At 73.9% G+C, this 57,671-nt stretch carries 49 protein-coding genes (2 of these 49 running past the window's edge); 41 read left to right on the top strand and 8 right to left on the bottom strand.

Going from position 1 to position 57,671, the window contains the following annotated elements; translation table 11 throughout:
- Window positions 1-325, top strand: partial view of an SAV_6107 family HEPN domain-containing protein gene (locus LBW97_RS01355; protein ID WP_224497610.1) — the 3' portion only. The gene continues 143 nt to the left of window position 1, outside the view; 325 of the gene's 468 nt are visible here — the last part of the coding sequence; the start codon falls outside the window, past its left edge; the stop codon is at window positions 323-325.
- On the top strand, window positions 322-4,152 hold the full coding sequence (locus LBW97_RS01350; RefSeq protein ID WP_224497609.1) for a DNA polymerase III subunit alpha: 3,831 nt from the start codon (window positions 322-324) through the stop codon (window positions 4,150-4,152). Before LBW97_RS01355 ends, LBW97_RS01350 begins: the two co-directional genes overlap by 4 nt.
- An 11-nt stretch (window positions 4,153-4,163) precedes the next feature.
- Here LBW97_RS01350 and LBW97_RS01345 read toward each other — a convergent pair whose 3' ends face one another.
- Window positions 4,164-4,487, bottom strand: a complete 324-nt coding sequence (locus LBW97_RS01345) for a hypothetical protein (protein ID WP_224497608.1) — start codon at window positions 4,485-4,487, stop codon at window positions 4,164-4,166.
- 187 nt (window positions 4,488-4,674) lie between these two features.
- On the opposite strand from LBW97_RS01345, the gene LBW97_RS01340 reads away from it, so the two are divergent.
- The 5 genes from LBW97_RS01340 to LBW97_RS01320 all read left to right on the top strand — a co-directional run bounded on the left by LBW97_RS01340 (window position 4,675) and on the right by LBW97_RS01320 (window position 9,412).
- Entirely contained in the window at window positions 4,675-6,198 is a 1,524-nt protein-coding gene (locus LBW97_RS01340) for an HNH endonuclease signature motif containing protein (RefSeq protein WP_224497607.1), read from the top strand.
- 73 nt (window positions 6,199-6,271) lie between these two features.
- Window positions 6,272-6,889, top strand: a complete 618-nt coding sequence (locus LBW97_RS01335; protein ID WP_224498226.1) for a GDSL-type esterase/lipase family protein — start codon at window positions 6,272-6,274, stop codon at window positions 6,887-6,889.
- Between the two features lie 73 nt (window positions 6,890-6,962).
- The gene (locus tag LBW97_RS01330) at window positions 6,963-7,442 is read left to right on the top strand and encodes a VOC family protein (protein WP_224497606.1); all 480 of its coding nucleotides are present in this window, start codon (window positions 6,963-6,965) and stop codon (window positions 7,440-7,442) included.
- A 54-nt stretch (window positions 7,443-7,496) separates the two neighbouring features.
- Window positions 7,497-8,231, top strand: a complete 735-nt coding sequence (locus LBW97_RS01325) for a bifunctional 2-polyprenyl-6-hydroxyphenol methylase/3-demethylubiquinol 3-O-methyltransferase UbiG (RefSeq protein WP_224497605.1) — start codon at window positions 7,497-7,499, stop codon at window positions 8,229-8,231.
- The gene (locus tag LBW97_RS01320) at window positions 8,228-9,412 is read left to right on the top strand and encodes an alkaline phosphatase family protein (protein WP_224497604.1); all 1,185 of its coding nucleotides are present in this window, start codon (window positions 8,228-8,230) and stop codon (window positions 9,410-9,412) included. Before LBW97_RS01325 ends, LBW97_RS01320 begins: the two co-directional genes overlap by 4 nt.
- On the opposite strand, the gene LBW97_RS20290 is transcribed toward LBW97_RS01320, so the two are convergent.
- The 3 genes from LBW97_RS20290 to LBW97_RS01305 form a co-directional block, all read right to left on the bottom strand.
- Window positions 9,413-10,357, bottom strand: a complete 945-nt coding sequence (locus tag LBW97_RS20290) for a sucrase ferredoxin (protein WP_224497603.1) — start codon at window positions 10,355-10,357, stop codon at window positions 9,413-9,415.
- A complete protein-coding gene (locus tag LBW97_RS01310; RefSeq protein ID WP_224497602.1) occupies window positions 10,354-11,577 on the bottom strand; it encodes a cupin domain-containing protein in 1,224 nt (407 codons plus the stop codon). The genes LBW97_RS20290 and LBW97_RS01310 overlap by 4 nt, the downstream gene beginning before the upstream one ends.
- A 68-nt stretch (window positions 11,578-11,645) precedes the next feature.
- Window positions 11,646-11,906, bottom strand: coding sequence for a hypothetical protein (locus LBW97_RS01305; protein WP_224497601.1), 261 nt, complete (start codon window positions 11,904-11,906; stop codon window positions 11,646-11,648).
- Window positions 11,907-12,070: 164 nt separating this feature from the next.
- Here LBW97_RS01305 and dinB point away from each other — a divergent pair, with 164 nt between their 5' ends.
- Entirely contained in the window at window positions 12,071-13,273 is a 1,203-nt protein-coding gene (gene dinB, locus LBW97_RS01300; protein WP_224497600.1) for a DNA polymerase IV, read from the top strand.
- 157 nt (window positions 13,274-13,430) lie between these two features.
- Window positions 13,431-13,826: a DUF3040 domain-containing protein gene (locus tag LBW97_RS01295; protein ID WP_224497599.1), complete on the top strand. Its 396-nt coding sequence runs from the start codon at window positions 13,431-13,433 to the stop codon at window positions 13,824-13,826.
- 30 nt (window positions 13,827-13,856) lie between these two features.
- Here LBW97_RS01295 and LBW97_RS01290 read toward each other — a convergent pair whose 3' ends face one another.
- Genes LBW97_RS01290 through LBW97_RS01280 form a run of 3 tightly spaced genes read right to left on the bottom strand, consistent with a single transcriptional unit; the run spans window position 13,857 to window position 18,462 of the window.
- Complete coding sequence (locus tag LBW97_RS01290) at window positions 13,857-16,142, bottom strand: DUF3488 and transglutaminase-like domain-containing protein (RefSeq protein ID WP_224497598.1); 2,286 nt, start codon at window positions 16,140-16,142, stop codon at window positions 13,857-13,859.
- On the bottom strand, window positions 16,139-17,476 hold the full coding sequence (locus LBW97_RS01285; RefSeq protein ID WP_224497597.1) for a DUF58 domain-containing protein: 1,338 nt from the start codon (window positions 17,474-17,476) through the stop codon (window positions 16,139-16,141). Before LBW97_RS01285 ends, LBW97_RS01290 begins: the two co-directional genes overlap by 4 nt.
- 2 nt (window positions 17,477-17,478) lie before the next feature.
- Complete coding sequence (locus tag LBW97_RS01280; RefSeq protein ID WP_224497596.1) at window positions 17,479-18,462, bottom strand: MoxR family ATPase; 984 nt, start codon at window positions 18,460-18,462, stop codon at window positions 17,479-17,481.
- 222 nt (window positions 18,463-18,684) lie between these two features.
- On the opposite strand from LBW97_RS01280, the gene mraZ reads away from it, so the two are divergent.
- The 19 genes from mraZ to LBW97_RS01185 all read left to right on the top strand — a co-directional run bounded on the left by mraZ (window position 18,685) and on the right by LBW97_RS01185 (window position 39,279).
- Window positions 18,685-19,119 (top strand): division/cell wall cluster transcriptional repressor MraZ, encoded by a 435-nt coding sequence (gene mraZ, locus LBW97_RS20285; protein WP_224497595.1) that lies wholly within the window; start codon window positions 18,685-18,687, stop codon window positions 19,117-19,119.
- A gap of 455 nt (window positions 19,120-19,574) precedes the next feature.
- Window positions 19,575-20,567, top strand: a complete 993-nt coding sequence (gene rsmH, locus LBW97_RS01270) for a 16S rRNA (cytosine(1402)-N(4))-methyltransferase RsmH (protein ID WP_224497594.1) — start codon at window positions 19,575-19,577, stop codon at window positions 20,565-20,567.
- Window positions 20,564-21,193, top strand: a complete 630-nt coding sequence (locus LBW97_RS01265; RefSeq protein WP_224497593.1) for a hypothetical protein — start codon at window positions 20,564-20,566, stop codon at window positions 21,191-21,193. Before rsmH ends, LBW97_RS01265 begins: the two co-directional genes overlap by 4 nt.
- A gap of 3 nt (window positions 21,194-21,196) precedes the next feature.
- A complete protein-coding gene (locus tag LBW97_RS01260) occupies window positions 21,197-23,044 on the top strand; it encodes a penicillin-binding protein 2 (protein WP_224497592.1) in 1,848 nt (615 codons plus the stop codon).
- A gap of 87 nt (window positions 23,045-23,131) precedes the next feature.
- Window positions 23,132-24,646, top strand: coding sequence for a UDP-N-acetylmuramoyl-L-alanyl-D-glutamate--2,6-diaminopimelate ligase (locus tag LBW97_RS01255; RefSeq protein WP_224497591.1), 1,515 nt, complete (start codon window positions 23,132-23,134; stop codon window positions 24,644-24,646).
- Window positions 24,643-26,034, top strand: coding sequence for a UDP-N-acetylmuramoyl-tripeptide--D-alanyl-D-alanine ligase (gene murF / locus LBW97_RS01250; protein WP_224497590.1), 1,392 nt, complete (start codon window positions 24,643-24,645; stop codon window positions 26,032-26,034). The genes LBW97_RS01255 and murF overlap by 4 nt, the downstream gene beginning before the upstream one ends.
- Window positions 26,031-27,107: a phospho-N-acetylmuramoyl-pentapeptide-transferase gene (gene mraY / locus LBW97_RS01245; RefSeq protein ID WP_224497589.1), complete on the top strand. Its 1,077-nt coding sequence runs from the start codon at window positions 26,031-26,033 to the stop codon at window positions 27,105-27,107. The genes murF and mraY overlap by 4 nt, the downstream gene beginning before the upstream one ends.
- Entirely contained in the window at window positions 27,104-28,552 is a 1,449-nt protein-coding gene (gene murD, locus LBW97_RS01240) for a UDP-N-acetylmuramoyl-L-alanine--D-glutamate ligase (protein ID WP_224497588.1), read from the top strand. Before mraY ends, murD begins: the two co-directional genes overlap by 4 nt.
- On the top strand, window positions 28,549-30,051 hold the full coding sequence (gene ftsW / locus LBW97_RS01235; protein ID WP_224497587.1) for a putative lipid II flippase FtsW: 1,503 nt from the start codon (window positions 28,549-28,551) through the stop codon (window positions 30,049-30,051). The genes murD and ftsW overlap by 4 nt, the downstream gene beginning before the upstream one ends.
- A gap of 8 nt (window positions 30,052-30,059) precedes the next feature.
- The gene (murG, locus tag LBW97_RS01230; protein WP_224497586.1) at window positions 30,060-31,163 is read left to right on the top strand and encodes an undecaprenyldiphospho-muramoylpentapeptide beta-N-acetylglucosaminyltransferase; all 1,104 of its coding nucleotides are present in this window, start codon (window positions 30,060-30,062) and stop codon (window positions 31,161-31,163) included.
- Window positions 31,160-32,620 (top strand): UDP-N-acetylmuramate--L-alanine ligase, encoded by a 1,461-nt coding sequence (gene murC, locus LBW97_RS01225; RefSeq protein WP_224497585.1) that lies wholly within the window; start codon window positions 31,160-31,162, stop codon window positions 32,618-32,620. The genes murG and murC overlap by 4 nt, the downstream gene beginning before the upstream one ends.
- A complete protein-coding gene (locus tag LBW97_RS01220) occupies window positions 32,617-33,414 on the top strand; it encodes an FtsQ-type POTRA domain-containing protein (RefSeq protein WP_224497584.1) in 798 nt (265 codons plus the stop codon). Before murC ends, LBW97_RS01220 begins: the two co-directional genes overlap by 4 nt.
- A gap of 380 nt (window positions 33,415-33,794) precedes the next feature.
- A complete protein-coding gene (ftsZ, locus tag LBW97_RS01215; protein WP_224497583.1) occupies window positions 33,795-35,099 on the top strand; it encodes a cell division protein FtsZ in 1,305 nt (434 codons plus the stop codon).
- 25 nt (window positions 35,100-35,124) lie between these two features.
- Entirely contained in the window at window positions 35,125-35,856 is a 732-nt protein-coding gene (gene pgeF / locus LBW97_RS01210; RefSeq protein ID WP_224497582.1) for a peptidoglycan editing factor PgeF, read from the top strand.
- Between the two features lie 73 nt (window positions 35,857-35,929).
- Window positions 35,930-36,727 carry a YggS family pyridoxal phosphate-dependent enzyme gene (locus tag LBW97_RS01205; protein WP_224497581.1) on the top strand — a complete coding sequence of 266 codons (798 nt, stop codon included), beginning with the start codon at window positions 35,930-35,932 and terminating at the stop codon, window positions 36,725-36,727.
- Between the two features lie 25 nt (window positions 36,728-36,752).
- Window positions 36,753-37,478, top strand: coding sequence for a cell division protein SepF (locus LBW97_RS20165; protein WP_224497580.1), 726 nt, complete (start codon window positions 36,753-36,755; stop codon window positions 37,476-37,478).
- 63 nt (window positions 37,479-37,541) lie between these two features.
- On the top strand, window positions 37,542-37,838 hold the full coding sequence (locus LBW97_RS01195; protein ID WP_224497579.1) for a YggT family protein: 297 nt from the start codon (window positions 37,542-37,544) through the stop codon (window positions 37,836-37,838).
- A 97-nt stretch (window positions 37,839-37,935) separates the two neighbouring features.
- Entirely contained in the window at window positions 37,936-38,667 is a 732-nt protein-coding gene (locus LBW97_RS01190; RefSeq protein ID WP_224497578.1) for a DivIVA domain-containing protein, read from the top strand.
- 105 nt (window positions 38,668-38,772) lie between these two features.
- Window positions 38,773-39,279: a hypothetical protein gene (locus LBW97_RS01185; RefSeq protein ID WP_224497577.1), complete on the top strand. Its 507-nt coding sequence runs from the start codon at window positions 38,773-38,775 to the stop codon at window positions 39,277-39,279.
- A 63-nt stretch (window positions 39,280-39,342) separates the two neighbouring features.
- On the opposite strand, the gene ileS is transcribed toward LBW97_RS01185, so the two are convergent.
- Window positions 39,343-42,519 carry an isoleucine--tRNA ligase gene (gene ileS, locus LBW97_RS01180; protein WP_224497576.1) on the bottom strand — a complete coding sequence of 1,059 codons (3,177 nt, stop codon included), beginning with the start codon at window positions 42,517-42,519 and terminating at the stop codon, window positions 39,343-39,345.
- Window positions 42,520-42,607: 88 nt separating this feature from the next.
- Between ileS and LBW97_RS01175 the strand changes: the two genes are divergently transcribed.
- From LBW97_RS01175 to LBW97_RS01115, 13 genes are all read left to right on the top strand, one after another.
- Entirely contained in the window at window positions 42,608-44,119 is a 1,512-nt protein-coding gene (locus tag LBW97_RS01175) for a potassium/proton antiporter (protein WP_224497575.1), read from the top strand.
- Between the two features lie 86 nt (window positions 44,120-44,205).
- Window positions 44,206-45,435 carry a DUF4032 domain-containing protein gene (locus tag LBW97_RS01170; protein ID WP_224497574.1) on the top strand — a complete coding sequence of 410 codons (1,230 nt, stop codon included), beginning with the start codon at window positions 44,206-44,208 and terminating at the stop codon, window positions 45,433-45,435.
- Between the two features lie 156 nt (window positions 45,436-45,591).
- Window positions 45,592-46,947: an extracellular solute-binding protein gene (locus LBW97_RS01165; protein WP_224497573.1), complete on the top strand. Its 1,356-nt coding sequence runs from the start codon at window positions 45,592-45,594 to the stop codon at window positions 46,945-46,947.
- A 13-nt stretch (window positions 46,948-46,960) separates the two neighbouring features.
- On the top strand, window positions 46,961-47,923 hold the full coding sequence (locus tag LBW97_RS01160) for a carbohydrate ABC transporter permease (RefSeq protein WP_224497572.1): 963 nt from the start codon (window positions 46,961-46,963) through the stop codon (window positions 47,921-47,923).
- Window positions 47,923-48,756 (top strand): carbohydrate ABC transporter permease, encoded by an 834-nt coding sequence (locus LBW97_RS01155; protein ID WP_224497571.1) that lies wholly within the window; start codon window positions 47,923-47,925, stop codon window positions 48,754-48,756. The genes LBW97_RS01160 and LBW97_RS01155 overlap by 1 nt, the downstream gene beginning before the upstream one ends.
- A 60-nt stretch (window positions 48,757-48,816) precedes the next feature.
- Complete coding sequence (locus LBW97_RS01150) at window positions 48,817-50,115, top strand: ABC transporter ATP-binding protein (RefSeq protein ID WP_224497570.1); 1,299 nt, start codon at window positions 48,817-48,819, stop codon at window positions 50,113-50,115.
- A gap of 104 nt (window positions 50,116-50,219) precedes the next feature.
- Window positions 50,220-50,771, top strand: a complete 552-nt coding sequence (gene lspA, locus LBW97_RS01145) for a signal peptidase II (RefSeq protein WP_224497569.1) — start codon at window positions 50,220-50,222, stop codon at window positions 50,769-50,771.
- A gap of 37 nt (window positions 50,772-50,808) precedes the next feature.
- Window positions 50,809-51,756 (top strand): RluA family pseudouridine synthase, encoded by a 948-nt coding sequence (locus tag LBW97_RS01140; protein ID WP_224497568.1) that lies wholly within the window; start codon window positions 50,809-50,811, stop codon window positions 51,754-51,756.
- A gap of 10 nt (window positions 51,757-51,766) precedes the next feature.
- On the top strand, window positions 51,767-52,549 hold the full coding sequence (locus LBW97_RS01135; protein ID WP_224497567.1) for a CPBP family intramembrane glutamic endopeptidase: 783 nt from the start codon (window positions 51,767-51,769) through the stop codon (window positions 52,547-52,549).
- Window positions 52,546-53,148 (top strand): hypothetical protein, encoded by a 603-nt coding sequence (locus LBW97_RS01130; RefSeq protein WP_224497566.1) that lies wholly within the window; start codon window positions 52,546-52,548, stop codon window positions 53,146-53,148. Before LBW97_RS01135 ends, LBW97_RS01130 begins: the two co-directional genes overlap by 4 nt.
- A 29-nt stretch (window positions 53,149-53,177) precedes the next feature.
- Window positions 53,178-53,612 (top strand): GNAT family N-acetyltransferase, encoded by a 435-nt coding sequence (locus tag LBW97_RS01125; RefSeq protein ID WP_224497565.1) that lies wholly within the window; start codon window positions 53,178-53,180, stop codon window positions 53,610-53,612.
- Window positions 53,613-53,822: 210 nt separating this feature from the next.
- Complete coding sequence (gene dnaE / locus LBW97_RS01120) at window positions 53,823-57,383, top strand: DNA polymerase III subunit alpha (protein WP_224497564.1); 3,561 nt, start codon at window positions 53,823-53,825, stop codon at window positions 57,381-57,383.
- 53 nt (window positions 57,384-57,436) lie between these two features.
- Window positions 57,437-57,671: the beginning of a hypothetical protein gene (locus tag LBW97_RS01115; RefSeq protein WP_224497563.1), read on the top strand. It continues 329 nt past the right edge of the window; 235 of the gene's 564 nt are visible here — the first part of the coding sequence; the start codon lies at window positions 57,437-57,439; the stop codon falls past the right edge of the window.

Here is a 57,671-nt window from a genome sequence, read left to right as displayed (position 1 = left end):
CGCGCACCTGGCCGCGCTCCGCGCCGCCGCGGCGGTGCTGGCCGCCCGCACCCGACCCGAGGGCGGCCGTCGCCGCCCGCGCAGCGCATGGGTCCTGCTCGGGCAGGTCGCTCCGGAGCTGGGGGAGTGGGCCACCTTCTTCGCCGCGGGCGCCACCAAGCGCGCCGCCGCCGAGGCCGGGCTGTCCTCCGCGGTCACCGAGCGGGAGGCCGACGACTTGGTCCGCGACGTGCAGGGCTTCCTGGCGGTGGTGGAGTCCATGTTCGGCTCCCTGGCCGAGCCACCCCGCTATGCGCGGCCCTACGTGGTCTCTTCCCGGCGGTGAGCGACCCCTTCGTCCACCTGCACGTCGCCTCCGGCTACTCCATGCGATACGGGGCCAACCACCCCGCAGACCTGGTCGCCCGTGCCGCCGAGCACGGCATGTCGGCACTGGCCCTCACCGACCGGGACGGGCTCTACGGCGCGGTCAAGTTCGCGCTGGCCTGCCGATCGGCCGGGATCCGGCCGGTCTTCGGGGTCGACCTCGCGGTGGCACCCACCCTCGAGACCACGCTCCCGCCGTCGCTGGCGCGGGTCCTGGACGGCTCGGTGGACGGCGCCCGGTCCCCGCGGGCACGGTCCGCGGGGACGACGACGGGCCGCCGGTCGCCCGCCCGGGGTGGCGCGAGCGTCGACCCGCGGCTGCCCCGGGTCACCTTCCTGGCCCGCGACGGCGCCGGCTGGCGGTCGCTGTGCCGGCTCACCAGCGCGACCCACCTGCGCGGCACCCGCGGCGAGCCGGTCAGCTCGCTGGCCATCGCCGCCGAGCACGCCGAGGGACTGACCCCGCTGCTGGGCCCGGGCTCGCCGGTGGGGCGGGCGCTGCTGGCCGGGCGGGCCGACGTCGCCGCGGCCGTGCTCGATGCGTGGCGGGCGGTCTTCGGTCCGACGCTGGCGCTGGAGGTGGTGCACCACCGCGGCCGGGGCGACCGGCAGCGCGCGCAGGCGATGCTCCGGTTCGCCGCCGAGCACCAGGTGCCCGTCGTCCTGAGCAACGCCGTCCGCCACGTCGACGCCCTCGACGCGCCGACGGCCGACGTCCTCGACGCCGCCCGCCGACTGGTTCCGCTGGGGCAGCGCAACGTCGACCGCACGACGGCCGAGGGATACCTGAAGTCGGGCAAGGAGATGGCCGGGGTCGCCGAGGACCTGATGGGTCCGGACCGGGACGCCGCGCTGCGGCTGCTCGAGCGCACCGCCCGGCTGGCCGAGCAGTGCGCCGTCGACGTCACCGCCGACCTGGGGATCGGCAGCGTCCGCTATCCGGAGCTCGATGTCGTCACCACGCCGTCCGAGCGGGGGATGAGCTCCGCGCAGGTGCTGCGGGCCCGCTGCGAGGCGGGCATGGGCCGGCGCGGCATGGCGCCCACGGCCCGGGTGCGGCAGCGGCTGGACGAGGAGCTCGGGGTCATCGAGCAGCTCGGCTATCCGTCGTACTTCCTCACCGTCGCCGACGTCGTAGACCTCATCAAGAGCTTGAGGGTTCGCGCTGCGGCGCGCGGCTCCGGCGCCGGCAGCCTGGTCACCTACCTGCTCGGCATCTCCGACGTCGACCCGCTGCGCTACGGGCTGCTGATGGAGCGGTTCCTGTCGCCGCTGCGCCACCAGCTGCCCGACATCGACATCGACGTCGAGTCCGCGCGCCGCATGGAGGTCTACGACGCGGTCATCGACCGCTTCGGGGCCGACCGGGTCAGCTGCATCTCGATGATGGACACCTACCGGGTGCGGCACGCCATCCGCGACGTCGGCGCCGCGCTGGGGCTGCCACCGGCGGAGATCGACGCCGTCGCCAAGGCGTTCCCGCACATCCGGGCCAACCAGGTGCACGCCGCGCTCAAGGACCTGCCGGAGCTGCGGGCCAGCCGGTACGGGTCCAAGCGGTCCGGTGGCACCGGCGACCTGGACCTGATGTTCGACCTGGTGTCGCGGCTGGACGGGCTGCCCCGGCACATCGCCCTGCACCCGTGCGGAGTGCTGCTGTCGGACGCCACGCTGCTCGACCGGACTCCGGTGGAGAGCAGCTACCTCGGCTACCCGATGAGCCAGTTCGACAAGGACGACGTCGAGGAGCTGGGGCTGCTCAAGCTCGACCTGCTGGGCATCCGGATGCAGTCGGCGATCGCGCACGCCCTCGACGAGGTTGCCCGGGTCGACGGCGAGACGGTCGACATCGACGCGGTGCCGCGGGACGACCCGACGACGTTCGAGCTGATCCGCTCCACCCGCACGCTCGGCATGTTCCAGATCGAGTCGCCGGGGCAGCGGGAGCTGGTCGGCAAGTTCGGGCCGCAGACGTTCGAGGACATCATCGTCGACATCTCGCTGTTCCGGCCCGGGCCGGTGAAGAGCGACATGGTCACCCCGTTCCTCATGGCGCGGAACGGCTGGCAGGAGGCCCGGTACCCGCACCCCGACCTGGAGTTCGCGCTCGCCGAGACCGCCGGGGTGGTGGTCTTCCACGAGCAGGTGCTGCAGGTGGTGTCCCGGATGACCGGCTGCACGCTGGCCGAGGCCGACGAGGTGCGCCGGGCGCTGGGGGAGAAGGATGCCCATCCCGAGGTGCGGACCTGGTTCCTGCCCCGTGCCCTGGACGCCGGTTATCCGGTGGAGGTCGCCGAGCAGGTCTGGCAGGTGCTGGTCGCCTTCGGGTCGTTCGGTTTCTGCAAGGCGCACGCGGCGGCGTTCGCGCTGCCCACCTACCAGTCGGCGTGGTTGAAGACCCACCACCCGGCGGCGTTCCTGGCCGGCGTGCTCACCCACGACCCCGGCATGTACCCGAAGCGGTTGATCCTCGACGACGCCCGCAACTTCGGCATCCGGGTGCTCGGGCTCGACGTGAACGCCTCCACCGGCTCCTACCAGGTCGAACGCCTGAACCCCGATCCTGAGGTGGAGGGTGAGGGTTGGGGTCGTCCGGAGTGGATGCCGGCGGCGATGCGCGATCCCTCGGGGTACGGGATCCGGCTCTCGCTGGCCGACGTGAAGGGCATCTCCGACGACGAGGTGGCCCGGGTCGTCAACGGCCAGCCCTATCGGTCACTGACGGATTTCTGGTCGCGGGCGTCGGTGTCCCGGCCGGTGGTGGAGCGGCTGGTGCTGGCCGGGGGGTTCGACTCGCTCTACGGGTTCGGCATGCGCGACCGGGAGGCCGGCCGGCCGACGCGGCGGCGGCACCAGGTGACCCGGCGCGACCTGCTGCTGCAGATCAGCGAGCTGGACCGGTGGAGCCGCAGTGGCGCGCGGGCGACGTCGGACGGGCAGCTGAGTCTGGACCTGATGGGGATGGGGCTGCCCGAGGAGGAGGCCGCTCCGGAGTTCCCGGGCATGGAACCCCCGGGCATGGAGCTCCCGGGCATGGAGCTCCCCGGCATGGAGCTCGCCGGCCTGGAGAGCGCCGCCGTCGGGCCGTCGTGGGCGGAGGGCAGCGGGCTGCCGGAGTTCACCGATGCCGAGCTGGTGCGCGCCGAGCTGGAGGTGCTCGGTCTGGACGCCAGCCGGCACGTCATCGACTTCTACAAGCCGTTCCTCTCGGCGCTGGGCGCGGTGCCGGCCGGGGAGCTGCTCGGCTGCCGCAGTGGCTCGGAGGTGCTGGTGGCCGGGGTGAAGGTGGCGACCCAGACGCCGCCGATCCGCTCCGGACGGCGGGTGGTGTTCGTGACCCTCGACGACGGCAGCGGCTGCACGGACTCGACGTTCTTCGAGGACGCACAGGGTCCGTACGCGGCGACGGTCTTCCACTCGTGGCTGCTGGTCATCCGCGGGGTGCTGCGCCGCACCGGGCCGCGCGGGATGTCACTGCGGGCGACGGGTGCCTGGGAGCTGCCGGCGCTGCACGAGGCGTGGGAGGCCGGTGGGCTGGAGTCCGTGGCCGAGCAGATGGCCGCCCCGGGGGAGATCACCGAGGAGTCGATCGCCGGGGCTGCTGCGTCGAGGAACTCCCGGCCGGTCATGGTGCGGCCGGTGCTCGTGCACCCGACCGGCTTCCGGATGTCTCCCTACGCCGACATCAAGCCGGCCGGCGACGACGCGGCGACGGCTGCTCGGCGGGCGGCGTCCGCACCGCCGCGGAAGCTGTGGCACTCCAGCCCGGGCAGCTCCGGGCACTGACGCCGTCGGAGTCAGTGCCCGGCAGCGGTCCCGGCCCTCGCACGGTCGCGCAGCAGGCCCACGGTGACCGCCTGGGCGGCGGCGACCAGCACCCCGCCGCCCACGGCCGCCGCGTAGAAGGTCCATTCCGGTCGCCCCTGTTCGACCGCGAACGCCCCGGCGAGGACCAGCGCGGCGATGCCCAGATCGGAGGCGTACCGCCGCCCGGTGGGCAAGGGGCGGGACACGCGCCACCAGGAGGCGGGCAGCCGGGCCGACCGGGCGACCCAGTGCACCTGCACGACGGCCACCACCACCGCCAGGAAGATCAGCACCAGACCGACCGGAATCGCCATGCCCAGAACCTAGCGATTCCGGGCCGGGCCGGGGAGATGCGGAGGGCTTCCGTCATCGCCGCGTGCGAGGCCCGCGGATCCCATCCCCGAGCCGTGCGACCTCGCCGTCGACCTGTCGCCGGAATCCGTGCGAGAAAGCCCAGGTCGAAGCCCGAGAACTGTCGTACCCCGTCCGTAGGTTCAGGGTGTGTTCGAGGGCTGGGGTGTGGGGCTGGCGGTGGCGGAGATGCTGCCCGCGCACCCCGGCTCGTCCGGACGACCCACCCGGTTGTCCGAGGCCCTCCCCGTACGGGGACGCAGTCCCGAGGGGAAGGCGTACGAGCTCCGTCGTGTCCAGCAGCTGAAGTCCGCGATCGCCGCCTACGAGGCCGACCTGATCGCCGGGCTCGCCGCCGACCGTCCGGCCACTGCCGACCTGCGCAGCGGCACGCCGGGAGCCGCAGCCGAGGGCTGGTGCACCCCGGACGCCGCCGACCTGGCACGGCTGGGCGGGGTCAGCGAGTTCTTCCCCGACGAGCTCGCGCAGGTGCTGCACTGCTCGCGGGCGCAGGCCACCACGACGGCCACGCACGCGCTCACCCTGGTGCATCTCCTGCCGGCGACCTGGGCGACGTTGGCCGACGGCCGCATCGACTGGCCGCGGGCCCGCGGCCTCGCGCAGCAGCTCGGCCCGTCAGCGGAGGAAGTCGCGCCCGGAGTCCTCGCGGCGGTGGAGGCCGTGGTGCTGTCGCGAGCCATGGAGCTCTCGGTGACGGGGCTCCGGGCCCTCGCGGAACGGGAACTCGCCCGGCTCGATCCGCTCGCGGCCGCACATCGGCGCCGCCGCGCGGCGAAGGCTGCCGACGTCCGGCTCCGCCCGGCGCCCGACGGCATGGCGGAGCTCTCGGTGTTCCTGCCCGCCCCGGCCGCCGCGGCCGTCTACGAGACAGCGGACCGGTACGCACGCCTGGAGAAGGAGGCCGGCTCCCCGGAACCCATCGGCGTGCTGCGGGCGCGGGTCCTCGTCGCTCTCGTGCTCCGCCCGTGGGACACCAGCCGTCCGCCGGTCACCGCACACCTGACCGTGCTGGCACCGCTCCCGGTCCTGGCGAACAGCGTCGGCGTCGGCGCGGTCGACGGCCGACCGATCACGGCGAGGGACCTCCGCGAACTGTTGGAACAGCTCGACGCGCTCTGTCCTGGCGGCCTGCAGGCGCCGACCGGCGGCAGCATGCTCCTGGCGCTCACCGATCCGGGCACGGGAAGGCTGCGCGCGACAGTCACACGGCGCGAGCTGGAGACCCTGGTCCGCCGTGGCTGCCCGACCCATCCCGGACCCGACAGCGACTGCGCGTGCGCGGTCCTCGGCGAACCCGAAGCGCCCGACCGTTACAGCCCGACGCGCGCGCAACGCCGCTTCCTCCGGGCTCGAGACCACCGGTGCCGGATGCCCGGCTGCTCGTCGCGAGCCGGCTGGGTCGACCTCGACCACGTCGTGCCGCACAGCGACGGCGGCGAGACGTCCTGCGACAACCTCTGCTGTCTGTGCCGCCGGCACCACCGGCTCAAGACCCATGTGCCCGGCTGGACCTTCGTGATGGACGACGACGGCGTCCTCACGGTCACCACCCCGAGTGGCGTCACCCGGGTGACCCGGCCGCCGGGCTCCGACTGGAACCTGGATCCCACCCCTGAGCCACGCGACCTCGTCGTCGACCCGCCGCCGTTCTGAACCGACCACGGCTGCTCGCCCTCATGCCTGCCCGCTCGGCCCGACCAGCCCACAGGATGGAGACGTGACCTCGATGCGTGATCTGCGCGTGTGCTTCGTCGGTGACTCGTTCGTCGCCGGGGTCGGTGACCCCGAGCACCGGGGCTGGGTCGGCCGGTTGTGCGCCCGCAGCGCTGACGCCGGCCGGCCGCTGACCGCCTACAACCTCGGGGTCCGCCGGGAGACGAGCGCCGACGTGCTCGCCCGCTGGCACGCGGAGTGCTCGCCCCGGCTGGCACTGGGGGAGGACCGCCGGGTCGTGATCTCCCTCGGCGTCAACGACACGACCGTCGACGACACCAGCGTCGAGTTCGGCGGCGTGCGGGTCGCGCCGGACTCCTCGGTCGCCGCCCTCTCCGCGCTGCTGGACGGCGTCGCCGGGGAGGGATGGTCGGCCCTGGTCGTCGGCCCGCCGCCGATCGCCGACGCTGACCAGAACCGCCGCATCGGCGCGCTCGACCTCCGCTTCGCCGAGCTGTGCGCCGCCCGGGACGCCCCCTACGTCTCCGTGTTCGGCTCCCTCGCGGAGTGCCCCGTCTGGTGCCGGGAGGTGGCGACGGGCGACGGCGCGCATCCGGGAGCGGCCGGGTACCAGCGCCTCGCCGACGTGGTGTGGCCGGCCTGGTCGGCGTGGACGGAGACGCACCGATGAGTTCGGAGGAGGAGGACGGTCTCCACTCCTGACAGCACCGGCGACCTGGCCGGCACCCGAGGGAGGACCAGTCATGCCCAAGCAGATCCCCTGCATCTGGATGGACGGCACCGCCGAGCAGGCCGCCGAGCTCTACACGTCCGTCTTCCCGAACTCCTCGATCGGCGACGTCACCCGCTACGGCCCCGGCCAGCCGATGCCCGAGGGCACCGCGATGACCGTCAGCTTCACCCTCGACGGCCAGGAGTACGTCGCGCTCAACGGCGGTCCGCAGTTCCCGCACAGCGAGGCGATCTCCTTCCAGATCATGTGCGCCGACCAGGAGGAGACCGACCACTACTGGAACCGGCTCACCGACGGCGGCGAGGAGAGCATGTGCGGCTGGCTCAAGGACCGCTTCGGTGTCTCCTGGCAGGTCATCCCGAGCGAGCTGCCCAGCCTGCTCGGTGACCCCGACCCCGGCCGGGCCCAGCGCGCTGCCCAGGCGATGTTCCAGATGCGCCGCATCGACGTCGCCGCCATCCGGCAGGCGGCCGACAGCGTCCCCGCCTGAGGGCGCCGGCCAGCACCCCGTCATCACGGCCACCCCGCCACTAGGCTCCGGTGGGTGCCGACAGTTCCTCCCTCGCCGACCGCGGCCCAGCTGCCCGTCCGCACCGCCGCCGTGTGGGCCGCGCTCGACCCGCTCGTGGGCGCGGGCAGCCCGCTGCGTGTGCTCGACGTCGGCGGTGGGAGCGGCATGTTCGCCGTCCCCCTCGCCCGGCTGGGGCACACCGTCACCGTCGTCGACCCCAGCGCCGACGCCCTCGCCACGCTGCGCCGCCGTGCCCAGAACGACGGCGTGGGGGAGCAGGTCGTCGGCGTCCAGGGCGACGGCGACCTGCTGCACGAGGTGCTCGCCGACGACGGCGGCTACGACCTCGCCCTCTGCCACTCCGTCCTCGAGGTGGTCGACGACCCGGCGGTGACGCTGCGCGAGATCGCCGGCGCCCTGCGGCCGGGCGGAACCGTGAGCCTCGCCGTCGCCAACCGGGCGGGGGCCGTCCTCGCCCGGGCCATCGCCGGCCAGCCGGTGGATGCGCTCGCCGTCCTCCGCGACCAGGAGACGGTCCCCGGCCGGACCGGTCGCCGCCGGTTCACCCACGGCGACCTCCTGGTCCTCGTCGACGGTGCCGGCCTGACCGCGGGCGAGTGGCGCGGGGTGTCGGTCGTCGCGGACCTGCTCGAGGCGGCGTCGGGAGCCGACGTGGCAGCGGTCCGCAACCTGGAGCTGGCGCTCGCCGGGACCTCGCCCTACCGCGAGGTGGCCGCCGGGCTGCACCTGCTGGCCACCCGGCCGTGACTTCCCCGGCCGGCGCGCTCCCCGCCGACCTGCAGGTGCCGGCCTACGGCGCGGCCAGCCTGGCCGACGTCCTCCCGAGTGCGACCGCGGCCCTCGGCACGCCGCTGAACCGCGGCGACGTGCCCGCCGATCCGCTCGGCCTCACCGAGGCGCTGCAGGGCGCCCGTCGCGTGGCCGTCCTGCTCGTCGACGGCCTCGGCGCCGACCTGATCCGCGCGCACGCCGAGCTCGCGCCCACCCTGTCCGCGCTGACCAGCCCGGCCGGTGACCTCGCCGCGCCCTGCCCCAGCACCACGCCGGTCAGCCTCACGACCCTCACCACCGGACTTCCGCCGGGCAGCCACGGCGTGCTCGGCTTCGTCACCGAGGTGCCGGGGGAGGGGCGCACCCTCAACCACACCCAGTGGGCCGACGACCCCGACCCCGCCGACTGGATGGCGCAGCCGACGGTCTTCGAGCGGGCCGCCGCCGACGGGATCGCCGTCACCGCCGTCGGCCCGTGGGCCTACGCGGGTTCGGGGCTCACCGAGGCCGCCTACCGCGGCGGGAACTACACCGGAAGCGTCGGCCCCGGCGACCTCACCGCCCTGATGCGCACCGCCCTGGACGCCGGCCCCCGCGCCCTGGTCTACGGCTACCTCGCCGAGCTGGACCTCACCGGGCACGTCCGCGGCGTCGACTCCCCGAGCTGGCGGGCCCAGCTCCAGCAGGTCGACGCCCTCGTCGCGCAGCTCGTGGATGAACTCCCGGACGACGCCGCCCTGCTGGTCACCGCCGACCACGGGATGCTCGACGTCCCGGCGCACACCCGGTTCGACCTCGACGAGGAACCCGACCTCGCCGACGGCGTGCGGCTGCTCGCCGGCGAACCCCGGGCCCGCTACGTGCACGCCGAGCCGGGCGCCGAGGACGACGTCCTCGAGCGCTGGCGCGGCGTCCTCGGCGACCGCGCCTGGGTCGTCGGCCGCGACGAGGCGATCGCCTCCGGCGTCTTCGGCCCCGTCGACGCCGCGCTCGCCGCCCGGATCGGCGACGTCGTCGCGCTCGCCCGGGGCAGCTGGGCGCTGGTGACGCCCCGGCTCGAGCCCGGACCCAGCAGGCTGGCGGCGTACCACGGCTCGCTCACCGCCACCGAGCTCGCGATCCCGCTGCTCCTGGCCCACGGCCGCGCCCTGGGTTGATCAGTTCGCGAACGTCACCTGCCACGTTCGCGAGTGGGCGGGGTGGACGGCGCGGCAGGTGAGCAGGGCTGTCGTCTCCGAGGGGGAGCTCTCCACGTCGGTGACGACGTCGCCGTCCGGCCCGGCCAGGGTCACCGTCCACCGCTCGACGTGCGCGCCCGGCGGCGTCCGCTGGACGACCGAGACCACCGGCAGGTCCTCGATGCCGAGCAGCCCCAGTTCGGCGCGGGCGAAGTGCTGCGCCGCCTGGCCCGGGACGGGCACCCCGGCCCGGCCACGCAGCCACGGCAGCGCGACCTGCCCGCGACCGTGGGCGGCCACCAGATCGGCGCCGTCGCCAGGCACCTGCCCGTAGTAGAAGCCGTGCGGAAGGACGACGACGTTCGCGGCGAAGCGGTCCCCGCCCAGGTGGCTGCACTCCCAGACGGCCGCCGTCGACCGGGCCATCGCCCGGGCCAGCGGCCGGCCACGCAGCGCACAGCAGGCGTCGTGGCCGCCGTGGGTGCAGACCAGGTAGACCGGCTCCGTCGCGGCCTCGCCGACCGATCCGTCCCACGGCGCGGTGAGCAGCTCGGCGTCCGACGACCGCACCGACCACCAGAGCCCCTCGCGGCCGGCCCGGCTGTCGGCGTAGGCCCAGCGCCGGCCCGAGTCGGCGAGCCGGTCGCCCGGCCTGCGGACCAGCAGCAGGCGGACCCCCTCGGCCCGTGACCGCCGGGCGAGCTGCGGCGCCACGGCGCTGTCGAACCGGGACTCCGGAAGGGCGTCGTGCCCCCACGGCCCCGGCTGCTCGATCAGCAGCCAGCGCGTGGCGGGGGAGGCGGTGGCCACCGGGGAGTCGCCGCGGAGCAGCGCCTGCGCCGAGCAGCGCGCGTCGTCGATCCGGCCTGCCGGCCGGCCCGGGACGTCGGTGCGGCAGAAGTCGTCAGGCGTTCCGGCGCTCACGGCGCGGACGGCGGGCTCGACAGCTCGATGTCGGGGACCGTGGCGATCGACTCGGTCACCAGCCGACGGGCCAGCGCGATCCGGTCGGCCGCGTCGAGGCCGGGGAGGTCGGCGACCTTGAGCTCGCCGACGGCCAGCAGCTCGGCCAGCGCGGGCCGCTCCGACGCCGGAAACGTATGGGTGCGCCGCCCGCCGATGAGCAGCACCTGGCCGTCGGCGCCGTCGCGGAGGGCGCACCGCAGCCGGGTCCGCAGCCGCAGCACGGTGTCCGCCGTCAGCGCGGAGGCCGCGGTGGCCTGCGCCAGCGGCGCCACGGGCTCGGGGCGCACCTGCGCCCAGGTGCGGGCGCGCAGCCGCTCGGCGACCTCGGCGGGGTCGACCCGGCCCAGCCACTCCTGCAGGGAGGAGACGACGGCGGCGACGTCCTCGGCGAGGACGTCGGGATCGCCCAGGTCCACGCCCAGGGGGAACGAGCCGCGCAGCGAGCGGTCCTCGGCGGCCAGCGTCCGCACCAGGTCCAGCGCCGACTCCGCGGCCGCCCAGCGGGTCACGGAGTGGATGCCGACGGTCAGGTGGGCGCTGATCTCGCCGAGCGCCCGGGCGGAGTGCAGGTAGCCGCGGGGCAGGTAGAGGGCGTCGCCGGGGCGCAGCACCGCGTCGATGACCGGCTCGCGCTCGGCGGCGGCGGCGACCTCGTCGGCCCGGTCGTTCCAGACCTGGGTCCGCAGCGGGTCGGGGAGGACCGGCTCGTGGATCGTCCAGTGCTTCTCGCCGGCGACCTGCAGCACGAAGACGTCGTGGACGTCGTAGTGCGGGCTGAAGCCGCGGGAGGACGGCGGGGTGACGTACGCGTTCACCTGCGTCGGGTGGCCCAGGTCGGCGGCGAGGGAGTCGGCGAACTCGATCAGCGGCGGCCACAGCCGGTGCAGGCCCTGCAGGACGACGGTGCTGCCCTCGGCGAACAGCCGCAGCACGGAGTCCGAGCTCACCTGGTCGGCGATCTCCGCCCCGGCGCCGCCGGAGGTCGTGAAGCGCTTGGCGTCGACGACGGCGCCGTCCTTCGCGATGCGCAGGAACGGTGTGCGCAGGCCGCGGCGGGAGAGCAGCTCGTCGACCGCCGGGAGGTCGAGCAGATCGGTGAAGGAGTTGCCGGTCTCCTCGGCGCGGGTCAGCAGGGGCCGCTGCGCCCAGTACTTCTCGCCGAACTCGTCCGGCGCCATGTTGGTGCACCGCCGCAGGGCGGGGCGGAGCAGCTGCTCCGCCCCGCCCTGCGAGGTCGGGTTCTCGGTCAGGCCGAACCGTCCGCGCCGCCGTCGGCACCACCATCGGCACCGCCGTCCGAGCCACCGTCGGAGCCGCCGTCCGCACCGGAGTCGGCGCCACCGTCGGCGCCGCCGTCGGCACCCTTGTCCGCGCCCTTGTCGGCGCCCGAGTCCGCGCCGCCGTCGGCGCCACCGTCGTGCGAACCGACAGCGCCGCCGTCGGCACCGCTGTCCGCGCCGCCGTCGGCGCCGGCGTCGCCGGTCGTCTTCTCGTCGTCCAGAGCCATGGCTCCTCCGATCAGGTCGATCCGGGCCGCCGGACGGCGGCCCCTGCGGGCTGCTTACCTCCGTGATCACGAACTCACACCTGCGCCACGACCTGCGCGGCGAGGCGTGCGACACCGGCGGGAGCGGCCGCTATCCTGTCGAACAGTTGTTCGAAGGAGGAGTGGTGGAGCGAGTGGCGGGGTGCACGGTCCTGCACGTCGACATGGATGCCTTCTTCGCCAGCGTCGAGGTGCGGCGGCGCCCCGAGCTGGCCGGCACGCCGGTGATCGTCGGCGGGTCGGGCAACCGCGGCGTGGTCACCTCCGCCACCTACGAGGCCCGCCGGTACGGAGTGCACGCGGCGATGCCGGTCGGCCGGGCGCTGCGGCTGTGCCCGACGGCGACGGTCCTGCCGGGGGACATGGCGCTCTACACCGAGGTGTCCCGCTCGGTCATGGCGCTGTTCCGCTCGATCACGCCGCTGGTGGAGCCGCTGAGCCTGGACGAGGCGTTCCTCGACGTCGCCGGGAGCGGTCGCCGGCTGGGCGACGCCGTGGAGATCGGCGAGCACATCCGGGCCCGGGTCTTCGACGAGCAGGGCATCACCTGCTCGGTCGGGGTGGCCGGCACCAAGTTCGTGGCGAAGCTGGCCTCCACCTCGGCCAAGCCCGACGGCATGCGCGTCGTCCGCCCGGCGGAGGTCATGGGTTTCCTGCACCCGCTGCCGGTGGGCGCCCTGTGGGGAGTGGGGCCCAAGACCGAGGAGACGCTGCTGCGGCTGGGGCTGCGCACCGTGGGCGACCTGGCGCACGTCCCGGCGCGCACGCTGCAGCGGGCGCTCGGCGCCGCGGCCGGCGGTCACCTGCACGAGCTGGCGTGGGGCCGCGACCCCCGGCGGGTCGTCCCCGACGAGCCGGAGCGGTCCACCGGCGCGGAGGAGACCTTCTCCACCGACGTCGACGATCCCGCGGTGATCCACCGCGAACTGCTGCACCTGTCCGAGCGCACGGCCGGCCGGCTGCGTTCGATGGGCTGCCTGACCCGCACGGTGACCATCAAGGTGCGGTTCGCCGACTTCGCGACGATCACCCGCAGCCGCACGCTCGGCACCCCCACCGACGTGGGGAAGGACCTCTACGACACCTCTCGGGCGCTGTACGACGCCCTAGGGCTCGACCGGGCCCGGATCCGGCTCGTCGGCGTGCGGGCAGAGCGTCTCGTCGACGCCGACGAGACGCCCCAGCAACTGGAGCTCGGCGCCCGCGAACACGGTCGTCGGGAGGCCGAGCTCGCCGCCGATCGCGCCGCCCGCCGGTTCGGGGCCGGCGCCGTCCGTCCCGCCACCCTGTTGCACCGTTCGGGGCGTCCCGGCGGGACGCCTCGCTGACCTGCGAAAACGTCCGGCGACGCCTGCTCGGACGGGTGAGCGGGAAGCTCGTACGGCGGGTCGCCACGCCGTCGCCTTTCGCAGCCTGCAATCGGCTCGTATCCTCGGTGACACCGTCGGGGGGAGCCCTCGACGGAACTGGCATTTGGAGGTCGACGTGCCGCTCTCCGAGCACGAGCAGCGTCTGCTGGAGCAGATCGAGCGCGCCCTCGTCGATGACGATCCCAAGTTCGCTTCCTCGGTCCGCACCGGCGATCGCCGGCTGAAGGCCCGCCGCAAGCTGCAACTCGGTGCCCTGCTGGTCCTGGTCGGCCTCGCCGTCCTGGTGGCCGGCCCCGTGACCGGCTCGGTGATCCTCGGCGTCGCGGGCTTCCTCGTCGCCTTCGGCGGGGTCGCCCTCGGCGTGCTGAACTACCGCTCCGCCACCGGCGCCGTCGAGGCCGCCGGGCCCACCGGTCCGCGCGGCTCCTCCGCCGCCGGCCGCGGTGGCCGGACGCGTCAGCCGATGAAGAACCGCCTCGAGGAGCGATTCCGCCGCCGCTACGACCAGTAGCCCGTACGCCTCAGGCCCCGGCCGCCGTCCTCACCGGACGGCGGCCGGTGTCGTTCCGGGGCGTCGGGGGAGTGCGGCCCGCAGTTCGCCCAGCACCGACGCCGGCCACAGCCGCGCCCCCACCCGCCGGTGCCACGGGGCCGCGGCGTCCAGCCCGGCGCGCGCCGTCCGCAGCGCCGCCGGCAGGCGGGCGTCGAGGCTCCCGGCGCCCGGCCGGCCGTAGGTGGCGGCTTCCTCGGCGCGGGCCAGGTCGGCGAAGGCCTCGGCGAGACCGGGTGCCGGGCGCGCCGCGGTGGTGAGCTCCGCGGCCACCTGCCGCGGAGTCCACGCGGGGTCCAGCCGGATGCCGAGGTCGGTGGCGCTCGCGCGCAGCTCGTCCCACAGCCCGGCCGGTGAGCCACCGGCCAGGCGGCGCCGGCGTCGCAGCACCCGCAGGCCGCCCGGAAGGGCCAGCAGCGCTCCGACGGCGGCTCCCGCGCCCACCGCGACCAGCACCGGGCGCAGCGAGGTCGACGAGCCCTGCGGGGTCTGCGCCTGGGGTGCCGGCGCGGGCGCCCGGTCCTCGCGCGGCACCTCCACCGGCGGCGCCTCGGTCGGCGCGGACGGAGCAGGAGCCGCCTCGACCTCCTCGCGCTCGTCGGTGACCCGCGGCGACCACGGCAGGGGCACCCGCCGGTCGAGGGCGATCGGCGTCGGATCGAACGCCACCCAGCCGTAGCCCTGGAAGAAGACCTCGACCCAGGCGTGCGCGTCGTCGCTGGTCACCAGCCTGCTGCGGTCGTCCTGCACCGATCCGGGCGTGTAGCCCAGCGCCACCCGCGAGGGCAGGCCCGCCTGCCGCACCAGCACCGCCATGGCGCCGGCGTACTGCTCGCAGTAGCCGCGCTTGAGCCGGAGGAAGTCGACGAGGTCGTCGCCGGAGGTCCCGGGCGACGTGGACAGGCTGTAGGTGAAGCCGTTGCGCCGGTCGGTGAGGTACTCCTGGATGCGGAGGACCCGCTCGTAGGGTGTGGCCGCGTCTGCCGTGAGCTCGGCGGTCAGCGCGCCGACCGAGGGGTCCAGTTCCGGCAGGACACCGAAGCGCTCCTGCAGCGGGGAGCCCGGCGGCAGCGTCACCGCGCGGCCGAGCAGGTCGGCCGACGGGCGCGGCTCGACGGCCCGCACCCGGTACTCCAGGCCGGCGCTGGAGGTGTCCCGGCCGAACACCGTGCCGGTGGGCCCGTCGAAGCGCCAGGCCCCGCCGTCCTCGCCGACGTCCACCGCCAGGGGCGACGTCGGCACCGGCAGGAACCGATCGTCGTGCTCCAGCACCCGGATCGAGGCGTTCACCGGCCGGCCGGGCTGCCGGCTCGGCAGTGGGGCGAGGAGGTCGTCGTCGGCCACCGAGACCTCACCGTCGAGGTTGCTCAGCGTCCAGCCCTGCTCGGGGTCGTACACGTCCAGGGCCACGGCCCGCAGGTAGCCCAGGTCCTCGACGGATGCGTCGACGCGCAGCAGGTCGATCGGCTCGGGACGGCTCAGCTCCCCGCGCAGCTCCGCCACCGGGTCCAGCGACGTCCCGGTCGCGCCGCCGGCGCCACCGCCCAGGCCGGTGCCGAACGAGCCCTCCGTCACCGTGGGCACGAGCGGGCCCAGGACGACGCCGGCGACCAGCGCCACGGCGGCGATCCGCATCGCGGCCCCGCTGCCCCCGGCTCGCCCGTGCGACCCGGCGAGCGCCCGCTGCTGGTCGGCCCAGAGCAGGACGGCGAACCCGGCCGCCGGAGCCAGCAGCGCCGGTAGCCCGATCGCCCCGGTGACGGTTCCGACCGGAACGCAGAACAGGACCAGCAGGGCGAGCCCGGCGACGGCCGGCCGGCGCGCGGTCACCGCGACGAGGTCCACCGCCACGGCGACCAGGCCCACGAACAGGGTGGTGAGCGCCAGCAGCCCGTTCAGCGGCAGCGCCGGCGTGGCCTGCTCCCGGACCTCGGCCACGCCGTCGGCCAGGACGCCCCCCAGCCCCCTCAGGCTCTCCGGGGTCGGCACCAACCCGGCGACGGCGCCGTCCGGGGCGAACAGCGCGGTGAGCCCGCAGGCCACCAGCACGAGCTGCCCGACCGGGACGAGGAGCGCCCAGGACCCGGAGGGTTCCCGGCCGCCGGCTGCCCGGTCCCCGGCCATCCGGATCAGCAGTCCACCGGCCAGCACCGCGCCGACGACGACGAACGCAGGGGGGAACCAGTCGGAGGAGGTGAAGACCGGGGTGAGCGCGATCGTGCCGAGCAGGGTGGCGACGGCGGCCGCGCAGGCGCTGCGGAGGTCGGCGCGGATCATGCGGACATCCGCGCGGGCGCTGCGGCCAGCGCCCAGGCGTCGGCCACTCCCTGGCCGGCGCCGGCGACGACCACCCGCCAGCCGGCCGCGGTCAGCAGCGTCGCGGCCTCCTCGCGCTGGAGCCCCAGCACGTCGCGCGCCGGACGGCGTCCGCGGCCTGCCGGAGCCGCCCAGCCGGTCACGTCGAGCAGCACGGCGACGTCGGAGCCCCGCCCCGGGCGCAGCTGGGCCAGCGGTGCCACGTCATCGGGCCCCACCGCGCCTAGGAGGCAGATCAGCGGGCCGTCCCCGGCGGCGCGGCAGGCGGTCTCGATCGCGCTCCGGAGATCCGGGACGCGGGAGGGCCCCACAGTGGCCAGCCGGTCGAGCAGCTCGTCGGCGCGCAGCCCCGTCCGGCCCGGAGAGGCGGCGAGCTCGCCGGCGTCGGTGACGACCCGGACGGCCGAGCCGCGCCGGGCCAGGGCGCTGCCGATGCTGGCGGCGGCCTCGACGAGCCACTCGAGGCTGTCGCCGGGCGGGCAGTCGTCACCGGGCGGGCCGGGCAGGGGTGCGGCGTCCCGTCGCGCCGGGGCGAGCAGGTGCGCCCGGGAGCGGGTGTCGAGCAGCAGCGTGCCCTGCGGGTGCCAGGGACGTTCCTCCATGCGGACCATGAGCTCGCCGGTGCGCGCGGTCGCCCGCCAGTGCACCTTGCGCAGGTCGTCGCCGCGCCGGTACTCGCGCACGCTGACGTCGTCGTCGCCGGAGGTGGCGATCGAGCGGTGCGCGCCGCTCCCACCGCGCCCCTGCTCGACGCCGGGGCCGGCGTCCTCCAGCGGTCGGACCCGGGGGACGACGACGAGCGGCACGGTCCCGGTGCCCGACGCGGTGCGCTCGACGAGGCCGAACGGGTCGACGACGCGCAGCCGCAGCGGACCGAGCTCGTAGCGGCCGCGGACCCGGCCGGCGACGGCGTACCGCAGGAGCGCGGTCCCGCCCGAGGGAAGGCCGGACACCGTGTAGCGGGGCGAGGGCCCGAGGGCCGCGGGGAGCTGCTCGGTCAGCAGCCACAGCCCGCCACGACGGTCATCGGTGCTGCCGAGCTCGACGACCACCTCGGCCAGGGCTCCGCGCGGCACGCGGGCCGGGGAGATGCTCCGCCGGGTGCTGATCCGGAACCGGTTCCGGATCACGCCCAGCGCGGCGAGCAGCGGCAGGGCCAGCACGAAGACGGCGAGCTGCACGAGGGACACCTCGCCGAGCACCACCCCCGCCATTGCCAGGGCGAGGCCGCCGCCGATCAGGCACCGGCCGCGCAGGGTGAGGACGGGCAGCGCCCGTCCGCGTGCTCCCCGCATCCTCAGCGACCGCGGGGGACGGGGACCGAGGCGAGCAGCTGTGCCACCACCTGTTCCGCGCTGCGCCGGCCCACGGTGGCATCGCTGCCGAGCAGCAGCCGGTGGGCGAGCACCGGCACGGCGAGGGCCTGCACGTCGTCGGGGAGCACGTGGTCGCGCCCGTCCAGCGCAGCCGACGCACGGGCGGCCCGGAGCAGCTGCAGCCCGGCGCGGGGTGAGGCGCCCAGGCGGAGGTCGGGGGAGCGGCGGGTGGCCTCCACCAGGGCGACCACGTAGCGGCGCACCGCCTCGGACACGTGCAGCCGGCCGACCGCCGCGACCAGCGAGCGCACGAGAGCCGCGTCGGCCACCGGCCGCAGCCCGGCGAGCGGATCGGCGGTCGCGCGGTCGTCGAGCATGGCCAGCTCGGCGGCGGGATCCGGATAGCCCATGGAGACGCGCGCGGTGAAGCGGTCCCGCTGCGCCTCGGGGAGCGGATAGGTCCCCTCCATCTCCAGCGGGTTCTGGGTGGCCATGACCATGAACGGCCGGGCGAGCTCGTAGCTGACGCCGTCGACGGTGACCTGGCGCTCCTCCATGCACTCCAGGAGGGCGGACTGGGTCTTGGGGGAGGCGCGGTTGATCTCGTCGGCCACGACGATGTTGGCGAAGACGGCACCGGGCTTGAACTCGAACTCCCGGGTCTCCTGGTCGTAGACGGCCACGCCGGTGACGTCGCTCGGCAGCAGGTCCGGGGTGAACTGGATCCGCCGGACGCTCGCGTCGAGCGAGGCGGCCAGGGCCTTCGCCAGCGTGGTCTTCCCGACCCCTGGCACGTCCTCGATGAGCAGATGGCCCTCGGCGAGGAGGACCACCAGGGCCAGCCGAACCACCGGGTCCTTGCCCTGGACGACGCGTCCGACGCTCGCCGCGATCCGTGCACCTTCCGCCGCGACGTCGACCGACGGATCGACCGCCTCGTCCGCGGACCGTGTCGTCTCCGTCACCGCCCCACCGTACGTCGACGAGCCGTGGTGACGGGCTGTCGCGACCGCGCTGCCCACAGCTGCGGTCCGGGCCAGGGGCGCAGGTGGAGGTGGGGGGTCACGACACGGGCATGAGTGGTGTCAGGTGGGGGCCAGTGGGTTACTGTGGCGGCCGGTGGAGAGGCAGGGACCGTCCAGGGTGCCTGCGGGGCCACGGGAGGAACAGATGCGGGAGGTGATCCGGTGTTCGTCGGCAGCTATCCGTTGCGACTCGACGAGAAGGGCCGGCTCGCCCTCCCCGTCCGCTTCCGCGACCAGGTGGCCGACGGCATGGTGATCAAGAAGGGCCAGGAGCGCTGCGTCTACGGCCTCACCATGGCCCGGGTCGCCGAGCAGAGCGCCGCGATGGCCGCCATGGCCCCCTCCGACACCGCCCGGGCGCGCATGGCCGCCCGCATGAGCTTCGGGTCGATGGTCGAGATCGAGCCCGACAAGACCGGCCGCATCACCCTTCCGGCCAGCCTGCGCGAGTACGCCGGGCTGGACCGCGACGTGGTCGTGGTCGGCGTCGACACCCGCTTCGAGATCTGGGACGCCGCCAACTGGGAGGCCTACGTGGCCGAGCTGGAGGCCGCGTACGCCGACATGGAGAGCGAGGGGATGCCGACGCTGTCGTGATCCCCGGGAGCCCCCACCCGCCCCCACCGGCCTCCGTGCCGCCCCGTTCGAGCCGCCTTCCCTGCGGCTCGACCGGATCCGGGCCCCAGCCGCCTTCCCCGCGGCTCGGTCCCACAGCGGAGGACGACACGGACGACGAACGGGCCCCCGCCGGCAGGGAACGACCCCACCGGCCCCGCGGAACGCCACCTGACGCTCTTCCCCGACGCCAGGCGGACCCCCGCGGGGCCGGATTCCTTCCCGGACCGGTTCCTGCGCCCCACTCCGCCCCACGGTCCCCACCCCGCCCCACCGCCCCCAGAGACCGACCACCTGACCCACCCCGCCCCACCGCCCCCAGAGACCGACCACCTGACCCACCCCGCCCCACCCGCACCGGTGCGTCCCACCGGGACCCGCCCGCGCGCGGCACCATCGCGGGCACCGCCCGGATCCTTCGAGAGGCAGCAGACGAGATGACCAGCACCGGCCCCGCCGCGGCCTCGGGCCAGCGGCCACCGGTGCACGTCTCGGTCCTCCTGGACCGCGTGCTGGAGCTGCTCGGCCCCGCCTGCGCCGCTGACGGCGCCGTCCTCGTCGACGCGACCCTCGGCCTGGCTGGCCACACCATCGCCCTGCTCGACGCCCACCCCGGCCTGCGGGTGATCGGCCTGGACCGCGACCCCGACGCCCGCGCCGAGGCAGCCCGCCGCATCGAGGCCGCCGGCCACACCGAGCGCGCCACGCTGGTCCCCGCCGTCTTCGACGAGCTGCCCGAGGTGCTCGACCGCCTCGGCATCCGCGAGGTGCAGGGCGTCCTGTTCGACCTCGGCGTCTCCTCGCTCCAGCTGGACCGGCCCGACCGCGGCTTCAGCTACTCCACCGACGCGCCGCTGGACATGCGGATGGACCCCACCGTCGGCCGCACCGCCGCCGAGATCGTCAACAGCTACCCGCCCAAGGACCTGGCCCGCGTGCTGCGCGTCTACGGCGAGGAGCGGTTCGCCTCCCGGATCGCCTCGGCCATCGAGCGGGAGCGGGTCCGCGAGCCCTTCACCGGCACCGCCCGCCTCGCCGAGCTGGTCCGCGACTCCATCCCCGCAGCCACCCGCCGCACCGGCGGTCACCCCGCGAAGCGCACGTTCCAGGCGCTGCGCATCGAGGTCAACGACGAGCTCGGCGCGCTGGAGCGCGCCCTTCCCGCCGCGATCGACGCCCTCGCCGTGGGTGGCCGGATCGCCGTCATCACCTTCCACTCCTTGGAGGACCGGATCGTGAAGCAGACCCTCGCCGCCGAGGCGGCCGACCGGACGCCGCCGGGCCTGCCCGTGCCGCTGCCCGAGTACGGCCCCGTCCTGAAGCTGCTGACCCGCGGAGGAGAGGCGCCGGGCGAGGACGAGGTCTCCGCCAACTCGCGCGCCGCCTCGGCCCGGGTCCGCGCCGCCGAGCGCATCCGGCGGGCGGCATGAGCCGCGCCGCCGCCGTCCGCGTCACCGTGCCGCGCGAGCCGGTGACCCGCGGCACCACGGTCCGCACCTCCACGACCGCCTCGCCCCGCACGTCCACCGCCCGCACGTCCACCGCCCGCACGTCCACCGCTCGCACCGCTTCGGCGCGGGTCACGGGCGCCCGCACGACCCGTCCCACCACCCGGCCGGAGCTCCGCCTGGTGCCGACCGTCGGCGCCCGGCCGCGTCGCCGGGCGCGTGGCGCGCTGCTGTCCCGCAAGGCGACGGTCGTGCTCCTCATGCTGGCGATGCTCAGCCTGACCACGGTCGGACTGCTCGTCCTGAACACCGCCATCGCCGTCGACTCGCTGCAGGCCAGCAAGCTCCGGGCGGCCAACGCCGAGCGCGCCCAGGAGGTGCAGCGTCTCGAGCGCGAGGTCGTCTCCGGCGCGACCCCCACCGAGATCGCCCGCGAGGCCGCTGACGCCGGTCTCGTGCCCGCGGGCGTGCCCGGCTACCTGGTGATCGGCCCCGAGGCGACGGCGATGCGGGGCACCCCCGAGCCGGCTCCGGCTCCCGGACCGGCTCCCGCACCGGCCCCCGCTCCGGCCGAGGGGCCGGCGGCAGGCACCCCCGGCGGGAACTGAGCCGTGCCGAACGACGTCCGCGGACCCGCCGGGGGCTCCCGACCCGTGCGTCCGGCCGGCACCGGCCGGGCCGACACCGGGCCTTTCGTCTCCCGTCGCGCCCCGGGCACCAGGCGCACGCGCGGCGCCGGTCTCTCGGTCGACCAGCGGGGCCGGCGCAACAAGTGGGGGCTGACCTTCCTCGTCACCCTGCTGGTCTTCGTCGTGGTCCGCCTCGTGGTGGTCCAGGGCGTCGACGGCGCCGCCTACGCCGCTGAGGCCGAGCAGGACCGGCTGCGCAACTACACGGTGGCCGCCCTCCGCGGCCAGGTCCTCGACCGGGACGGCAACCCGCTGGCCTACACCGTGGACGCCTCCCGCGTGGTCGCCGACCCGTCCATAGTCAAGGACCCGCGGCGTGCCGCGCTGGCGCTGACCACGCTGCTCGACGTCCCCGTTCCCGAGCTGACCGAGCGGCTCTCCCGCGACGGCCGCTACGTCGTGCTCGCCGCCCGGGTGCCCCCGGAGACCGCCGACGCGGTCGAGGAGCTGGGGCTCGCCGGGATCATCCTCGAGGACGACCCGGAGCGGCTCTACCCGGCCGGCGCGGTGGGTGGTCAGATCGTCGGCTTCGTCGGCCGCGAGGGCGAGGGGCTGGCCGGCGTGGAGAGGACCTTCGAGGACCAGCTGTCGGGCACGGACGGCCGGCGCATCGTGGAGGTCGGCAGCGGCGGGCACCCGATCCCCTCGGGCATCGACGAGGTGACCGAGGCGACCGACGGGCACGACGTCACCCTGACCATCGACCAGGACCTGCAGTTCGTCACCGACCAGCGGCTGGGGGAGGCCTGCGCGGACGGTCACACCTCCCAGGCCTCCGCCGTCGTGCTCGACGTGAAGACCGCAGAGGTCGTGGCGATGGGGTCCTGCCCGGGCTACGACCCCGGCAAGTACTCCGAGACCGACCCCGACCTGCTCGGCAACCCGGTGGTCTCCGACGTCTTCGAGCCCGGCTCGGTCATGAAGGCCGTCACCCTGGCCGCCGCCGTCGAGGAGGGCAAGGCCACGCCGGACCGGGTCCTCTCGGTCAACGGGCACATCGACGCGGGCGACCGGGTCGTCACCGACGCCCACGACCACGCCCCGGTCGACTGGACCGTCACCGGCATCCTCGCCAAGTCCAGCAACGTCGGCACGATCATGCTGGCCCGCGAGATCGGCGACGCCAAGCTCGAGGAGTACCTGCGCGCCTTCGGCGTCGGAAGGACGACGGGCATCGAGCTCCCCGGCGAGAGCCGCGGCATCCTCGAGGACTCGGCGGACTGGACCGAGAGCCGCGCCGCCAACGTCCCGATCGGGCAGGGCGTCTCGGTGACCACGCTGCAGATGGCCTCCATCTATCAGGCGCTGGCCAACGGCGGGGTCCGCGTCGAGCCGCGCATCGTCCGGTCGGTGACCACCCCCGGCGGCCGGGTCACGCCGACGCCGGAGCCGAAGAGCACGCGGGTGGTCAGCCGGTCCACCGCGGACGCGCTCGCCCACATGCTCGAGGCCGTCGTCGGTCCCGGCGGCACGGCCCCGCTGGCGCAGATCGAGGGCTTCCGCGTGGCGGGCAAGACCGGCACCGCCCAGCGGGCCAACCCGGAGACCGGCAGCTACGCCGGCGGCGGGTACATCACCACGTTCGTCGGCTTCGCTCCCGCCGACGATCCGCAGTACGTCGTCGCCGTCGACCTCGAGCGGCCGACCAGCTCGGCCGAGGGCGGTCAGGTCGCCGCCCCGGTCTTCGCCGATCTCATGCGGGCCGCGCTCACCGGCGACGGCGTCGTGCCGTCGGGCACCGCGCGTCCCGAGTTCGACCTCACCGGCTGACGACGCCCGCCCCCACCACCCGCAGGACGCGCGGGTGGTGCCCATGCGTGCCGGTCGGGCGCGCTCCCGCCGGTAGATTGGAGCCCTGTGACCCCGCTGCCCCTCACCGCACTGGCCGACCTCGTCGGCGGACCGGTCGGTCCGGCAGTCGATGCCCCCGGAATCACGGGTGTCACCCTCGCCTCGAACGAGGTGCGCCCCGGTGATCTGTACGCCGCGCTGCCCGGTGCCCGCACGCACGGCGTGCGCTACGCGGCCGACGCCGTCGAGCGCGGTGCGGTGGCCCTGCTGACCGATCCGTCCGGCCGGGACGAGGCGCTGGCGACCGGCCTCCCGGTGTGCGTGGTCGACGACCCGCGCGCGGTGCTGGGCGCGGTGGCCGACCGGGTCTACGGCGAGCCGAGCGCGCGGATGACGGTGCTGGGCATCACCGGGACCAACGGCAAGACCACGACGAGCTACCTGGTGGAGGCGGGCCTCGCCGCATCAGGCCGACTCACCGGCCTGATCGGCACGGTGCAGACCCAGACCCGGGCAGCCGACGGCACGGTGACGGCGCTGCCCAGCGTCCGGACCACGCCCGAGGCCCCCGCGCTGCACGCCCTGCTGGCCGGCATGGCCGACGCCGGGGTCTCGGCGGTCGTCATGGAGGTCTCCAGCCACGCCCTCGTGCAGGGGCGCGTCGGCGGGGTCCGCTTCGCCGCCGCCGGGTTCACCAACCTCGGCCGCGACCACCTGGACTTCCACACCGACATGGAGGACTACTTCCAGGCCAAGGCGCTGCTCTTCGACGGCCGCGCGGCCGTCGAGGTGGTCGACGTCGACGACGCCTACGGCCGCCGGCTGGCCGAGCGTCCCGGCCGCCGCCCCGTCACCGTGGCCAGCACCGAAGGCGCCGGAGCGGACTGGACCGCCTCCGACGTCGCGACGGCGCCCGGGGGTGGCTCCACCTTCGTGCTGCACGGCCCCGGCGGCCGCAGCTGGCCGGCCCGGGTCCGGCTGCCCGGCCGCTTCAACGTCGCCAACGCCGTCCTCGCCGTCGCCCTGCTCGACAGCGTCGGGATCGCCGTCGAGGACGCCCTCACCGGTGTGGCCGGCACCGTCGTCCCCGGCCGCATGGAGCCCGTCGAGGCGGGCCAGCCCTTCGTGGCGGTCGTCGACTACGCGCACACCCCCGACGCCGTCCGCACCGCGCTCGCCGCGCTCCGGCCGGACACGACCGGCCGCCTCATCACCGTCCTCGGCTGCGGCGGCGACCGGGACGCCGGCAAGCGCCCCGGGATGGGCGCCGCGGCTGCCGAGGGCAGCGACGTCCTGGTCGTCACCGACGACAACCCGCGGTCGGAGGAGCCGGCCGCGATCCGGGCCGCGATGCTGTCGGGGGTCGCCGAGGTGCCGGACGGGCGCCGGGCGGAGATCATCGAGGTCGCCGGGCGCCGGGAGGCGCTCGCCGCGGCCGTGCGACTGGCGCGGGCGGGGGACACCCTGCTCGTGGCGGGCAAGGGGCACGAGACCGGTCAGGAGGTCGCAGGGACGGTGCATCCGTTCGACGACCGCGACGTCCTCCGCGAGCTGCTCGGAGCCGGGGGGACGCCGGCATGATTCCCCTCACTCCGGCCGAGATCGCCGAGGCGACCGGCGGACGCCTCGAGGGCGACGCCGGCGCCGCCGTGACCGGAGCCGTCACCCTCGACTCCCGCGCCGTCGGAGTCGGTGACCTGTTCGTCGCCGTGCCGGGCGAGCGCGTGGACGGGCACGACTTCCTCGCCGCCGCGGCGGCCGCGGGTGCGGTGGCCGCGCTGGTCACCCGCCCGGTCCCGGACCTGCCGTGCGTGGTCGTCGACGACCCCGTGGTCGCGCTCGGCCGGCTGGCCTCGGCCGTGCACCAGCGGCTCACCGCCAGCGGTCTGCGCACCCTCGGCATCACCGGCTCCTCCGGCAAGACGTCGACCAAGGACCTGCTCGGCCAGGTGCTCGCGGCGGCCGGCCCGACCGTGAGCCCGCCCGGGTCCTACAACAACGACATCGGCCTGCCGCTGACCGTGCTCTCCGCCGACGAGGCCACCCGGTTCCTCGTGCTGGAGATGGGCGCGCGCGGGATCGGCCACATCGCCCGGCTCTGCGCGGTGGCCCGCCCGCAGGTGGGCGTCGTCCTCAACATCGGCTCGGCGCACCTGGGTGAGTTCGGCTCCGCCGACGTGATCGCGCAGGCCAAGGGTGAGCTGGTCGAGGCGCTGCCGGAGGACGGCACCGCCGTCCTCAACGCCGACGACCCCCGGGTGATCGGCATGGCCCCGCGCACCGCGGCCCGGGTGCTCGCCACCGGCCGCGCCGCCGAGGCCGACGTCCGGGCCACCGGGGTCACCCTCGACGACTCCGCCCGCGCCCGCTTCACGCTGGTCGCCGCGGGGGAGGAGCACCCCGTCGCGCTGCAGGTCGTGGGCGAGCACCAGGTGGCCAACGCGCTGTCCGCGGCCGGGGCCGCGCTCGCCGTCGGCATGGCGCCGGCGCAGGTGGCGGCCGCGCTGTCGGCCGCCGGCCCGCGCAGCCGCTGGCGGATGGAGCTCACCCGCCGGGACGACGGCGTGACGATCGTGAACGACGCGTACAACGCCAATCCCGAGTCGATGCGGGCCGCGCTCGCGGCCCTGGCGGGGCTGCCCGCCGAGCGCCGCATCGCGGTGCTCGGCGGAATGGCCGAACTGGGCCCGGACGCCGACGACGAGCACGAGCGGCTGGGCCGCGACGCCGTGGCCGCCGGCGTCGACGTCGTCGTCGCCGTGGGCCCCGATGCGCTGGGCATCGCCGGAGGTGCGACCGCCGCGGGGCGGCGCGAAGGAGAGGAGTCGGTGCACGTGCCGGACCGGGCCGCTGGCCTCGCGCTGCTGGAGGAGGTGCTGCGCCCCGGGGACGTCGTCCTCGTGAAGGCCAGCCGCTCCTACGGCCTGGAGCTGCTCGCGGCCGACCTGCTGGGCGGTGCCGGGCAGTGAGGAGCATCCTGGTCGCGGCCGCGGTCGGCCTGATCATCTCCATCCTGCTCACCCCGCTGGCCATCCGCGCCTTCCGCCGGCAGGGCCTGGGCCAGGAGATCCGCGACGACGGCCCCGAGAGCCACCTGTCGAAGAAGGGCACGCCCACGATGGGCGGCACCGTCATCGTCGGGGCCACCGTGCTGGGCTACCTCGTCGCGCACCTGGTCTTCGTCGGCCAGGCCGGCTGGGGCTTCACCGCCACCGGCCTGCTGCTGCTGTTCCTCATGGTCGGCATGGGCACCGTCGGGTTCCTCGACGACTACCTGAAGATCCGGCACCGGCGCAGCCTGGGGCTGAACAAGACCGCCAAGCTGGTCGGCCAGCTGGTCATCGGCGTCACGTTCGCGGTGCTGGCCATCAACTTCCCGCACAACGGGGTCACGCCGGCGTCGACGGTGGTGTCCTACGTCCGCGACATCGCGCCGCTGACCCTGGGCCCGATCGCCTTCGTGATCCTGGCGTACCTCTTCATCGCCGGGTTCTCCAACGCGGTGAACCTGACCGACGGCCTGGACGGGCTGGCCGCCGGCTCCTCGGCGATGGTGCTCGCGTCCTACGTCGTCATCTCGTTCTGGCAGTTCACCCACGACTGCGCGAACGAGCTGATCGAGGGCTGCTACACGGTGCGCGACCCGCTCGACATCACGCTCATCGCGGCGTCGGGCATGGGCGCCTGTCTGGGCTTCCTGTGGTGGAACACGAGTCCGGCCCGCATCTTCATGGGCGACACCGGCTCGCTGGCGTTGGGTGGCCTGATCGCCGGGCTGGCGATCGTCACGCGGACCGAACTGCTCCTGATCGTGACGGGTGGCCTCTTCGTGGCGGTCACGCTGTCGGTGATCATCCAGGTGGCGTTCTTCCGCGCCACCCGCCGGCGGGTCTTCCGCATGGCGCCGCTGCACCACCACTTCGAGCTGGCCGGCTGGACGGAGAGCACCGTCATCGTCCGGTTCTGGCTGGTCACCGGCATGGCCGTCGCCTTCGGGCTGGGGCTGTTCTACGCCGACTGGCTCAGCTTCGTGGGCCTGTGAGCGGGGCTCTCGCCGGCCGCACCGTCCTCGTCGCCGGTCTCGGCGTCTCGGGGGTGGCCAGCGCCCGCGTGCTGCTCGACCAGGGGGTCCGCGTCCTGCTCACCGACGCCGCCCAGGTGCCGGCCGTCGCGGAGCTCACCTCCGCCGGCGCGACCTGGCTCGGCGCGGTGGACTCCGCGCCGGCCGGCGTCGACCTGGTCGTCACCTCGCCGGGCTGGCGGCCGGACAACCCGCTGCTGGCCGACGCCGCCGCCCGGGGGATCGAGGTCGTGGGTGAGCCGGAGCTGGCCTGGCGGCTGCGCATCCCGGGGCCTGACGGCACGCCCGCGCCCTGGCTCGCGGTCACCGGCACCAACGGCAAGACGACGACGGTGACGATGCTCGAGGCGATCCTGCTCGCGGCGGGACGGCGCGCGGTCGCGGCCGGCAACGTCGGCCGCCCGCTGGTCGAGGTCGTCACCGCCCGGGACGAGGACGGCACCCCGACCTACGACGCGATCGCCGTCGAGCTCTCCAGCTTCCAGCTGCACTGGTCGGCGACCCTGGCGCCCGCTGCCGCCGCCGTCCTCAACGTCGCCGACGACCACACCGACTGGCACGGCTCCTTCGCCGCCTACCGCGACGCCAAGGCCCGCATCCTGGAGCGCTCGCCGGTCGCCGTCGCCGACGGCGGCGACGCCGTCGCCGCGCGGCTGGTGCAGGGCCACGCCCGCCCGGTCACCGTCACCCTCGGCGAGCCCGCGCCCGGGCAGCTGGGCGTTCGGGCCGGTGTGCTGGTGGACCGGGCGTTCGCCGACGACCCGGCGGGCGAGGTCCTGATGGAGCGCGCCGAGCTGCAGGTGCCCGGCCCGCACAACACCGTCAACGCCCTCGCCGCCGCCGCTCTGGCCCGCGCCGTCGGCGTGCCGGCCGACGCCGTGGCCCGCGGGCTCGCCGGCTTCCAGGGCGGCGAGCACCGCAACGTCCTGGTCGCCACCGTGGACGGCGTCGACTACGTGGACGACAGCAAGGCCACGAACCCGCACGCCGCGGGCGCCTCCCTGGCCGCCTATCCGCGGGTGGTCTGGATCGCCGGCGGCCTGCTCAAGGGCGCTGACGTCGACCCGCTGGTCGCGGCCGTGGGGCCCCGCCTCGCCGGGGTGGTCCTGCTGGGCCGGGACCGGGCCGAGATCGCCCGCTCCCTGGTGCGACACGCGCCGTCGGTGCCGGTCGTCGAGGTGGCCAGCGGCAACGATGACCGGATGCAGGCGGACCGGCCCGACCCCGCGGTCACGATGGCGCGCGTCGTCGCGGCAGCCGCGGAGCTGGCCCGCCCCGGTGACACCGTCCTGCTGGCGCCCGCCGCAGCCTCCATGGACGTCTTCCGCGACTACGGTCACCGCGGCAAGGCGTTCGCTGACGCGGTGCGCGCCCTCGCTGACGGGCCGACCGGGGGAGCGCGATGACCAGCACCGAGACCCGGCCACGGGCGGCGCGGACCGACCGCGACCGCACCGGCGGCCGGGGCACCCGGGTGACCCGGCCGACGCACCGCTGGACCGGGCCCGCCTGGCTCGACGGCCCCATGACCAGCGCCCACCTCGTGCTCGGCTCGGCCGGTCTGCTGCTGCTCATCGGCCTGGTCATGGTCTTCTCCGCCTCGGCGATCGAGGCCGCGCTGGACGACCAGCCGGCCTGGGCGCCCGGGGTGAAGCAGCTGGTCCTGGCCTGCGTCGGGGTCGGGGCGATGGTGGTCGGCATGCGGCTGCCGGTCGGCCTGATCCGCCGCCACGCACCGAAGGCCCTGGTCGTCGTCTTCGCCCTCCTGCTGCTGGTGCTGATCCCCGGTATCGGGATCCAGCGCAACGGCGCCCGCCAGTGGATCCCGCTCGGGTTCACCGACTTCCAGCCCTCGGAGATGGGCAAGCTCGTGTTCGCCCTGTGGGGCGCGCACATGCTGGCGCTGCGCGAGCGCTACATGACCACGCGGGCGCTGCTGGTCCCCGTCCTGCCCGTGTTCGGCGTCCTCTCGCTGCTGCTGATCGCCGAGCCCGACTTCGGCGGCGTGGTGAGCCTGGGCCTGGTGCTGGTCGGCCTGCTCTGGGCCGGCGGGCTGCCGATGCGCTGGTTCGGCGTCTTCGCCGCCGCCGCGGCCACCCTCACCGTGATCGCGGTGCTGATCGCCCCGTACCGGATGGAGCGCATCACCGCGTTCATGGATCCGTTCGCCGACCCCACCAACACCGGCTTCCAGGCCATCCGCGGCTTCTACGCGCTGGCCAACGGCGGGTTCTGGGGCGTGGGGCTGGGCAACAGCGCCATGAAGTGGAACATCCTCCCCGAGGCGGAGTCCGACTACATCTTCGCGATCATCGGCGAGGAGCTGGGCTTCCTCGGCTGCCTGGTGGTCGTCACCCTGTACGGCGTGCTCGCCTACGCAGGCTTCCGGATCGCCCGCCGCTCCGCCGATCGGTTCGTCCAGCTGGCCAGCGTCGCGATCACCGTGTGGCTGATCGGCCAGGCGACCATGAACATGGGCTACGTGGTGGGGATGCTTCCGGTGACCGGTGTGACGCTGCCGCTGATCTCTGCGGGTGGCACGTCGCTGATCCTCACCCTCTTCATCGTCGGCCTGCTGGCCAGGTTCGCCTGCTCCGAGCCCGCCGCCGTCGAGCACCTGCGCACCGCCGAGCGCAGCCGCCTGGCGCGCCTGCTCATGCCGGCGCCCGCGCACGCGGTCGACCCGGTGCCCCCGCGGCGCTTCCCCGACGAGACGGGAGCCGGGTCGCCGGTCGTCGCCGGCGCGCGCACGCTCGTGCACGCCCGGGGGACGTCGACCCGGCGGACGCCGCCCCGCACGGAGGCCCCGCGGACCGGTGGATCCCCCCGCGGGGCGGCAGGTCGCCCGCCCGCGCCCGCCCGTCGCGACCCGGCGCCGCGCCGACGCCCCGGCGGGAACCGGTGACCGGGGCGATGTCGGTCGTGCTGGCCGGCGGCGGGACCGCCGGGCACATCGAGCCGATGCTCTCGCTCGCCGACGCCCTGCGCCGGCGCGGCGGCCCCGACCTGCGGATCACCTGCCTGGGCACCGCGCGCGGCCTGGAGACCCGGCTGGTGCCCGCCCGCGGATACGACCTGCGGCTCATCCCGCCGGTGCCGCTGCCGCGCAAGCCCACCCTCGACCTGTTCCGCGTGCCGGGGCGGGTGCGCCGCTCGGTGGCCGACACCCGGGCGATCCTCGACGAGGTCGGGGCCGACGTCGTCGTGGGCTTCGGCGGCTACGTGGCGCTGCCGGCCTACCTGGCCGCGCGCCGCGCCAAGCGGGGGCGGGCGGGGATACCGATAGTGGTGCACGAGCAGAACGCGCTGCCCGGGTTGGCCAACCGCATCGGCGCCCGGCTCGCCGCCCGGGTGGCGCTGACCGTTCCCGGCACGCCGCTGCACCGGGGCGAGCACGTCGGCATGCCCCTGCGGCGCAGCATCTCCACGCTGGACCGCGCGGCGCTGCGCGCGGAGGCCCGGCAGACGTTCGGTCTGGACGCCGACCGGCCCACCCTGCTGGTCTTCGGCGGTTCGCAGGGCGCCCGGACGCTCAACCTCGCCGCGGTCGCCGCCGCCGACGCGCTCACCGACGCCGGAGTGCAGGTGCTGCACGCCCGTGGCCCCAAGAACACCGGCGTCCAGGTTCCGGAGCGCCCCTCGGGCCGCGCGCCCTACGTCGTCGTCGACTACCTGGAGCGGATGGACCTCGCCTACGCGGCTGCCGACCTGGCGCTCTGCCGCTCCGGCGCGGTGACGGTCGCCGAGCTGTCGGCGGTCGGGCTGCCCGCGGCCTTCGTGCCGCTCCCCATCGGCAACGGGGAGCAGCGCCGCAACGCGCTGCCGGTGATCGAGGCCGGTGGCGGGCTCCTCGTCGAGGACGCCGACCTCACGCCCGAGTGGATCACCGGAACGCTGCTGCCCCTGCTCTCCGACCCCGAGGCCCTGGCCGGCCTGGCCCGGCACGCCGCCGCGGCCGGCGTCCCCGACGCCGACGACCGGCTGGCCGACATCGTCTGCGAGGTGGCGACCCGATGAGCGCAGCTGACGTCGCGAACTGGACGGGGCCGGTGCCGTCCCTCCCCGAGCTGGGCGCGGTGCACTTCATCGGCATCGGCGGCGCAGGGATGAGCGGGATCGCCCGCATCCTGCTCGCCCGCGGCGTGCGGGTGTCGGGCAGCGACCGCCGGGACAGCCCCACGCTGCTGGCGCTGCGGGCGCTGGGCGCGCGGACCGAGCTGGGGCACGCCGCCGAGCACGTCGGCGATGCCGACACCGTCGTCGTCTCGACCGCGATCCGGGCCGACAACCCGGAGCTGGTGGCCGCCCGCGAGCGGGGCTTGAGGGTGCTGCCCCGGGCGGTGGCCCTGGCCGCGGTGATGGCCGGGCGGCGGAGCATCGCCGTCGCCGGGACCCACGGCAAGACCTCGACCACCTCGATGCTCACCGTGGCCGTCCAGGCGTGCGGGGTCGACCCGTCCTTCGCCATCGGCGGCACGCTGAACGAGTCGGGCAGCAACGCGCACGCCGGTGAGGGCGACGTCTTCGTCGCCGAGGCCGACGAGAGCGACCGCTCGTTCCTGCTGCTCGCGCCGTTCTGCGCCATCGTCACCAACGTCGAGGCCGACCACCTGGACAACTACGGCGACCTCGCCGCCGTCGAGGCCGCCTTCGACCGCTTCCTGCAGACTGTCGACCCGGCCGGCTTCGTGGTGATCTGCGCCGACGACCCGGGCGCGGCGCGGCTGCGGACGGTTCCGACGCCGGCCCGCGTGCGGACCTACGGCACCGCAGAGGACGCCGACCTCCGGCTGACCGACCTCGAGGTCGCCGCCGAGGGCACCAGCTACACCGCGGTGCTCGACGGGACCGAGCTCGGCCGGGTCCGCATCCAGGTCCCGGGGGAGCACATGGCGCGCAACAGCGCCGCCGCGCTGCTCACCGGGCTGGAGCTCGGGCTCCCGGCCGACGCCCTCGTCGAGGGGCTGGGCCGCTTCGGCGGCGTGCACCGGCGGTTCGAGCTCAAGGGCGTCGCCGGTGGCGTCCGCGTGTACGACGACTACGCCCACCACCCGACCGAGGTCGCCGCCCAGCTGAAGGCGGCGCGAGCGGTCGCGGGGGAGGGGCGCCTGGTGGTGGCCTTCCAGCCGCACCTCTACAGCCGGACCCAGGAGTTCGCCGAGGGCTTCGGCGCCGCCCTGGGGCTGGCCGACGAGGTCGTGGTGATGGACATCTACGGCGCCCGGGAGGACCCCGTGCCGGGCGTGACCGGCGCGATGGTCGCCGACGCGGTGCCGCTGCCGGCCGACCGGGTCGTGTTCGAGCCGTCGTGGTCGGCTGCCGGCCCGGCGCTCGCCGCCCGGGCGCGCTCCGGTGACCTTGTCATGACGATGGGCGCCGGGGACGTGTCGATGGTCGGGCCGGAGGTGCTCGACGCCCTGCGCGCCGCCGCGGGTGCTGCCGGGAAGGACGCCGCGCCGGACGCCGGACTGTGAACCGGACCGGTCGCACCACCCGGGACCGCACCAGCGGCGGCCGTCGGCCGGCCGAGCGCCGCGGCTCCAGCGCCGCGCCGGCGTCGGGTCGACGGCGGCCGCTGGCGCCACGCCGGCGCCGCACGCTGCAGGCGGCCGCGCTGCTGACCGTCCTGGCGGTGGTCGGCTGGCTGCTCTGGCTCGGGCCGGTGCTGGCCGTGCGCGACGTCCAGGTCGACGGGCTCAGCGCGCTCACCGCCGAGGAGGTCCGCGAGGTGGCGCGCGTGCCGGACGGGGTTCCGCTGCTCCGGGTGGACGTCGGTGCCATCGAGGACCGGGTCGCGAAGCTGCCCGGGATCCGTTCCGCACAGGCGGCCCGTGGCTGGCCGGACCGGATCGTGATCACGGTGGCCGAACGCATCCCGGTGGCGGTCGTGGGCACGGCCGGTCGCCGCTCGCTGGTGGACGCCGACGGCGTCCTCTTCGACACCGTCACCGGGGATCCGCCGCGGGAGGTCGTCCGGCTCGACGTGGACGAGCCCGGGTCCGCCGACCCCGCCACGCAGGCGGGCATCGCGGCCATCCGGGCGCTCCCCGGCAGGCTGCGCGACGACGTCGAGCAGGTGGCGGTCCGCGATCCGGAGGCCATCGAGCTGACGATGCGGGACGGAACCGTCGTCCGGTGGGGGAGCGCGGAGGAGTCGGGAACCAAGAGCCGGGTCGTCGCGGGGCTGCTCGAGCGGATCGGCGACGGCGAGCTGGAGCCGGCCGAGCTCATCGACGTCAGCGCGCCCGACGCAGTCGTCCTCCGTTAGCCCCTGCGACGCGCCTCTGCCGGCGCGGTGGCGCAGCGTTGCCGGACGCCTCCGCAGGGGTTCTGACCAGGGCGTCCGCCGACACGCCCGCCACCGCGACACGCCCGACACGCGATCCGGTCGCGGATGTTTTCCGTCTCGTGCGCCGGCCGTTTCCTGAACCCCGGCATGAGACGCTTCCGGCGCGCGTCGTCACGCCTCGTGATGCGAATGTGACCATTGGGTCGTGAGGGTCTGGTGCGATCCGTGCACACCGACACGCCGAGCCGGACGGGGTGCTTGTGACCCCTCCGTGACCCCACCTAGCTTTCTCCACGTCAACGAGTTGACATAACTGTAAGGCTGAACTTGAGGATGAGGGTCCAGTTGGGGAGCGCCGCATGACACCTCCGCACAACTATCTAGCGGTCATCAAGGTCGTCGGCATCGGCGGCGGCGGGGTGAACGCGGTCAACCGCATGATCGAAGTCGGCCTCAAGGGGGTCGAGTTCATCGCGATCAACACCGATGCCCAGGCGCTGCTCATGAGCGACGCCGACGTGAAGCTCGACGTCGGCCGCGAGCTGACCCGTGGCCTCGGAGCGGGCGCGCAGCCCGACGTGGGCCGCCAGGCCGCCGAGGACCACCGCGAGGAGATCGAGGAGGTCCTCAAGGGGGCCGACATGGTCTTCGTGACCGCGGGCGAGGGTGGTGGCACCGGAACCGGTGGCGCCCCCGTCGTCGCGTCGATCGCACGCAAGCTCGGTGCGCTGACCATCGGTGTGGTCACCCGTCCGTTCGCCTTCGAGGGCAAGCGGCGCGCGGTGCAGGCCGAGTCGGGCATCGACGAGCTGCGCAACGAGTGCGACACGCTGATCGTGATCCCGAACGACCGGCTGCTGCAGCTGGGCGACCGGAACGTCAGCGTCATGGACGCCTTCCGCACCGCCGACCAGGTGCTGCTGTCCGGCGTCCAGGGCATCACCGACCTGATCACCACGCCGGGTCTGATCAACCTGGACTTCGCCGACGTCAAGTCGGTCATGTCCGGAGCCGGCTCCGCCCTGATGGGCATCGGCAGCGCGCGCGGTGACAACCGTGCGCTCCTGGCCGCCGAGCAGGCGATCGCCTCGCCGCTGCTGGAGGCCTCGATGGAGGGCGCCCACGGCGTCCTGCTGTCGATCTCCGGTGGCTCGGACCTGGGGCTGTTCGAGATCAACGAGGCAGCCTCGCTGGTCTCCGACGCGGCTCACCCGGACGCCAACATCATCTTCGGTGCCGTCATCGACGACGCCCTGGGTGACGAGGTGCGGGTGACGGTCATCGCCGCCGGCTTCGACGGCGGGCGTCCCACGCGCAAGGACGGTGCCACCTCCACGATGGCGACCGGCGGCACGTCGGCGGGATCGGCCTCGCCGTTCGCCACGCACCGCCGCTCGGTCGCCGCTCCGCCGGTGGCCACGACGCCGCCGCCGGTCCCGGCCGCCGCACCGCAGGCGGCCCAGCCGCCGGCGCCGGTGACGGGGGAGCGGCTCGCGCCGCAGCCGTCGGGCGGGTCGGCGACCCCGCAGCGTCCGGCCCAGGGCGGTGGCATCACGGTTCCGCCGCTGCCGCCGATCCAGGGCGCCAACGCCAACGGGCGCCGGCCGCTGTCGAACGAGGACTTCGAGGAAGAGCTGGACATCCCGGAGTTCCTCAAGGGCTGATCGCGGGCCGTAAGGTCTGCGAGCAATGAGCATCAACCCGGCCGCTCCGTCGGCGGTGCGACCCCGCAGGGTCGTCACCGACCGGCGGGGCGGCCGTTCTCGTTCCCCGTACGACTCCTTCAACCTGGGTGACCACGTCGGCGACGAGCCGGCCGACGTCGCCGCCAACCGGGCCCGCGTGGCCCGGGAGCTGGGTGTGGGGGAGGACCGGCTGGTCTGGATGTCCCAGGTGCACGGCACCGGCGTCGCGATCGTCGACGGACCCCAGGACGGTCCGCTGCCCGACACCGACGCCCTGGTCACGAAGACTCCGGGCCTGGTGCTCGGCGTGCTGGCGGCCGACTGCGTGCCGGTGCTGCTCGCCGACCACGAGACCGGTGTCGTCGCCGCGGTGCACGCCGGACGCGAGGGCGTGCGCAAGGGCGTCGTCCCGGCCACGCTCTCGGCGATGGCCAGCCTGGGTGCCCGCGCCCGCCACGTGACCGCGCTCCTGGGTCCCGCCGTGTGCGGCGAGTGCTACGAGGTGCCCGAGGCGATGCAGGCCGAGGTGGCCGCCGTGGCGCCCGCCGCCGCGGTGCGCACCCGCACCGGGACCCCCGGCCTGGACCTGCGCGCGGGCGTGGCCGAGATCCTCCGGAAGGCCGGCATCCCCGAGGTCGTCCAGGACCCGCGCTGCACGGTGGAGGACCCCACCCTCTACTCGCACCGCCGGGAGGGCGTCACCGGCCGCCAGGCCGGGCTCGTCTGGCTGGCATAAGGTCCACGCCTCCCCCCCACGCCTCGCGAGCTCGGCGCGGGCCCCTGAAGCGTGGCCGCGGGAGGATGGCGTCATGTCCCGCCTCGAGGAGAACCTGCGGGCCGTCCGCGCCCGGATCGACGCCGCCGCGCGGGCGGCCGGACGCGATCCGGCCGACGTCGCCCTGCTCGCAGTGAGCAAGACCTGGCCCGCCGACGACGTCCGCGCGCTCGTCGCCGCCGGACAGCACGACTTCGGCGAGAACCGGGTCCAGGAGCTGCTGGGCAAGGCGGGCGTGCTCGACGACGTCGACCTGCGCTGGCACTTCGTCGGCCAGCTGCAGCGCAACAAGGCGGCGGCGGTGGCCCGCACCGGGGCGGTCGTCCACTCGGTGGACCGCCCGGCGCTGGCCGCGATCCTCGATCGAGCCGGCCAGGACCTGGGGCGCCCCGTCGAGGTGTTCGTCCAGGTGGACCTGGGTGGCCCCGAGGGGGAGGCCGCGGCCCGTGGTGGCGCCTCGCCCGAGGAGCTCCCGGCCCTCTGCGACGCCGTGGCCGGTGCGGAGGGCCTGCGGCTGCGCGGGCTCATGGCGGTGGCGCCGCGGGGCGCCGACCCGGCGCCCGCCTTCGCCCGGCTGGCCGCCCTCTCCGAGGCCCTGCGGGCGGATCATCCGGAGGCCCGGGAGCTGTCGGCGGGCATGAGCGGGGACCTCGAGAAGGCGGTCGCCGCCGGCGCCACGCTCGTGCGTGTCGGTACCGCGTTGTTCGGCGCGCGCCCCCTACCCTGCGATGAGTTCGAGGAACACCAGCCACGCGAGTCACAGCAGTCACACGCGGCGCACGGGAACCGAACTACTGGGGACGATGTGACAGCCGCGCAGACGCGACGCTGAGGACACCGGCAGAAGGGGAGGTCCGATGGCTGGAGCCATGCGGAGGATGGGGATCTACCTGGGGCTCGTCGAGGACGACGACACCCGGGCCTACGGCCGGTACGACGGACGGTCGTCGGAAGATCTCGACCACGGCCGGTACGGCCGGTACGGCGAGGACCGCTACGACGACGGATACGCCGACCCGGCGTACTCCGACGACTACGCCCGCGCCGGGTACGACGAGGAGCCGGCCATGGCCGAGGCTCCTGTTCGCGACCCCGAGCCCATCGCGGTGCGCCGCGTGGCACCCCGGACGCTCGGGCTCGCCCCGACGGCGTCCGGCTCGTCCTCGGCCCGTCTCGGCGGCGCCGGGCACTCCTCCGGCCCGGTGCACAGCTCCGGCCCGGTGAGCGCCGCTGCGGCCCTCGCGCACGAGCCCGAGCCGGTCTCCGCGCCCGAGCCGGCCCCCGCGCCGGCGCCGGTCGCGAAGTCCTACCGGATCACCACGCTGCACCCGCGCACGTACAACGAGGCGCGCACCATCGGTGAGCGCTTCCGCGACGGCATGCCGGTGATCATGAACCTCACGGAGATGGACGACGCCGACGCGAAGCGGCTCGTCGACTTCGCTGCGGGTCTGAGCTTCGGTCTGCGCGGTAGTATCGAGCGCGTCACGGCCAAGGTGTTCCTGCTTTCCCCGCAGGACGTCGCCGTCACCGCTGAGGACAAGGCGAAGATCCGCGAAGGCGGGTTCGCGCAGAAGTCCTGATCGGTGGGGGAGTGGTGACACCGCTGAAGGCGGCACCACAGGTGCCCTGAACGAACGAGGACCGTGGCTCTCTTCTGGTCGATCGTCTCATCGGTCCTGCTCGTGTTCCTCGTGCTGCTCTTCGCACGGTTCGTGGTGGACTGGGTGATGGTGCTGGCGCGCAGTTGGCGTCCCTCCGGCCTGGTCGCCGCCGGGCTGGAGGTCGTCTACTCCACCACCGATCCGCCGCTGAAGGCGGTGCGCAAGGTCATCCCGCCGTTGAACCTGGGGTCCATCCGACTGGACCTCGGGTTTATGGTGCTGCTGATCGCCGTGGTGATCCTCCGGAGCATCACGACCCAGCTGGCCTTCACCGCGTGACCGCTTCTCCTTTCCGGGGTAGAGACGCCGAACGGGTGCTGTCCCGCTCGTCCGCAAACGTCCCTGTGCCCGCCGTCCGACCCGAGGTGACTCACCGATGCCACTGACTCCTGCCGACGTGCACAACGTCGTCTTCAAGAAGCCACCCATCGGCAAGCGGGGCTACGACGAGGACGAGGTGGACGCCTTCCTCGACGTCGTGGAGGCCGAGCTGGCCCGCTTGATCGAGGAGAACAACGAGCTGCGCGCCGGTGTCGGCCGCGCAGCCGCTCCTCGCGCCGAGGAGCGACCCGAGCCGCCGGCGCCCGCGCCCGCTCCCGTGGTCGCCGCGCCGCCGGTCCAGCAGACCCGGGAGGACGACAGTGCCCGGGCCTCCCGGATGCTGGCGCTCGCCACCGAGACGGCCGACCGGTACGTCAACGAGGCCAAGACCCAGGCCGAGCAGATGCTCAGCGGCGCGAAGACCAACAGCGAGCGCCTCATGACTGAGGCGCGCTCCAAGAGCGAGCAGATGGTCGCCGAGGCCAAGCACCGCGCGGACTCGATGATCGGCGACGCCCGCACCCGGGCCGAGACCATGGAGCGCGAGGCCCGCGCCAAGGCCGCCGCCCTGGAGCAGGACGCGGACCGCCGGCACGCCGAGGCCATGGGCTCGCTGGAGGAGAAGCGGTCCAGCCTCGAGCGGAAGATCGAGGAGCTCCGCACCATGGAGCGCGAGTACCGCACCCGCCTGCGGTCCTTCCTCGAGTCGCACCTGCGCGACCTGGACAGCCGCAGCTCGGCGGAGCCCGCCACCGTGGGCCGGCAGAACCAGCACGCTCCCGCCTGAGCCAGACGCACCGAGAGGGCCCCCGGACGATCCGTCCGGGGGCCCTCTCGTCGTTTCCGGGGGTTGAACGGGCGAGCCGGGGCGGTGCGCCCCTAAGGTTCAGGCGTGATCCTGGCTGCCGGAGCGCTCGTGCTGGTGGGCCTCGGCCTCTTCCTCGCCGGGCTGTCCACCGGGATCACCGCGTTGTACTGGGGCTGCGTCGTCGCCTGCGTGGCCGCCGCGGCGGTTCTCGTCGCCGCCCGCCGGCAGATCTCGGCCCGGGCCGCCGCATCGAAGGCCCCGGCTCAGGTGCCCGTCGCCGCCGGCAACGTCGCAGCTGCACCGGCCGCGGAGCCGGTCGCCGCTGAGCCCGTGCCGCCGCTCGAGGTCGAGGACCCGCCGGTCGAGGACGTCGAGGTCACCGATCTGCTGGTGATCGTCGACCTCAAGGACGAGGTGCTCGTCGTCGACGAGCACCCGCGGTACCACGTCGCCGGGTGCCCCTGGGTCGGGCCGCGCCCGACGATCCCGCTCCCCTTGGACGAGGCGCGGACCGACGGCTTCACGCCGTGCGGCGCCTGCCGGCCCGACCGGACGATCGCCGGCCGGGCCCGTGCGAGCCGCAAGGGCTGATCAAAGGACCCCCTCCTCCCCACCCCTCGCAGGCTCGGGGCGGGACCCGGGAGGGGGCCGTCCTTATGCTTTGCTGACCCAGAACCGGGAGCCCTCGGGCCCCTCGACGCCGTCGCCCTCGCCGGTCGTGGCGGCGTGCACCGCGACCGCGAGCACCTCGCCGGCCAGCTGCTCGGCGTGCTCCTCCAGCGCCTGGGCCAGCGCGCCGTCGGCCGTCCAGCGCAGCTCGATCCGGTCGCTGACCTCCAGGCCGGAACCCTTGCGGGCCTCCTGCACCAGGCGCACGACCTCGCGGACCAGGCCCGCCCGCTCGAGCTCCGGGGTGAGCGTGAGGTCCAGCGCGACGGTGAGCCCGCCGTTGCTGGCCACCGTCCAGCCCTCGCGCGGGGTCTCGGTGACGATCAGGTCGCCGTCCTCGAGCGCGACCGGGGCGCCGTCGACCTCGACCGTCGCCGTCCCGCCGCGGTAGTCGGCGACCAGCCGGCCGGCGTCGACCGCGGCGACTGCCTTGGCGACGGCCTGCACCTGCTTGCCCAGCCGCCGGCCCACGGCGCGGAAGTCGATCTTCACACTGACGTCGACCAGGTCACCGCCCACCGCCGCGAGCTCCAGGACCTCGGCGACGTTGAGCTCGTCGGCCACCTCGGCGACCAGGTCGCGGGGGAGCGTCGTCCAGCCCGGAGCGGCGACGACGGCGCGGGCCAGCGGCTGCCGGGTGCGCACCTTGGCCGACGTGCGACCGGAGCGGCCCAGCTCGACCAGCCGACGCACCAGTGCCATCTGCTCGACGAGGGTGTCGTCGAGGGCGTCGGCGTCCACGTGCGGCCAGGAGGCCAGGTGTACCGAGTCCGGTGCCGTCTCCCCACCCACCCCCGCCTTCCCCGGGACGACCGCGCGGGTCCACACCTCGTCGGTGACGAAGGGCGTGAACGGCGCCATCAGCCGGGTGAGGCCGTCGAGCACCTCGTGCAGGGTGCCGAGCGCCGAGGCGTCGCCGTCCCAGAAGCGACGGCGGGACCGGCGGACGTACCAGTTGGACAGGTCGTCGACGAACTGCGCGAGCAGCCGGCCGGCGGCCTGGGTGTCGAACTCCTCGAGCGCGGCGGTGACGTCGCGGGTGACGGCGGCCAGCTCGGCCAGCGCCCAGCGGTCCAGCAGCGGTCGCTCGGCCCGGGCGGGCGCCGGCGACGTGGCCGGGTCCCAGCCGTTGGTCTCGGCGTAGAGGGTGAAGAAGCTGGCTGTGTTCCAGTAGGTGAGCAGGACCTTGCGGACCACCTCGGACAGCGTCTCGTGGCCCACCCGGCGGGCCGACCACGGCGAGCCGCCGGCCAGCATGAACCAGCGGACGGCGTCGGCGCCGTGCCGGTCCATGAGCGGGATGGGCTCGAGGATGTTGCCCAGGTGCTTGCTCATCTTGCGGCCGTCCTCGGCCAGGATGTGGCCCAGGCAGAGCACGTTCTCGTAGGAGTTCTGCTCGAACACCAGGGTGCCGACGGCCATCAGCGAGTAGAACCAGCCGCGGGTCTGGTCGATCGCCTCGCAGATGAACTGCGCCGGGTACGCGGCCTCGAACTTCTCCTGGTTCCGGTACGGCGCACCCCACTGGGCGAACGGCATGGAGCCCGAGTCGTACCAGGCGTCGATGACCTGCGGCACGCGGCGGTAGATGCCGTCGGTGCCGGGGAGCGTGAAGGTGACCTCGTCGATGAACGGCCGGTGCGGGTCCAGGTCGGAGAGGTCCCGGCCGGTCAGCTCCGAGAGCTCGGCCAGCGAGCCGACGACGACCATCTGCTGCGGGTCGTCCTCGTTGCGCCAGACCGGCAGGGGGGTGCCCCAGTAGCGGTCGCGCGACAGCGCCCAGTCGACGTTGTTGTTCAGCCAGTCGCCGTAGCGGCCGGTCTTGATGTTCTCCGGGAACCAGTTGGTCTTCTCGTTCTCGGCGAGCAGCTGGCTCTTCACCGCGCTGGTGCGGATGTACCAGGACGGCTGCGCGTAGTACATGAGCGGCGTGTGGCAGCGCCAGCAGTGCGGATAGCTGTGCTCGTACCGGAGCTCGCGGAACAGCACGCCGCGGGCTTGCAGGTCCTCGACCAGGGCGGGGTCGGCGGCCTTGAAGAAGTGCCCGCCGACCAGCGGGACGTCGGCCAGGAAGTGGCCGGTCGCGTCGATCGGGACGACGACGGGCAGGCCGTAGCCGCGACAGACGGCGAGGTCGTCGGCGCCGAAGGCGGGGGACTGGTGCACCAGGCCGGTGCCGTCGTCGGTGGTGACGTACTCGGCCAGGACGACGTAGTGCGCGTCCTCGCCGGCGGGGAACTCCACCAGCTCGAACGGGCGCTGGTAGTGGATCCGCTCCCAGTCGCGGCCGGGAGTGCGCCCGAGCACCTCGACGTCGTCGCCCAGGACGGCGGCGAGCAGCGGCTCGGCCACGACCACCGGGACGTCGTCGGAGCCGGCGGCGCGGGCGACGACGTAGGTCACCTCGGGGTGCACGGCGACGGCGGTGTTGCTCGGCAGCGTCCACGGCGTCGTCGTCCAGATCAGCAGGTCGGCCCTGCCGGCCCACTCGCCGTCCAGGATCGGCATGCGGACGTACACCGACGGGTCGGTCAGCGTCTCGTACCCCTGGGCCACCTCGTGGTCGGACAGGCCGGTGCCGCAGCGCGGGCAGTACGGGGCGACCCGGTGGTCCTCGACCAGCAGGCCCTTGCCGTGCACCTGCTTGAGCGACCACCACACGCTCTCGATGTAGGACGGGTCCATCGTCCAGTAGGCCTCGGAGAAGTCGACCCAGTAGCCCATCCGGCGGGTGAGGTCGGCGAAGTCGGCGACGTGGGTCTCCACCGACTCGCGGCAGCGGGCGTTGAACTCGGCGATGCCGTAGCGCTCGATGTCGGGCTTGCCGGCGAAGCCGAGCTGCTGCTCGACGGCGATCTCGACCGGCAGGCCGTGGCAGTCCCAGCCGGCGCGGCGGGGCACGTGCCAGCCCTGCATCGTCTTGAAGCGGGGGAAGACGTCCTTGAACGCCCGGGCCTCGATGTGGTGCGTGCCGGGGCGGCCGTTCGCCGTGGGCGGCCCCTCGTAGACGTTCCACTGCGGCCTGCCCTGCGAGGCCTCCAGCGACCGGGCGAAGACCTTCTCCTTCTCCCAGCGGTCGAGGATCGTGTGCTCGAGGGCGGGGAGGTCGACCTGCGGGGGCAGCGCGGCGAAGGGACCGGTGGGGGCACTCACGCCGTCCATTCTCCCCGAACCGGCAAACGGGCTCGCCGGTGCGTCCCGACGTGGCCGGCACGGGGTACGGGAGACTGCTCCCCATGCGGCGGGCGAGGTGAACACCACGGTCGCGCTGGGCCTCGCCGTCGGCGCCGTCGTGGTGTTGCTCGCCGCCGTCGCGCTGCGCCTCGCGGACCGGCTCGGCCTCCCCAGCCTGCTCCTCTACCTCGCCATCGGTGTGGTGCTGGGGGAGAGCGGCCTGGGCGTCCAGTTCGAGGACTACTCGCTGGCCCAGACCCTCGGCGTCGCCGCGTTGCTGGTGATCCTCGCCGAGGGTGGGCTGACCACCCGGTGGGCCGACGTCCGCCGGGCGATCGGGCCCGGTCTGAGCCTCGCCACGGTCGGCGTCGTGGTCAGCATCGGCGTCACCGCCGCGGTGAGCGTGGGGCTGCTCGGCTGGGAGTGGGGCTTCGCGCTGCTCGTCGCCGCGGTGATCAGCTCCACCGACGCCGCGGCCGTGTTCGCCACCCTGCGCAGGTTGCCGCTGCCCCGGCGGCTGGCGGCGTCCCTGGAGACCGAGAGCGGCCTCAACGACGCCCCGGTCATCCTGCTCGTCGTCGTCCTCTCCGACGTGCTCACCGGCGGCGCCTCGGGTCCGTGGTGGCAGGTGCCGGTCGTCGTGGTGGTCGAGCTGGTGGGCGGCGCGGCGCTCGGGCTGGCCGTGGGCTTCGGCGGCGCGGAGCTGCTGCGCCGGGTGGCGCTGCCGCTCGCCGGCTTCTACCCACTGGCCACGATGGCGCTCTGCGTGCTGGCGTTCGCCGGTGCCTCGCTGCTGCACGCCTCGGGCTTCGTCGCCGTCTACCTGTGCGGGCTCGTGCTCGGCAACGTGACGCTGCCGCACCGCTCGGCGAGCATCGGTTTCGCCGAGGGCATGGCGTCGCTGGCCCAGATCGGGCTGTTCGTGATGCTCGGGCTGCTCGTCTCACCGGCGCGGCTGCCCGAGGCGGTCGGTCCGGCGCTGGTGGTGGGCGGCGCGCTGCTGCTGCTGGCGCGGCCGCTGTCGGTGATGGCGAGCCTGGTCTGGTTCCGGTTCCCGCCGCGGCAGCAGGTGTTCATCGCGTGGGCGGGGCTCCGCGGTGCCGTGCCGATCGTCGTCGCCACCTTCCCGCTGACCGCGCAGGTGCCAGGCGCGACGACGATCTTCGACACGGTCTTCGTGCTCGTCGTCGTCTTCACCCTGGTGCAGGGCTGGTCGCTGCCCTGGGTGGCTCGCCGGCTGGGCATCGCCGCGCCCGTCGCCCCGCGGGAGATCCAGGTGGAGGCCGCGCCGCTGGAGGAGCTGGACGCCGAGCTGATGCAGATGACGGTGCCGGCGGGGTCGAAGCTGCACGGCGTCTACCTGCCCGAGCTGCGCCTGCCCGAGGACGCCGCGGTGGTGCTCATCGTCCGGCACGGACGCTCGTTCGTGCCGGACGAGACGACCCGGCTCATGCGCGGGGACCAGGCGCTGCTCGTCTCGGCCCGGCGGTCCCGGCCCGAGGCGGAGCGCCGGCTGCGCGCCGTCAGCCGGGCCGGGCGCCTGGCCATGTGGCGCGGCGAGTCCGGCCGCCCCGACGACGCCGACTAGCGCCTGCGGACGACGTCGTCGCGTGGCATCGTGAGGCCACCGGCACCGGGCGGCGGTCGCCGTGCCGGACCCCACGGAGCAACGCCATGCGCTACCTCTTCCGGCCCCCGGCCACGGACGCGACCGGCCTGCTCGCGCTGCCGTGGCACGAGCCGCTGGAGGAGTGGGACTCCGACCTGCTGCTCGACGTCCCCTCGCGCGGCATCTCCCGGCACGTCGTCCGGTTCGTCGCGATCGAGGACCGGGTCTACGCGCTGAAGGAGATCGACGAGCGGCTGGCCCGCCACGAGTACGCCCTGCTCGCGCAGTTCGAGGGGGAGGGGCTGCCCGCGGTCTCGGTGCTCGGCATCTGCGTGGACCGGCCCGACGAGCAGCCCGCGGTGCTGGTCACCCGCTACCTCGAGTACTCGATGTCCTACCGCTGGCTGTTCTCCCGCCCGCGGGGCCACCAGTCGCCCGACCAGCTGCTGGACACGATGGTGGTGCTGCTCGTCCGCCTGCACCTGGCCGGCGTCTTCTGGGGCGACTGCTCGCTGTCGAACACCCTCTTCCGCCTCGACGCCGGCACCTTCGCCGCCTACCTCGTCGACGCCGAGACCGCCGAGCGCTACCCGACGCTCTCGCCCGGCCAGCGCAACTACGACGTCGACCTCGCCCGGGAGCGGGTCGGCGCCGAGTTGATGGACCTGCAGTTCGGCGGCCTGCTGCCCGAGGACATCGACCCGATCGAGGTCGCCGACAGCCTGCCGCCGCGCTACGCGTCGCTGTGGGAGGAGGTGACCCGCGAGGAGCTCTTCCAGAGCGACGAGCAGCGCTACCGGGTGGCCGAGCGGCTGCAGCGGCTCAACGAGCTCGGCTTCGACGTCGGCGAGGTGGAGCTCATGACCAGCGACCAGGGCGTCCGGCTGCGAGTGGAGACCCGCGTCGCCGAGCCCGGCCACAACCGGCGCGAGCTCTTCCGGCTGACCGGCCTGGAGGCGCAGGAACGGCAGGCGCAGCGGCTGGTCAACGACGTCCGCGCCTTCCGCGCCTACCTGGAGCAGAAGGCCGGGCGCCCGGTGCCGGAGACGATCGCCGGGCACCGGTGGCTGGCCGAGGTCTACCAGCCCGTCGTCGAGGCGATCCCCGAGCACCTGCGCGGCCGGCTGGAGCCGGCCGAGGTCTTCCACGAGGTGCTCGAGCACCGGTGGTTCCTCTCGGAGCAGGCCGGCCGGGACGTGGGGACGACGAAGGCGGCGCGCTCGTACTTCGACACCGTGCTGCCGGGTACGCCGGAGGAGCTCACGACGCCTTCGGTCATCGCCGGCCGCGGCTGAGCGGTCGCGCCGGGTCCGGTCCGCGACGCACCGCCGCTGAGATGACGGCGAGGTCACGGCCGGATTCCGTTCCGTTTGACACCGCCTGTGAGCGGTACCACGCTCCGAGAACGCCGAGATCATGCGGCTCACCGGACGCCAACGGAGGCGATGCGTGTGACTGAGGTCCCTGGCCTGTTCCCGCCCCATCGGCGGGGGACGGCTCCCCGATCCGCACGGTCCCGGGCGCCCCGGCGTCTCGCGGGCGCTGCGGCCGGCGTCGTCCTGGCCTCCACCCTGGCCGCGTGCGGCGGCGGCGAGAGCGGCGGCCCGCCGACTCTCACCTGGTACACCAACCCCGATTCGGGTGGGCAGGCGGAGATCGCGTCCCGCTGCACCGACGCCGCCGAGGGCCGCTACCGGATCTCCACCGCCGTCCTGCCGCGCGACGCGTCCGGCCAGCGTGAGCAGCTGGTCCGGCGCCTGGCGGCCAGTGACGCCTCGATCGACATCATGAGCCTCGACCCGCCGTTCATCCCCGAGTTCGCGGCCGCCGGCTTCCTCGCCGACGTGCCCGACGACGTCGAGGAGCGGGTGACCGAGGGCGTCGTCCAGGGCGCGATCGAGGGCGCGACGTGGGACGACGAGCTCGTCGCCGTTCCGTTCTGGGCCAACACGCAGGTGCTCTGGTACCGCAAGTCCGTCGCCGAGGCGGCCGGCCTCGACATGGACGAGCCGGTCACCTGGGAGCAGATCGTGACCGCGGCCGAGGACCAGGGGAAGCTCGTCGGCGCGCAGGGTGCCCGGGCCGAGTCGCTCACCGTCTGGCTCAACGCGCTCATCGAGTCCGCGGGCGGGTCGATCATCGAGGAGAACGCCGAGGATCCCGCCGACATCGAGTTGGGCCTCACCACCGACGCCGCCCAGCGGGCGGCGGAGGTCATGAACCTGGTCGCCTCCTCCGATGCCGCGAGCCCCGCCTTCTCGACCGAGAACGAGGACGCGTCGGCGACCGGCTTCGAGGGCGAGCGCGGCGGCTTCCAGGTCAACTACCCGTTCGTCTACGCCCGCGCGCTGGGGGCCGTGGAGGCCGGGTCGCTGGAGGCCTCGGTGCCGGAGGACTACGGCGCCGCGGTCTACCCACGGGTCAACCCGGACGAGCCGGCCGCGCCGCCCCTGGGCGGGATCAGCCTCGGGATCAGCGCGTTCAGCCCGGACGTCGACCTCGCGATGGAGGCCGCCGAGTGCATCACGACGGCGGAGAACCAGGCGTTCTACTTCGTGAACGACGGCAACCCGTCGTCGAAGGCCGAGGTCTTCGACGACCCGGAGGTGCTCGAGTCCTTCCCGCAGGCGCCGGTCATCCGGGAGTCCCTGGAGCTGGCCAAGCCGCGGCCGCAGACCCCGTACTACAGCGAGGTCTCCGGCGGGCTCCAGCGCGAGTTCCACCCGCCGTCGTCGGTGGGGGAGAACACCGGCGAGGCGGCCGCCGAGCTGATCGGCGCAGTGCTCCGAGGGGACCAGCTGCTGTGAGGGGAAACGACCGATGACCCAGACCACGCTCCCTCCGGTCGAGAAGACCCAACCGGTCTCCGCGCCGCACGGGAAGATCAGCGACCGGTCGAAGTCCGAGCGCAAGCTCGGCTGGCTGCTCGCCGGCCCGGCCTTCCTGGTGATGCTCGGCGTCACCGCCTATCCGATCCTCCAGGCGACCTACGAGTCGCTGTTCGCCTATCGGCTCACCGACCCGGCCAACCGGGAGTTCGTCGGGCTGAGCAACTACCTGGTCATCCTCAGCGACCAGCTCTGGTGGACCGCGCTCGGCGTGACGCTGCTGATCACGGTGATCACCGTGGCCGTCGAGCTCGTGCTCGGCTTCGCCCTCGCCCTGGTGATGGCCAAGGCGCTGAAGTCCATCCGGCCGGTGGTGCGCGCGGCGATCCTCATCCCGTACGCCGTCATCACCGTCGTCTCGGCCTTCGCCTGGCAGTTCGCCTTCGACATCAACACCGGGTTCGTGAACTCGTGGTTCGCCTGGATACCCGGGGTCTCGGCCGACACCGACTGGTTCGGCGACACCGGCACCTCGCTGCTGGTGATCTGCCTGGCCGAGATCTGGAAGACCACACCGTTCATCTCGCTGCTGCTGCTCGCCGGGCTCGCCCAGGTGCCGGAGGTGCTGCAGGAGGCGGCGAAGGTCGACGGCGCCACCTGGTGGCAGCGGATGGTCAAGGTGACGCTGCCGAACATGAAGGCCGCGATCATGGTGGCCCTGCTGTTCCGCACCCTCGACGCCTTCCGCGTCTTCGACAGCATCTTCGTGATGACCGGGGGTGCCAACAACACCGAGTCGGTGTCGTTCCTGGCCTACCGGCAGACGATCTCGCGGCTGGAGATCGGCCTCGGGTCCGCGGTGTCGGTGCTCCTCTTCCTGAGCGTGGTGCTCATCGCGGCGCTGTTCATCAAGGGCTTCAAGGTGGATCTGGCTTCGGCGAGAGGTGAGGGCTGATGTCCCGCAAGGAGAAGATCTGGTGGTGGATCGGCGGGGTCGGCATCGTCGTCTACTGCCTGTTCCCGATCGGCTGGATCGTCGCGCTGTCGTTCAAGTCCGCCGGTGACCTGAACTCCGGGAGCTTCCTGCCGAACGGGGCGGTGCTGGACAACTACACCCTGATCCTGACCGGGAACGCCAGCGACCTGTTCCTGCCGGCGCTGGTCAACAGCTTCGGCATCTGCCTGATCGCCACGGCGATCTCCTGCCTGCTGGCGATGTTCTGCGCCTACGCCATCGCCCGGCTGGACTTCCCGGGCAAGAAACTGGTGCTCTCCACGGCGCTGGTGGTGGCGATCTTCCCGGTCATCTCGATCGTGACGCCGCTGTTCAACGTGTGGCGGCAGATCGGCCTCTACGACACCTGGCCGGGGCTGATCATCCCGTACCTGTCGCTGACCCTGCCGATCTCGATCTGGACGATGTCGGCGTTCTTCCGGGAGATCCCCTGGGAGATGGAGCAGGCCGCGCAGGTCGACGGCGCCACCACCTGGCAGGCGTTCCGCAAGGTGATCGTGCCGCTGGCCGCCCCGGGCGTCTTCACCACCGCGATCATCGCGTTCTTCATCGCCTGGAACGACTTCGTCTACGGCATCTCGCTGACCTCGACGGAGAACGCCCGGCCGGTGCCCGCCGCGCTCGGCCTCTTCTCCGGCGCCTCGCAGTTCGAGGACCCGACCGGTGCCATCGCCGCTGCCGCGGTGATCGTCACGATCCCGGTCGTCGTCCTGGTCCTGCTCTTCCAGCGGCGCATCGTCGCCGGTCTCACCAACGGCGCGGTCAAGGGCTGACCCGATGAGCGCCGGCACCCGACTTCGCACCGCTCCGACCGCACGAGGGGACGACTCCTGATGGCCTCCATCGAGATGAAGAACATCGTCAAGCAGTACGGCGACGGCTACCCGGCCGTGAACGACGTCAGCCTGGACATCGCCGACGGCGAGTTCATGATCCTGGTCGGCCCGTCCGGCTGCGGGAAGTCGACGCTGCTGCGGATGATCGTCGGCCTGGAGGACATCACCAGCGGCGACATGGTCATCGGCGGCAGCCGGGTCAACGACAAGGCGCCGCGGGACCGGAACCTGTCGATGGTCTTCCAGAACTACGCGCTCTACCCGCACATGACGGTGTTCGAGAACATCGCCTTCCCCCTCCGGCTGGCCAAGATGGACGACGACGAGGTGCGCCGTCGCGTCACCGAGGCCTCGGACGTGCTCGAACTCAAGGACCACCTCGACCGCAAGCCGGCCAACCTCTCCGGTGGTCAGCGGCAGCGGGTCGCGATGGGCCGGGCGATCGTGCGCCAGGCCGAGGCGTTCCTCTTCGACGAGCCGCTGTCCAACCTCGACGCCAAGCTGCGCGGCCAGATGCGCACCGAGATCTCACGCCTGCAGCGGCGCCTGGGCATCACCACCGTCTACGTCACCCACGACCAGACCGAGGCGATGACCCTGGGCGACCGGGTCTGCGTGCTGCGCAAGGGCAAGATCCAGCAGGTCGCCTCGCCGCGCGAGCTCTACGAGCAGCCGGTCAACCTGTTCGTCGCCGGCTTCATCGGCTCGCCGCCGATGAACTTCCTCCCGGCCACCGTCGAGGGCAACCGGCTGGTGACGCCGTTCGGGCCGATCGAGCTCGACGAGGCGCGGGCGGCGAAGGTCGCCGGCCACGAGCTGCTGCTGGTCGGCATCCGGCCGGAGTACTTCGAGGACGCCTCCCTGGTCGACGAGGCGAAGCGGCCGGTGGGCTCGGTGTTCACCGCCAGGGTCGACGTCACCGAGTGGCTGGGCGACTCGCAGTACGCCTACATCCCCTACGAGGCACCGGAGTCGATCACCACGCAGCTGCGCGAGCTCTCCCGCGAGCTGGACTCCGAGGAGCTGCGCACCCAGGCGATCGTGTCGATCGACTCGACCAGCCGGATCCGCGAAGGTCGCGAGGCGGAGTTCTGGCTGGACACCCGCAAGATCCACGTCTTCGACCCGCACTCCGGCGAGAACCTGACGCGGGACGCCGAGGCCGGGGCCGCGCTGACCCGGATGGCCACCGAGGACCGGCTCGAGCACCTCGAGGCGGCCCGCGGTGGGCAGGACGGCGCCTCCGGCGGGAAGTCCGGGGAGCGCGGCGGGGCGACGGCGGTCGGCGCCGCGTGACGGCTACCGGCTGACCCCGCGGCTATCGTCGTCGGCACCGGCGGTGCACCACCGCCGGTGCACCGACGTCCGAGGAGTCCGACCTGACCGAGCACGCCGAACCGGTGGACGGCTCTCCCGGCGGGTCCGCCGTCGTCGAGGGCCCGCGCCGGTCCCGCACCCGACTGCTGCTGGCTCTGGCCGCCGGGATCCTGCTGGCCGACCTGGTCACGAAGCTCGTCGTCGTCGCGACGATCGAGCCGGGGGAGGACATCCGCACCCTCGGGGGCGCGCTGTACCTCACCCAGCTGCGCAACACCGGCGCCGCGTTCTCCCTGGCCGAGGGCTTCACCGCCGTGCTGACCCTGATCGCGGTGGCCGTCTCCGTCGTGATCGTGCGCGTCGCGCGGCGGCTGTTCTCGACCGGCTGGGCCGTCGCGCTCGGGCTGGTGCTGGGCGGTGCGCTCGGCAACCTGATCGACCGGATCTTCCGCGACCCGGGCTTCCTGCGCGGCGGCGTCGTCGACTTCCTGTCGGTGTTCGGCCCCGACGGCGAGGTGTGGCCGGTCTTCAACGTCGCCGACTCCGCCATCGTCTGCGGCGGCATCCTCGGCGTGGTCCTCGCGCTGCGCGGGATCGAGTTCGACGGCACCCGCGCCACGAAGGACGCTGACTGAACTCGGCTGTGCGGTGCAGTGAGCGTCAACCCGCACAATGGGTGCCGTGATCAGCACTCCTGGCCTGCACCGGGCCCTTCCGGTGCCCGACGGCCTCGAGGGGCAGCGGGTGGACCAGGCGCTCTCCCGGCTCTTCGGGCTCACCCGCTCCGCCGCCGCCGAGGTGGCCGACGCCGGGCTCGTGCTCGTCGACGGCCGGGTCCGCGGCAAGGGTGACCGCCTGAGCGGTGGCAGCTGGCTCGAGGTCGAGCTGCCGCCCCCGCCTGGCGAGCCCGCGGCGCCGAAGCCGGTCGAGGGCATGACGGTCCTGCACGACGACGACGACCTCGTCGTCGTGGACAAGCCGGTCGGCGTCGCCGCCCATCCGAGCCCCGGCTGGGACGGCCCGACCGTGATCGGCGGCCTCGCCGCGGCGGGCTACCGGATCTCCACCTCGGGCGCCGCCGAGCGCCAGGGCGTGGTGCACCGGCTGGACGCCGCCACGACCGGCGTCATGGTGGTGGCCAAGAGCGAGCGCGCCTACACCGCGCTCAAGGCGGCGTTCAAGGAGCGCACGGTCTCCAAGGGCTACAACGCCCTGGTGCAGGGCCACCCCGACCCCTCGCGCGGCACCATCGACGCCCCGATCGACCGGCACCCGAAGCACGACTGGCGGTTCGCGGTGGTCCAGGGCGGCCGCCCGTCGGTGACGCACTACGAGGTGATGGAGGCGTTCGCCGCCGCCAGCCTCGTCGACATCAGGCTGGAGACCGGCCGCACCCACCAGATCCGGGTGCACTTCTCGGCCCTGCGCCATCCGTGCGTCGGCGACATGACCTACGGCGCGGACCCGACGCTGGCCGCCCGGCTCGGGGTCTCCCGGCAGTGGCTGCACGCCGTCCGGCTGGGCTTCCCGCACCCCGCCGACGGCCAGTGGGTGGAGTTCACCAGCGAGTACCCCGCGGACCTCGCCGGCGCGCTGGCCGTGCTGCGCGCCGAGGCCTGACCCCTCTCCGGTGACAGGTCTGCCGTCCGCCCTCGCCGACTTCGGGCCCGCGGCCCTGTCGGCGGTGGTGGTGGCGGCCTACCTGGTCGTGGGGGAGCCGGTGGCCGGGCACGTCCTGCACCGGCGATTCGAGGGACGTCTCCGGACCGACCGCGACGCCCGCCGCTCGTTCTACCGGCGGCTGCTGGTGCTCGAGTGGGGCCTCGCGGTGCTCGCCTTCATCGTCTGGCTCTTCGCGACCGACGTCTCGGCGGGCGCGGTCGGGCTGCGCTGGCCGCAGGAGTGGCCCGGCTGGTTCACCTCGATCCTCGTCGTGGTCGTGCTGCTGTTCGTGGTCGCGTCGACGCGGCAGCTGCGCGCCGGGGCGCTGCTGGAGATGGCCCGGCCGACCCGCCGTCCGGGGGAGGGCCGGCACGCGGAGCCGCCAGGGCAGTCGACGCTGGCGCTGCTGCCGCGGTCGGAGGAGGAGCGGCGGCTGTTCACGGTCGTCGGCATCACCGCCGGGATCTGCGAGGAGTGGCTGTACCGCGGCTTCTTCCTCGCGGTGGTGACGGCGGTCGTCGGCGGAGCGCCGGCGTTCGTGCTGGTGCTCGTCGCCGCCGTCGCCTTCGGACTGGCGCACGCCTACCAGGGGCGGGCCGGGATCGTGACGACCGGCGTGCTGGGCGGGGTGATGGCCGCGCTGTACCTCGACACCGGCTCCTTGCTGCTGCCCGTGCTGCTGCACGCCCTCATCGACCTGCGCTTCCTGCTGGTGCCGGAGAGCGCCCTGCCCCCGGGGACGGAGGCATGACCGACGCGCGGCCTCGCCGACTTCATCTCTCGCACGACCACAGCGGCGGACTGCCGGTGTGGACCGACGACGGAACCCTCGGTGCCCACGAGCTGGCGGTGCTCGGTGTCCCGGCGGCGTTGATCGAGCGGCTGGGGGAGTGGAACGACCGGATCTGGCCGGTCTGGAACGCCCGCGTCCCGCGACCCGTCGAACCCGGCTGGGACCGGGAGGAGCGACGGCTCGCGTACGAGCTGCAGAACCAGCTGCCCGACGTCGACGTCGTGCTGGGGGCCGAGGACGACGGGCGGCCTCCCGCGGAGGCCGACCGGCCGGTCGCGCTCACGGTCATGGCGGCATCGTCGGTCGACGTGCCGCTGTGGAGCTTCCCCTTCGGCCGGTGCCTCGCCGTGGATCCGGGGCCGCTCTTCGTGAGCGAGGAGCTGGCAGGAGAGCTGCGCCGGTGGAACGCGCGTCTCCCGCGGCCGAGCGTGCTCGATCCGCGGTGGTGCGCCGACGGCCTGGCGCTGGCCCGCGCGTTGCAGGACGAGCTGTGGGACGTCGAGGTCTTCTACTACGAGGACGACGACCGGACCCCCGTGCGAGGGCGCCGGCGGTGAGCCTGTCCGTGGTGGGCAGGATGGACGCCGTGCCGAGCCCCACCGCTTCCGTCGCCGGTGCCGCCGACTGGCCCGAGGTCGCCGCGCTGCGCACACGGGTGTTCGTCGAGGAGCAGGGCGTGCCGGCCGAGATCGAGCAGGACGACGCCGACGCCACCGCCGTCCACGTGCTGAGCCGGGACGCCTCGGCGCAGGTGGTCGCCACCGGCCGGCTGCTGCTCGACGGGCCGGTCGCGCGGATCGGGCGCATGGCTGCCGACGTCGCGGTGCGCGGCCGCGGGCATGGCGCCGCGGTGCTCGCCGAGCTGCACCGCCAGGCAGCGGCTCGCGGGGCGGAGGTGGTCGAGCTGCACGCCCAGCTGCCGGCCCGACGGTTCTACGAGCGCGAGGGCTATACGGCGGTCGGCGAGGTCTACGAGGAGGCCGGGATCGCGCACGTGACGATGCGCCGCGGCCTGCCCTGAGGACATCTGCCGGGGTGCCTGGGGCGGGTCTTCCGAGTGTGAGAAACACGTTCTGTCAGACCCTCGAAGTAGACAGGTCTCAGTGCGAGGATCGACGCACCGGCCCGCCGGTGCCTGTCGTCCGCGCATGCACCGCCGGTCTTCCCCGCCGGTCGCCCGCCGCGTCGTGCCGGCTGGGCACGCACGACCTGTGAGGAGCACCGACCACCCGTGAGCAGCTCGTCCGATTCGTTCGCGCACCTGCACGTCCACACCGAGTACTCGATGCTCGACGGCGCCGCGAAGCTGCCCGAGGTCACGAAGGCCGCCGCCGAGCAGGGGATGCCGGCACTGGCGATGACCGACCACGGCAACGTGTTCGGTGCCTACGACTTCTACAAGCAGGCCAAGAACGCCGGCGTGAAGCCGATCATCGGCATGGAGGGGTACTACACCCCGGGCTCGCGGTTCGACCGGGCCCCGTTCGACTTCGGCGACAAGCTCCTCGACGAGGAGGGCGACGGCGGGAACAACCGGGGCAAGGCCGCGTACACCCACATGACGCTGCTGGCCCGCACCACCGAGGGCATGCACAACCTCTTCCGGATCTCCTCGCTGGCCAGCCTCGAGGGTCAGTACCGCAAGCCGCGTTTCGACCGCGACCTGCTGGAGCGCTACGGCAAGGGCCTGATCGCCACCACCGGCTGCCCCTCGGGCGAGGTGAACATGTGGCTGCGCGCCGGCAAGGAGGACAAGGCCCGCCAGGCGGCCGCGGACTTCCAGGACATCTTCGGCAAGGAGAACTTCTACGCCGAGCTGATGGACCATGGCCTGTCCATCGAGAAGAAGACGCGCCCGGCGCTGATGGCGATCGCCAAGGACCTCGGCATCCCGCTGCTGGCCACGAACGACCTGCACTACACGCACAAGGAGGACGCCGCCGCCCACGACGCCCTGCTGTGCATCCAGACGGGCTCGCGGCTGAACGAGACCAACCGCTTCCGGTTCAACGGTGACGGCTACTACCTGAAGTCCGCCGCCGAGATGCGCGCGCTGTTCCCCGGTGACCTGGCGGTGGCCTGCGACAACACGCTGCTCGTCGCCGAGCAGTGCGAGGTGCACTTCACCGAGGGCGCCGACCTGATGCCGCGCTTCCCGCTGCCGCCGGGTGAGGACGAGACCTCCTGGTTCGTCAAGGAGGTCGAGAACGGCCTGCACAAGCGGTACCCGGCCGGCATCCCGGACCACGTGCGCAAGCAGGCCGACTACGAGGTCGGGATCATCTGCCAGATGGGTTTCCCGGGGTACTTCCTCGTGGTCGCCGACTTCATCAACTGGGCCAAGGACAACGGCATCCGGGTCGGCCCCGGCCGTGGTTCGGCAGCCGGCTCGATGGCCGCGTTCGCGATGGGCATCACCGACCTCGACCCGCTGCAGCACGGCCTGATCTTCGAGCGGTTCCTCAACCCCGAGCGCGTCTCGATGCCCGATGTCGACATCGACTTCGACGACCGCCGCCGCGGCGAGGTCATCCAGTACGTCTCGCAGAAGTACGGCGAGGAGCGGGTCAGCCAGATCGTCACCTACGGCACCATCAAGGCGAAGGCCGCGATCAAGGACGCCGCCCGGGTGCTCGACCGGCCCTACTCCGTCGGTGACGAGCTGACCAAGCTCATGCCGCCGGACGTGATGGGCAAGGGCATCCCGCTCTCGGGAGTCTTCGACCCCAAGCACGACCGCTACAAGGAGGCCGCGGAGTTCCGCGCCCGCTACGAGTCCGACCCCGGCGCGGCCGAGGTGGTGGACCAGGCCCGCAAGCTCGAGGGCCTGAAGCGCCAGTGGGGCGTGCACGCCGCCGGCGTCATCATCGGCCGGTATCCGCTGATCGACTCCATCCCGATCATGCGGCGCGAGGCCGACGGCGCGATCATCACGCAGTTCGACTACCCGACCTGCGAGACGCTCGGCCTGCTCAAGATGGACTTCCTGGGCCTGCGCAACCTCACGGTGATCGACGACGCGCTGCGCAACATCGTGATCAACGGCAAGGACCCGGTCGATCTCGACGAGATCAGCAAGGACCTCACCGACCCGAACACCTACGCCCTGCTCTCCCGGGGCGACACCCTCGGCGTCTTCCAGTTCGACGGCGGCCCGATGCGGTCGCTGCTGCGACTCATGCGCCCCGACAACTTCGAGGACATCTCCGCCGTCGGTGCGCTCTACCGACCGGGCCCCATGGGTGCGAACTCGCACACCAACTACGCGCTGCGCAAGAACGGCCAGCAGGAGATCACCCCGATCCACCCGGAGCTGGCCGAGTCGCTCGAGGAGATCCTGGGTCAGACCTACGGCCTGATCGTCTACCAGGAGCAGGTCATGGCGATCGCGCAGAAGGTCGCCGGGTACTCGCTCGGCAAGGCCGACCTGCTGCGCCGCGCGATGGGCAAGAAGAAGAAGTCGGTCCTGGACGCCGAGTACGTCGGCTTCGAGGCCGGCATGAAGGCCAACGGCTACTCGGCCGCGGCGGTCAAGACGCTGTGGGACATCCTCGTCCCGTTCGCCGACTACGCGTTCAACAAGGCCCACTCCGCGGCCTACGGCCTCGTCTCCTACTGGACGGCCTACCTCAAGGCGAACTACCCGGCCGAGTACATGGCCGGCCTGCTGACCAGCGTCCAGGACGACAAGGACCGCCGGCCGATCTACCTGGCCGAGTGCCGCCGCATGGGCATCAAGGTCCTCCCGCCGGACGTCAATGAGTCCAGCTGGGACTTCACCGCCGTCGGCACCGACATCCGCTTCGGCCTGGCGTCGGTGCGCAACGTCGGCACCAACGTCGTGGAGTCGATCGTCAAGGCGCGCGAGAGCAAGGGCGCGTTCAAGGACTTCGCCGACTTCATGCGCAAGATCGACACGGTGGCCTGCAACAAGAAGGTCATCGAGTCCCTCGCCAAGGCCGGCGCGTTCGACTCCCTGGGGCACTCCCGCCAGGGCATCGCCGCGATCCACGCCCAGGCCGTCGACTCCGCGATGGGCCTCAAGCGCAAGGAGGCCGAGGGCCAGTTCGACCTGTTCGGCAGCTTCGGCGCCGAGGGCGGGGACGACGACCCGTTCGGCGGAGCCCTGAACATCACCATCCCCACAGCGGACTGGTCCAAGAGCGAGCGGCTGATGTTCGAGCGCGACATGCTCGGCCTCTACGTCTCCGACCACCCGCTGCACGGCGTCGAGCACGTGCTCACCTCGCACGCCGACACCCCGATCGCCGAGATCATGGCCGGGGGAGTGGAGGACGGCGCCAACGTCACGATCGCCGGCATCCTCACCTCGGTCTCCCCGCGCACCAACAAGCAGGGCGCGCCCTGGGCGATCGCCACGGTCGAGGACCTCGAGTCCGGCATCGAGGTGCTCTTCTTCCCCAAGACCTGGGTCGAGGTCTCGGAGAAGGTGGTCCGCGACCAGATCATCGTGGTCAAGGGGCGGATCAGCCGCCGCGACGACCAGCCCTCGCTGTTCGGCTCCGAGGTGACGGTCCCCGAGCTCACCGAGGGCGCCCGCGGCCCGGTGCTGGTCTCGATGGCCGCCGCCCGCTGCACCCCACCGGTGGTCGAGCGGCTCCGTGAGGTGCTGGGCAGCCACCCGGGCACCACCGAGGTGCAGCTCAAGCTGGTCAACGGCAGCCGCGAGACGGTGCTGCGCCTGGACCAGGGGCTCCGGGTGCGACCGAGCACCGCTCTCATGGGCGACATCAAGGCCCTGCTCGGTCCCACCAGCGTGGCGCTCCTCTGAACGACACCGGAGGTGGACCGGCACCTGTGGCGGACGCAGGGTTCACTGGGGGAGTGAGCACGACGCCCCTGGAGGCCCCGCCGCTCCCGGCGCCCTACCCGCAGATCTACTGGCGGGGCTGGCCGGAGGTCCGCGACGACTTCCGCCGGGGTCTCGGGCTGCTCCTGGGCATCGCGCTGGCAGGTGTCCCGGCCGGCCTCCTGTGGTGGCTGCTGGCGCCGAAGGGCGTCTACCGCATCACCGACGAGGGTCCGGTCGCCGTCGGACTGCCGGTGGGGGAGCTGCAGG

This window comes from Blastococcus sp. LR1 (assembly GCF_020166105.1).
Taxonomy (GTDB): Bacteria; Actinomycetota; Actinomycetes; order Mycobacteriales; family Geodermatophilaceae; genus Blastococcus.
Note: the sequence above shows the minus strand (reverse complement) of the source record. Positions and strands in the feature narration are given on the sequence as shown.

Bases quoted from the DNA above. Each gene is read 5' to 3' on its own strand.
- ftsW (WP_224497587.1), top strand. From the start codon at position 28,549: ATGACCAGCACCGAGACCCGGCCACGGGCGGCGCGGACCGACCGCGAC.
- LBW97_RS01160 (WP_224497572.1), top strand. From the start codon at position 46,961: ATGACCCAGACCACGCTCCCTCCGGTCGAGAAGACCCAACCGGTCTCC.
- LBW97_RS01345 (WP_224497608.1), bottom strand. From the start codon at position 4,487: ATGGCGATTCCGGTCGGTCTGGTGCTGATCTTCCTGGCGGTGGTGGTG.
- LBW97_RS01335 (WP_224498226.1), top strand. From the start codon at position 6,272: ATGCGTGATCTGCGCGTGTGCTTCGTCGGTGACTCGTTCGTCGCCGGG.
- LBW97_RS01285 (WP_224497597.1), bottom strand. From the start codon at position 17,476: ATGCGGGGAGCACGCGGACGGGCGCTGCCCGTCCTCACCCTGCGCGGC.
- murF (WP_224497590.1), top strand. From the start codon at position 24,643: ATGATTCCCCTCACTCCGGCCGAGATCGCCGAGGCGACCGGCGGACGC.
- rsmH (WP_224497594.1), top strand. From the start codon at position 19,575: ATGACCAGCACCGGCCCCGCCGCGGCCTCGGGCCAGCGGCCACCGGTG.
- LBW97_RS01330 (WP_224497606.1), top strand. From the start codon at position 6,963: ATGCCCAAGCAGATCCCCTGCATCTGGATGGACGGCACCGCCGAGCAG.
- LBW97_RS01205 (WP_224497581.1), top strand. From the start codon at position 35,930: ATGTCCCGCCTCGAGGAGAACCTGCGGGCCGTCCGCGCCCGGATCGAC.
- LBW97_RS01305 (WP_224497601.1), bottom strand. From the start codon at position 11,906: ATGGCTCTGGACGACGAGAAGACGACCGGCGACGCCGGCGCCGACGGC.
- murC (WP_224497585.1), top strand. From the start codon at position 31,160: ATGAGCGCAGCTGACGTCGCGAACTGGACGGGGCCGGTGCCGTCCCTC.
- ileS (WP_224497576.1), bottom strand. From the start codon at position 42,519: ATGGACGGCGTGAGTGCCCCCACCGGTCCCTTCGCCGCGCTGCCCCCG.
- LBW97_RS01310 (WP_224497602.1), bottom strand. From the start codon at position 11,577: ATGGCGCCGGACGAGTTCGGCGAGAAGTACTGGGCGCAGCGGCCCCTG.
- ftsZ (WP_224497583.1), top strand. From the start codon at position 33,795: ATGACACCTCCGCACAACTATCTAGCGGTCATCAAGGTCGTCGGCATC.
- pgeF (WP_224497582.1), top strand. From the start codon at position 35,125: ATGAGCATCAACCCGGCCGCTCCGTCGGCGGTGCGACCCCGCAGGGTC.
- LBW97_RS01140 (WP_224497568.1), top strand. From the start codon at position 50,809: ATGGGTGCCGTGATCAGCACTCCTGGCCTGCACCGGGCCCTTCCGGTG.
- LBW97_RS01290 (WP_224497598.1), bottom strand. From the start codon at position 16,142: ATGATCCGCGCCGACCTCCGCAGCGCCTGCGCGGCCGCCGTCGCCACC.
- murG (WP_224497586.1), top strand. From the start codon at position 30,060: ATGTCGGTCGTGCTGGCCGGCGGCGGGACCGCCGGGCACATCGAGCCG.
- LBW97_RS20165 (WP_224497580.1), top strand. From the start codon at position 36,753: ATGGCTGGAGCCATGCGGAGGATGGGGATCTACCTGGGGCTCGTCGAG.
- LBW97_RS01150 (WP_224497570.1), top strand. From the start codon at position 48,817: ATGGCCTCCATCGAGATGAAGAACATCGTCAAGCAGTACGGCGACGGC.
- LBW97_RS01190 (WP_224497578.1), top strand. From the start codon at position 37,936: ATGCCACTGACTCCTGCCGACGTGCACAACGTCGTCTTCAAGAAGCCA.
- LBW97_RS01170 (WP_224497574.1), top strand. From the start codon at position 44,206: ATGCGCTACCTCTTCCGGCCCCCGGCCACGGACGCGACCGGCCTGCTC.
- LBW97_RS01265 (WP_224497593.1), top strand. From the start codon at position 20,564: ATGAGCCGCGCCGCCGCCGTCCGCGTCACCGTGCCGCGCGAGCCGGTG.
- LBW97_RS01155 (WP_224497571.1), top strand. From the start codon at position 47,923: ATGTCCCGCAAGGAGAAGATCTGGTGGTGGATCGGCGGGGTCGGCATC.
- LBW97_RS01130 (WP_224497566.1), top strand. From the start codon at position 52,546: ATGACCGACGCGCGGCCTCGCCGACTTCATCTCTCGCACGACCACAGC.